The sequence below is a fragment of the Gilliamella sp. Gris1-4 genome, assembly GCF_001690335.1.
GTDB classification, from domain to species: Bacteria; Pseudomonadota; Gammaproteobacteria; order Enterobacterales; family Orbaceae; genus Gilliamella; species Gilliamella apicola_P.
Window position 1 is genome coordinate 1 of sequence record NZ_LZHA01000054.1, and the last position, 57,671, is coordinate 57,671.

Consider the following 57,671-nt stretch of genomic DNA (forward strand, 5'->3'; position numbering starts at 1 on the left):
AAGGGCTACCGGGCTGGATATAATCAATGGTTATATCATGTGATTTAGCCCAGTTTATAAAGGTTTTTCCTGTAAATTCTGGCCCATTATCGACCCGTATTTTTAATGGATATCCATGATATTCGGCCAGTTTATCTAAGTAACGGGAAATCCTTCCTGCTGGTAAGCTTACTGCAATATCAATCCCTAACGCCTCACGATTAAAGTCATCGATAACATTGAATGTCCTAAAGCGACGTTGATTACGACTACTGTCACTCATAAAATCCATTGACCAACATTCACCTTGTTTATTGGGTGCTGATAGCCTTTCTGGGCTTCGTGGAGGAATGCGCTGTTTACGCTTTACCCTGAGATTAAGTTTCAACTCACAATACACCCGATACACCCGTTTATGATTCCATTTATAGCCGAGCTTTCTGATACGATTAAAGCATTTAGGAAAGCCCCAGCGCAAATGCCGGTCAGTGATAGCATTCAACACCGAAACAATCACCGAATCATCCGGTAACTTAGGTTGATAATAGTAAGCACAACGGCTTAAGCCAACAATGGCACAACTCATAGCAATAGTAACCGAATGATTTTGTTGTAGTTGCTGTGCCCACGTTTTACGTGCTTTTGTGGGCACTACAGCTTTTTTATGATTTCTTCCTGAAGCTGGGATTTTAAGCTCAGTTCGGCAAACATCTGTTTAAGCTTACGGTTTTCAGCCTCCAGCTCCTTTAAGCGTTTGATATCCGAAGTTTCCATTCCGCCGTATTTTTCCCGCCATTTATAAAAAGTTGAATTACCCATGCCATATTTACGGCAGAGTTCCTTGACAGGAATACCTGCTTCAGCTTCTTTTAAAATAGCGACGATTTGATGTTCAGTCATTTTTTTCATAATTAAATCCCCTTTTACTTTTATCATAGAGAATTTTCTACTTTTTTGCTGTACTATTTTAGGGGATAGTTACAGGAGGGCGATACCATTATTAGCCGTAAAGACAAGCAAGCATTGTTGACGTTAGTTGAGCGCAAAACTGGACTCGTACTCATTGGACTCCTTAATCAACGCACCGCCTCCGAAACGAGAGATATGATAATAAAATTGCTAACGCCGTTTAAAAAAATGGTTAAAAGCATCACCTTTGATAATGGGATGGAATTTAATTATCATCATGCGATTGAGCATTATTTAAATACTACCGTATACTTTGCGGAGCCTTATAAAAGCTGGCAAAGAGGCACAAATGAAAACACCAATGGCTTAATACGTCAGTTTATACCAAAGTCAGCAGCCATTTCATTAGTTGACGACGAACAGATAAAGAAAATACAATATCTATTGAACACACGCCCAAGAAAACGGCATAAGTTTAAAAGCCCCGCCTCCTTTTATTCTAAGGAGTTAAGAAGAATTGCACTTCATGGTGTAATCTAGGATTTTAAAAATAAAAAACAAATAAAATCAATACCATACCGGAGAGGTTTTATAAAAAATAAACTCTTATAATAATCAAAGTTAATATAGTAGTCTTTTTATAGCATCAGAATGAGTCAATAACTATTGGAGAATTTTATATAAAAATTATCCAACTCAGACATTGTCACTAATGTTAATTATCCCCCCCTAAAAAGGTTAAAACATCCAAAACTCTGCCGCCTCCAACTAACTCAATAACATTATAATTTTCTATTGACATACTGGTCTGTTAATTTTCATATTTGAAACAGCCTTATTCATTTGTTTAATCATATCTTTCGGGCTCTGAGCAATGTAGACCTTTCCTCGTGTAGCATTAGCAATGCAGTCGATCTTGTGTTCACCAGCAATATCCACAATATTAATCTTTAATCGCGGCTTTTGTGCAGCTATATAGTTTGCTAATGTACAAATATTTTGCCTTGTACAATTATCTTCACCATCGCTAATGACAAGAATATAGTCATCACGCTTTACACCATCAAGCATTTTACTAGCTTTTTCTAGGCCACTATATAAAGGTGTTCCTCCTCCTCCAGCTGCGGTCGGTGTTAATTGTCTAATTTTGCGCTTTAACGTTCCTCGGTTAGCGTAATTATAAAACGGTGAAACATCAGCCGCCGGACAACTAGTTAGCGTTACAAGTGAGATATCGATGTTCTGTTGTATTTTATCAATACTTGAAGTAGCAACACTTTTACTACTTGATAGACGAGTTGGTAAGCGTGTCATTCGTTTTTCGTATTTGATTCTTTCTTGCTCGGGTAAATTACGTCCATGTCCATAAGCCATATATTGAAAATATTGCTCAACCTCGGATGGAGGTTCATTTAGTGTTACAGTCATAGATAACGAATTATCAAACACTATTGCCATTTTTGATGGATTTGGATTTCTCTGTATCTCTTCTTTGGTTATACAGTTAGGAGGATTTTTTACCTTTGGCTCAGGTGCTGGCACAGGTACCGGTTCAGGTTCAGATGTTGCAACAGGTGTAGATTCTGAAGTTGTCACAGGATCTTTTGGTTCAGTAACCGATACAGTAGCTTGAGCAGGAGTTAGATCTGCTTGTTTTTTTTCCTCAATTGGCTCACTGATTACTGGTTTAGAATCAGGTGTCACAGGCTCATACTTTGCTTTTCCATACGGGCAAAATAGGTACCAAAGAATACCTAATAAGCCAAGAAGAAATAACGCTAAAAGTAAAAAATACCACCAACGCCAAAAAGGTTTTGGTGGAATAACCGGGGGTGCTGGCGATTTAACTGGTTCTTCAAAAGTATTAACAATAATTGGTTCGTTATTGATAACATAGATTTGGTTTCTTGAGTTTTTGATTCTTGGAAGCCAAAATGAAACTAAATGTAGCTCCTCATCACTCAAAGGTATTAATTTAACAGCTGTTTCTATGTCATTAATTCGCGTTTCTAGTGTTTTGATTATTTGTTTTTTATACGATTCATCAACAATACTATCAAGTAATATAGGTTGTCCTTCAAGATTTGTATACCATCCAACATATTGATTGTTATCAATCAATTTTGGTATTGCTAAAACCGAAAAAGTACGATCAGTTAAATGTGATTTTAATAATAATATTAAGGAATTATATTGTTCTAATAAAGAGATCGTTGTTGAGTTATTATGATCAAAGGCTATCCGTGTTATTCGTTGCATTATTGATTTAATTCCTTATATTCTAATATTATTACTCTAAAAACACACTAAAGCTAATTTGTTGTTATAGATAAAATTTAAAAAACAATACATCCAATCTATTAGATTATATCGCTTTATTTAAGAACGATTATTCGCATATAGGTTTGCTAATATTCATACTTGAAACAGCTTTATCCATTTGGTTAATTACCTGTTTTGGGCTCTGAGCTATATAAACCTTACCACCAGTTTTGTTTGCCACACAGTCAATTTTATGCTGCCCAGCAATATCAACAATATTTATTTTTAAACGAGGTTGTTGAGTGGCGATTTTGTTCGCTAAAGCACAAATATTAGCTTTGGTACAATTATCTTCACCATCACTAATAACTAATATGTAGTCATCACGATTTACACCATCAAGCATTTTACTAGCTTGTTTTATGCCACTATATAAAGGCGTTGCACTGTTATTTTCTAATGGTTTTAACCTACTAATTTTATTTTTTAACTTGCTTCTATTTTCGTAACGATAAAATGATGTAGTTTGTGCTGCAGGGCAAGCAGAAAGGGTCACTAAGGCAATATTAACGTCTGCTTGTATTTTATCTATGCTAGACAATGCTACTTTTTTACTAGTTGATAACCTATTTGGTAAGCGTGTCATGCGTTTTTCATATGCTTCAGCTTCTTGTCGCGTCATTGAATAAAAATCAGCATGTAAATATTGATTAATAGATGTTTGAGTTTCCATTAAGGTAAATAACATTGATGCTGAATTATCAAATATCATAACCATTTTTGGTGTGTCTGTATTATTAGCAATTTCCTCACGAGTAATACAATTTTTAGGTGCTGGTATCGGTTCAGGGTCAGATTTTACAACAGATTGTTGATCTTCTTTAAGCGGTTCAACCACAGACTCTGGTTTCTTTTCTTCAATAGGCTGAGTGATTACCGGTTTTGTATCAGGAACCGTAGGCTTTGCTTTTCCATATGGACAAAATAAGTACCAAAGAATACCGAGCAAAGAAAGTAACAATAGGCCCAAAAGTAAAAAATGCCACCAACGCCAAAAGGGTTTTGGTGGAATAACTGGTGCTGACGCAGGTAAAACGGGCTCTTCAAAGGTATTAACAATAACCGGTTCATCATTAATAACATAAATATGATTGCCTGAACTCTTAATTTTAGGTAACCATGACGAGATAAATGTCTTCTGCTCCGCTGTTATTGGTATTAGCTTAACAGTTGTTTCGATATCATTAATACGATCTTGTAACGTTTTTTCTATCTTAGCTTTAAGCGACTGATCACTAATTTCGTTCAATAAGACAGGTTGCCCTTCTAACTCAGTGTACCAACCAATATATTGATTATCGTCAATCAACCTTGCTACTGCTAAGATAGAAAAAGTACGATCAGTTAAATACGGTTTTAGCAATGCTAACAATGAATTATATTGATCTAATAAAGATATCTTTTCACAATTATTACGATCACACATAACTCTTGTTATTCGCTGCATTGCTAACTTATTTCCTTTTATTTAACTACAATTTTGTTTAACTATTGTTTAAACAAGAATACATTTATATATTCAGTGCCTTTTGCAATTGTTGAAGTTTTTTGTTTAACTTTTCTAACTCAACTTGTTTTTCAAGATCAGAACTATTTGAGTTGTTAACTTTTTTTAGTTGCTGTTCAATATCTCTAACTTGAGCCTGTAGATCGTCACGACCTTGAGCTTTTTGTTTAACTTCATTTGTTAGTTTAGTTAAATCAGTTTTTAATTTTTGCTGCTGTGCCTGTTTTTGTTTAATACTTAATGAAGTATCATTTTTTTGTTTCTCAATTACGGCATAAATCTCTTTGAACTGCTGATTAGCTCTTGCTTCATTCTCTAGAATTTGTTTTTTCTGATCAATTCGAGCTTGGTAATTACCTGAATAATTACAGCTGATTTTGTCCATAATACCAATGTTAGTATTAGTTGGATCACACTGTTCGGGCGTTGTTGAACAACCGACTAAAAAAATAAATGGACTGAGTAATAGAAGATATTTTTTTTTCATAATTAGCTAACCTTAACCGCTGAACGTTGTTTTGTAACAAGATTAATTTGATTTTCAAGTACTGCAATTTGTTTATGCAATTGGCTTATTTGTTTATCAAGTTTTGATACATTCATACCTGATTGTCGTTCTTGAGATGATATTGAAATCCAATCATTTTCAACTTTTCTCATACGTTGCAATTTATCTTGTAGATAAGCAATATTAGCATCAATTTGAACTAAATCATTCTGAGCCTGTTTTTTATTTAAGGTGTCTTTTTTAATTTGATTATTTAATACCTTAAGTGTCGCTAAATTTTTATCTAATACAGCTTTAGCTGTTTCAGTTACAGCTTGTACTTCGTAAGTATTTTGTTGAATATCTTGGATATAAACATCAAGACGCATTTCAGCATCTGCATATTCTGCTCGTTTATTGTCAAGATAATAGTTTGCACCCATCATAACACCACAACCTACAGCAGCAGAGGCAATACATACACCTGTTTTCCCACCGGCCAACACACAGCCAATACCACCTAAACCAGCACCAATAGCACAAGATTGCCATGCGGATTTACTAAAAAATTTAGCTGTATTACTTTTGGCCAATGCTGGATCGACATTTCTGGAGCTGACTCCACCAGAACCTTGGCATCCTGTTAGAATAAGTGATACACATAAAGTAAGTATTACAATAATTTTATTCATCATTTGTTTCCTTTTATCTCATTACATGTTTGTAACCAAGTCGCTCTCTCAATTTTTCCCGTTTCAATATATTGATTAATATGTTTGAAGTAGAGTTTTAAGTAATCACTCATATTAGCTTTTCCACTATTCTCTAGAATAAATTGAGTCGATTTTGCTTGATCATTAATCGTGTTCTTTTCGTAATTTGAAGCAGTATTAACGATTGTGTCAGAATAGTATTTCAATATAAAATCCCGTGCACTTTTAGACTCATCAACAACCTGTTTTAAATTATCTAGCTTCGCTTTTGAGCACATATTGTCATCTTCCAATGTGTCTGTCTCTTTTGGATCACAAACTTCATTAGTCATTGTTTTATATAAATTGTCATTATACTCAAATTTGCTGTTTAAATCTGAAACATTAGCACATAAAAATGCACCTAGTTGTAATGCCGATTGAATGGAACGATCTCGTTGTTCATCTCGAGCTTGATTAGCACTTCTTAAAAGCGTATTTAGTTTATTTAATTCTTTTTTTGTTTTTTCATCTTCAACTTGTTTAGTGATTTTTTCAAGCTCATTAACGACATTGCCATTTTTTGTGCTGTCTGTTTCATTACCTAATTGACTCCATTCTTTATCTAACTCTTTGATTTTGTCATTCGAATTCATCACCTCGGTTGTATAAACTAAACGAAATCCAACATCTTTACTTTTATACGCACCTTTATCATCATAAAAAGGTTTTTCGGTACGAAAAGCACTGGTAGTTGATGATTCTGGTGTTAAATAGCTCCCACCACGAACAATCACTCCACCTTGTTGACCATGGTAGCGATCCAGTTTATTCATTCGAAACGAATCAAACATCATTTCACTTGCATTACCTAAAATATCATAAAGATCTAGCGGGTTAGCTTCTAACCTACCAATCAGTTGTAATTTACCATTAGCTGATTTTGCACCAGAAAACCAGGCATAGCTTTCGAGATTACCCTTCATAGGGAATCGTGATTCACGAAACTCTGATTCTGTCACTTTTGACCCACCACGTGCGGCATACTCCCATTCGGTATTATTAGGTAGACGAACATAACCATTAGGCAAATTAATTGATTTTATTTTTGATTGGTTTTCAATTAACCAGCGATTATATTTATCAGTAAAGGCGATAGCATCAAACCAGCTAATATCAGTAATGGGAAAAGAAAAATTTACTTTAGGAGTTGGGCAAGTCTCGTTCATTACCGATTGATATTGCAATGCAGTAATCTCATATTTACCTATCAGGTAATACCGTTCTTTACCTGCATCAGAAAAACTACCAGCAATATAGTTAGGTGTTGCATACTCGGCAAAACCGAGTTCTTTTTGGTTACTGCCTAAAATGATTTTAATATCATCTAACGGTTTATTGGTCGGGGTAAAAACCTTTTTCATCACTAAACTGCCATCACATGGCATAGGTAAAATCACATCATCTTTTGCTGGTTTGGGATTATAAAATTTACTATCCCAAGGTTGAGCAAAACTTAATGATGGAACTAGATTAATTATAGCCAATCCCCAACAAACCAGTCGGACGTATCGAGTACAATTATGCTTCACGTAAGCTTTCTGCTGGTTGAATTTTAATAGCACGTCGCCCTCCTATAAGCACAATGCCTGCAGCAATAAACAAAGTCAGTAAAAAGGCAATGATAAGATGATAAAATTGTAATTGACTTACAACAGATTGTGAAACCAAATTTTTACCTAAAACTAAATTAAACGCATAATTACCTATTACAAAAAGAGCACAAGAGGCAACAAAAGCCAAACAGCTTAAAATCATAGCTTGGTTTATTAAATAAAGCATAATACCTTTAGAGCGAAAACCGATTAATCGCATAAAGGCAATATCTTTACGTTTACGTTCAATATTTGATAAAAATGATCCTGTAAATGATAAAACACACCCCAAAATCGCTGTAATTGCAATAACGCTAAAAATAAAATTAAGTACTCTATTAATTGCTTGCATGTTTTCAATTGCGTTAGCCTGTGTACGTGTTTCAATGTGTTTTTCTCTTAATTTAAATGCTAGTGGCGATACATTATCAAGTGAGTCTGCATAAATACGGGCTCGTGCAAACGAGGTATGTTCAGGCGGATTTAATTGTCCTGTTGAGGTTGGAAAAATGTCACTTTGATAACCATCATAATAATTTTCCATATCAATAAGTAATTCTAAAGTAACAAAAACCGCGGCACGACTATAACGATTTTCAGGAATAATGCCAACCACATCTAATTCAGTCATGCCTTTTTCTAGTTTCCCATCAAGCTGCCTAGTAATCACCATTTTGACTCGACTTCCTACTGTTACCTGCATTTTTTCGGCCGATAATGAACTTAATAAAATTTGTTTTTTATTATTAAGTAATGGCAAGTTTTTTGTTATTGGATCACCTTTGGCTGTAGGAATAACTTCGGCATTATTAACAAAATGGCTAGCATCTTTCAGTAAATCAGATTGCGTATTTAATGAACGAGTTAATGGAATAACAAAAGCTGCTTCTGGCTGTTTCTTTATCCACTCAAACACTTCATCTTTTAGTTGTAAATTACCAACTATTTTTACTTCTAAATTTTGCGGGTCATTAAGCAATTGCTCTCGAAGTTGAGAAACCACACCATATTTTAAACTAAATAGCAATAATAGCGGTGTAATTACTGATATTACTGAGGCAATAATACAAAATGAAACTTTTTTGTCATACCATAAGTCAGCTAAAGACAAACGAGTTATAAGTAACCATTTTGATATTGCTTTAGTCATCTTTTATGCCTTATCTTGTAATGGTAAAAATTCCGAAGATTGTAAGGAGGTTAATTTAGCCGATAAAGTAAATAATCCTTTGTTAGCTATACGCTGCAGGTCATGTGTTACAATCATAGCAGCTATATTATCTTGCTGGGCTTGTTCTATAATTAAATCAAAAAGTAAATTCGCATTATAGGGATCCAATGCAGAAGTCGGCTCATCGGCGAGTAATAACGCAGGTTTATGAATAATAGAGCGAATAAAGGAAGCTCGTTGCCTTTCACCAATTGATAACTGTTTAGGATATTTATTTAGTAAATGAATAATGTTGAGTTTTTGCACTAAATAATCAAAGCGATCATTATCCACTTTTTCCTGTAATAACTTTAACGATAATAAAATGTTGTCACGAACCGTTAAAAATGGCAGTAATCCACCTGTTTGTAACATAAAACCTAAATACTTAGCACGAATATCTGCCAATTGATCGATTTTATCTTGTTTGATGAGTGTTGCAATATCGATATCACAACTATCTATAGCCAGATTATAACAACCAATTTCGTCTGGTTTTAGAATCATCCCCACCATTTCAAGTAAAGTACTTTTACCAGCACCACTGTCGCCCTGAATAACGACCACCTCACCAGCTTTTACAGTTAGCTTTGGTAGGCAAACACTAAAAAAGGATTTGCCTGTTGAGCGTGAAATTGCAATTTGATTGATGGTTAACATATTTTCTAACAACACAACTTTATGGCAACATTTCTAATGGTATAGGATACACATTCTCACGCGGATCGCTACCTTCAGCTAATGAAATCCAACGATCTACATCTGCATTACATTTTTGATAATAGCGAATTTTACTATTTAAATTACGAATAAATTTTTCTTGTTCAAGCCCACTCATACTTTTCCATGTATCTTGATCAAGCCCAGTTACATCGCTCTTATAAGGGATATTATCTAAATATTCACCAAGTAAACCCAAATCTGCAATTTTTGTGACAGAATCTGATTTTAATTTACTTGGATCTTGCCCCATTGCGGCAGCAACAGAGCGAAGTTGCGAAAACATATCATCGGCAGAAATCAATCCATCATTAGCTGCATTTGCAATTTTGCTAACAACATCACTCAGATCACTCAGTTGTGATTTTGTTAATAATATACGTGGCTCTGCTGTTGGTATAGTTGGTTTGACAAAATCTTTATCGGCAATCCAAGCCTTAAAAACTGACGGTGCTTTAGTACCTTTTACATCCCCTAAATAAGCAAGTTGCATTGCTTTGCTTAATAACAACGCATCTTTTAGCATGTCCGAGTTATCGTCTTTTGCATTTAAGGCATTACCAACAGAAGCTTCACCTTTATATGCAAGTTTGACTTGTTCAGATAGTGCTTGCGCTAATGAATCTACTTTTTTACCAAATTCATTCACATCTCCTGCATTGACAGGGTAATAAAGCGATTTATGAATGAAATCATTATAAGTTAAGTCTGAATATTGTGCTGCCGCTACTTGGTGATCTTTTGCACCACTTGGTGTTTTTAAATGAAGCGCATAAATGGCAACACCTTTATGCTGAGCTTCAAGCCTTAATTGCGCTGCATCCATACCAGTACTAGAAAGCTTATCATCACCTGGAATCGCACTAGCATCTGTTATTAAAATCATATAACGTGCGCCAAAACTACTCCAATTAATATCATTTAATGCTTGAGCAATGCCCGCATAAGAATCTTCCGCAAAATACGAGGTAGAAACAGAAGCTTGTTTAAGTGAAGCACTTAACTTTTTAAAGTCTTCTTTATCTTTAACTTTATTTGGGTCAGCAAAAATTTTGGTAACAAATTCGAGCTTATCCGATGCTTTTAAGCTTGAGCGGAATGATATCAATCCGAATTTAACTTGTTCTTGTAGCTTTTCTCTTTCAATATGCTGATAAACTCGCGTTACCGCTTCTTTAGTTCTTGAAATATAAGGATCCATTGAAATAGTTGAATCAATAACAAACACAATAGCGGCTTTAAAAGGTACTACTTGGTTTGCACTATCATCAGTAGTTTGAGCAGTGGTTGGCTTTGAATTATTTTTTATCAATGATTCTTGTTTGCTTACTGATGCGACTTCTAGCACTCGCTCATAAAACCCTTGCCCATTCATTACTTCTTCACCTTGTAAAATAGGTAATAAATAGAAATTACTTTTAAAATCTACAAACTCTTTAGGTTCTTGAGCAAGCACCTCTGAAGCTGGTTTGTTCGCTTTTAGAGCTTCACGAATAGGTTTTAATAAAGTTTCTGGTTTATCGGCATCAACAATCGCAGTCAATGCAGCTTTATCTTTGAAAAATAGCAAAGGACCACGATCAACTGGATTAGTAAAAACTAATGTCATTTGCATATTCCAAGCAATAGCACATGTATCATTAATCCAGCCTATAGTTTTACCATAAGAATCTGGTCCTACATTAAGCCATTGCTGATTATTCTCATTTTTACGCTCATAAACATAATAACGTGAAAATGCAGGCAAGGATTTACCTGTAGGATCAGCAATATTATTTTTTAATTCACATGTTGGCGTACTTAGTACACGCTGATATAGCGTTTTTTTACCTACCTGCTTAAGTGGCTCTGCGGCAAAACCAATTAATGGTAAACATGTTAAACCTATTGTGGAAATCAGTTTTGAGATAGCTAGTTTATTCATTCTTGCTCCTCACTATTTTTGTAATTGGGTTAAACGATCTTTAACGAAGGTATTCTTTGGATCGTTAGTCAAAGATGTTTCATACCAATAAATAGCCGTTTCTTTATCAGCTTTAAAACAATTATTCGCTTCATAAAATTTTTCGTCATACTCTTTTGCATATAACATAGCAATGTTAGCATTTGTTTGTGCTTGGTTTGCGTATAAACGTTGAGCTATATTACATTTTTCTGCTTTTTTAGCTTCAGTAATTATCTGAATAATTGCTTCCGTTTCAGGTTTGGTCTGTAAACATTGTTGAATAAATGTTAAATCATCAGTTGAAGTGTTGTTTAAACTACATTGTTCACTAACTTCCACTGTTGGAGTAGGTTGCAATTGATTTTTGAAAAATAAAAAATACCACGCAGTAAGACCTAGCCCGATTAGCATCATACATCCAATAACAATAGAAACAATTAGCCCTAGGCGGCTTTTCGATTTAACTGGTTCCACTGGCGTTATTTCAGGTTCAGATTTAGGTTCAGGGTCGGTTTCAATAGGTTCGACTAAAGTTTCTTTTTGAGGAGTAATAGTAGATTCTTCAATTAATGGCGTTCCATCTTCAACAACAGGATCACTAACTGGCTCAGGATGTTCTATAACTTGTCTTTCATTAGATAAAGTTGTTTGTGCGTTTAATGCCGTTGAGGCAAAAACAGTTTCTGCAATACTAACAACACCACCATCAACATAACTTTGATTTTGCTTATCACGAATTTGTATAAGAAATCGGAGCTGACTTTCTTGTGTCACCAAAGAATCAACCAACCATTCACCAACATGTCCTGTTAATTGTTCATTGTCAACTGACATATTTTCAATGGTATGCCAATTTTTCTCAGGGCCCCATTGATTCAAACCAGATAAGTAATAGCCATCCTGATTTCGTTGTACAAGTATATCAATTTGAGAACTACCACTCCATTTTTGAGCTAAAAACTTTGCAATACCGGGTTTATAACTATTTAATTCAATTCTTAATGCCATGATATCCTCTATTTTTATACTCAAATACGTGAGTATTGTTCATCCGATCTATTGAATAGGGAAACATTTTCAACTCAAATAAGACCTCCCTATTACTCTATTTTTTATTTAATTTTAATTAATCTGCGATTGTTTGAAAAAATTAAGAATTTCACCCAATCGGCTATTTTGTTCTTGACTAATTTCTCGTCCTGCATGGTGTCCCACATTTTCTTTCGCAAGCATTGCAAATGCAACAAACCAATCAAATATCGCATACTGAGAATAATTTTTAGTTTTATCGTCCAGTTTCGGTAATGAATGTGATGATTGAACATTCAATTCACTTAGCGGTGAAGAAAATATCGGTTTCCCCTGATTAACTTTACTCATTGGTATATCACTTCCCTGCCCTTGAATAAAACCAAGCCATGCAATAAAGTCGGTTAGTAAAGTGTGAATAGCACTAATTTGTCTAGATTCTAGATCATCACGCTTACTACCAGTATTTTCGTTATTCAAAATATGCTCGGTTAAACTTGCTTCAAGTTTCATTCGATTAGCTGCAGTAATAAGTTCTTCTACAATAAAAGAGAGTGATTTTTGATTGATACCAAAAAACTGTAAAATATGCTTATCTAATACAATATTCCTTAAATGCTCTAACCATGCCGAAAAAACAGTTTTGGCAAACTTTGATTCGGTTGGTAATGTGGCAACTTGTTTAGTGGGCAATGGTGAATTCTCATCAGAAAATAACTCGAAATCAGCATTTAAACCAAAATCATTCGATAAATTATCTAACAAATTATCATTGCTATCTTGCTGTATTTCATTTTCTATTGTATTGGAATGATAAAGTGCTCTAATTGTTTGATCTGGCAATTCAAACACTTTAAGTAGTTCACCTAATAATAGTGCTTTACTTTGCAATTCTTTAACTGCATCAGCAATTACTTGCTTTTTCTTAACTAACTCTTCATCACTATCCGCTTGATACCAAGTATCAAAACGCATATTAATGATGTAATCAATTTTTTCATTAAGCTGTTCAACAATACGCTGTTGTTTTACTTCCGTAATGGCAACTTGCTCCAAGTATTGACTAATTCGCCCTATACCACCATCATTAAGTTTTAACATGGCATCCCATGCTTCTTCTGGCTGGAACACATATTCTTTAATATCATTATTTTGCACAAATGTACTTCTTAATACATTCATTTTATCTTGATAATTTTCTCTATAATCAAGCTCTTGGCCAGTGCTTGGTTCGACATTTAAAAATGGCACATCAAATCCAGGTTTTCGAACTAGAAAAATATTATTAAATTTGTGGTTGTTTGACCAATTACTTAACCAATCATAACTACCAAAACGTTCTAAGATAGTTTGTTGTAGCAAACCTCCTTTGCCCCAGCTATTTTTTAGATTATCTTCAGATAGTGTTAATGATGTGCCAATGCGTTTATCAAACATGGTTATTGCCCATAATAATCCCGGCTTTTTAGTAGCTCTTTTTTCAGCTGTTTCACCTTGGGTTTTATCAATCCAGCGCTCAAGTACTGGACCTACATCATTAACATCAGATTGTTTATCTGATGGTGTACAAACAACTAGCACATTCATTTCCTGGCTGTCAGTATATTTTTCAAAAAGATAAGCAACTTTACCACGCAATAAAAGCTGAGCAATTGGATTACCTTCTTTAACATCAGAAATCGATATCAAGTTTAGACGGCCTCGGTATCCAGGAAAATCAAGTAAATCTACATTTTCAAATGTTGGTACTCTGGTTTTATTGACTAATGGAAAAATTAATTCGGCTGTTAAAAAAGCCAATTGTGCTAAAGATATAGTTGTTGGTGCACCATTTAATGGTGTTATAGTGACAGATGAATCTTTGTCGGTATTTAATCGCTCAAGAATATCAACATTCATAATACTGTCAATTTGTGACTTAGTACCGTTATTATCTTTGATTAAGACAGAAAGCGGCGCATATACCGTTTCAGCATGACTAAAACTTGATAAGGTCATCGCTAGTTGGGTATAGATTGTGGTGAGTTCAGAAATACCACCCCATAAAACAGAAATCAGTTCACCACGATCAGATACAGGCAAATAAGGAAGAAGGTGCGTTGCTTTTTCCCAATATCCCCCTTTCAAACCTTCAAGCGAGTTACCGAAGTTCTCAGATAAATAATCATAAAGATCAACAACATCATCTTCAATAATACCGCCAACATAGCTTATTTGTTTTTTATTTTCTAACCGTTGAATCAACTGATTTAGCTGCGAAAACTCAATTTTATTGGATACTTTTTGTTGGTCAAAATCTTTAAAATAGGCATTTATTAAGATTTTTACAATTTCTATCTCTTTAAATAATTTTAATTCTAACGGATAGTTAGCTATACCACCTTTAGCAATACGGCTAAAACGAGTAACAAGACCTGTCGCTTCTTTACCACTACCTACAGGGTTCACATGATCAATAAAGTCTAAAACTTCGTTATCAACAACCGTTTCAAGCTTACCATTTTCACCCGCGGCTAATGCCGAAATAAGGTAAGATTTACCTGCCTGTGATAATCCAAAAAAACCCACTGCAACAGACTTAGTTGATACATCACCCAATCGTTTTGCACTATTACGTAAACGACGTAAATCTAAAATTAAATTATCCGCTTCACTATCTAAACGTTTAGATGAATGGCGTGTTTGATCTACCCACTCAATGGCCTTTGCTGATGCTTGATAGACCTGTTCCCAAGATTTAGGAAGTTGTTCATTTAAGTTTTTCATCGTTTTATCATTCCACTATCAAGCCAATATTGCGTACTTATTAAACCAGAGTTAACCATTGTATTTAAACTTAGTTTAATATCCTGATTTTTATTACAGGCCCGCCCATCAGAGGCTTTTACATCTTTAATATAAAAATTTTCGACCGTTTTTGGTTTGTTTTTTATTCCGAGAGTAACTTCTAATACGACGCCTTCAGCACTTAATCGCTTGGCCACTTCACTATTTTCAATTGTTAAAATATAAATAGGCGATGCTGGCCACCTTTCAACTTCAAGTTGCCTAAAACCAAGTCTTGTAGTGCCTCTTATTTCAAACGAGAGTTCAGGAAAATCATAATCAGGATTATCTAAGTCAATATCTTGATAATAAACATTTTCTTTTTTAATCATATTAAGATTATCTAAAAGTCCAATGTATTTAACTGTTGAATATAAATCCATATTAGAAGATCTAAAATAGAAATTAGGTAATCTTAAATTTTTGCTTAAAAAACAAAGCATAGCACCCACAGCAGCCGTTGTTTTAGGGTCATCAACGCGTTCTTGTTTATGGAAAGGATACCAACCACCAGTATGATAACCATGTAAAGGCAAAATTCGCCCTGCAGGCATGGATAAGCGTGATCGGAAATAACTTTGAACGCCCGGTAATCGAGAAGGGCGACCGGTTAATAAAAGAACATCACACTGATAACAACTAATAATTTCGGATAATGCATCAAACGTTTTACAGATATTGTAATAATCACCACGAATAAACAAATAATGTATACGTTTAAGGTTAATATCAATACTTAAATCAAGTACCGAAAACTCAGGATTATTTAATGCGCGCCTAATAGGTTCATTTATAAAATTGAGCACATTATCAGTCATAGAGCTATGTTGTAATAATTCACCAAAGGTAGAACGATAATCATGTTGCTCTGAATGTAATGGGTCATAAAGTTCATAAGCTTTTAATATTTGTAATCCAACTGGAGTAAATAGCTGTAAAGTAAGTTGTTGGCGCAGTACCGCATCTTGGATAGATAGTTGTTGTGAACCAATAATAGTAGATAAAATTGGGTTTGGATCTGCAATTCCAGCTTGTTTTAGACCATTTGTTAAAGCGGTTAGAACGGTATCTTGAATGATATCAAGTAAAATATCATCCCCTGCAACTTTGAATCCATCACGAAAACGTTGCGTTGGCACAATATAAGCATTACTACTGTTGGTTTGACCACTTACACCATAATCTAATTGGTAATCGTTAATCACTAAATCTGTTGTGCCACCACCAATATCAACTGTTGCAATGGTTAGTTTTTGCTTATTATCTTTAGCCGGACGAACCATTGAAGCAATGAATTCTTCACTGCGCCCATTATAATTATTTTGTGTCTCGTTAAAGAGGTAAACCACTTGCCCACAAGTTGCTTCGTCCCATTGAATATGCACTTCTGGAATATTTGGCCATACACTTTCTAGTTGTTCTGGATTATTAAAATCAATATTTTTATCTGAACTATCCCAACCTAGGCTTTTCCAAACCAAACCTATTGCTTGATATACGCAACTTTTAAATATTGCTTGTTCGGGTTTTGGCATGGCTGGCGGAATAGTTAAAATAATAGATCGTAAATTACGTGGAGTTTTAGCATGCTCAAGTTTATTACGCTGAGCAACACTATTCATTTGCATTAATGCATGCATTAATACTTCACATAACATAAAAGTCATCAAAGAACTACGCGAGTATTTGGGGTGGAAAACCGGCATTTTACGGTCATACTCTTCTTCAATATCATTACTTAAAATATGTAATGCTTCACCGTATTCATTAATTAAGCTTGAAAAAGGTTCTGCTGTTGCAAATGGTTCATGATCACTTTTTACATAATGAGAATTAAAACGCCAACCTTGTTCGTATTTATCTTGATCCCATAAATAGCGTTTAGGGCTTGAAAGACCCGTTGCACCTTCATTACCCTCTCGCCGACTTGCAAGCCGACTTGCCTCTTGGCCAACACGGACAATACTAGGCCACCGGAAAGTATCTCGTCGACCACTTTGTAATGAAAAATGTTCTTTACCCAAAAAAGTTTGGGCAAATTCTACTCGGCTTTCAAACGGTTCATTGTAAATATGCTCTGGCTGAGTTAAGTCTCGAATTTCAAGCTCATAACGATGATTTAAACTATCTTTATCTTGGGCATGATCTTCAATTAAAATGCCACAAGTACGTGAATTACCCACATCTAAAATCATATCAACAGGAATTGATTTAACAACATCATCCTTATTGTTTGACACAATTTTAATTGTTGGTAATTGCAAGGAATCAGCAAGTAAATGGATGATATTTAGATAGTGCCCATAATAAGACTTACACTTAATCTCTTGATTAATATCATCTTTATGTATCTTTAAACGCTCTGGTTGTGGTGCAAGTTCTTGAAAGAGATCAATTAACCAACTAGTTATCCATTTGAGTTCTAAATACCATGAAACGTGATCTGAGCGATGTGCTAAACTAAATACTGCACCAGTCATCACATCGTTTTCGGTTGGAGCAAGATAAGCAACATCTTGTAAGTTAGCAAATACTTTTGTATCAAAAGCAAAAGTGATTCGATGTGTATTACCATCAGGATCTTCACCTTCAGGAATACTAACTATTCGAACTCGGCTCCAGTTATGTGGCCCTTTATCAAAACGATTTGAAGGTATTGAACGTAACATAGGAACTGGTAACCAAATACCGTCGTATAGTTTTAAGGACTGTTCAACACTAATTTCCTGTGTTGGATTAACAGCAAATGTGGGATTATCTGGTGTAAAAAATTGACCATTTTCCACATCTTCAACCAACCTAATTAGCGCGCCACTCTCAGAGGGATCAATAAAGCATCCATTAACTTTACTGCGCCATTTATTATCTTTCCAATCGATTTTAAGTGCAAAGTCAAGAAACTGAATACCACTGTTCATAATAAGTGTCACTTCTTGACCATAATTGCGTAATTCTGGAAGCATATACAACCTTTATTGTTTTTTCATTGTTATTGGGAATGGAGCCCCATTATTATAAATTCCCTGACAATTAGCTTTATTATTTTTGTCTGGCGTACATTGAATCTTTGGTAATTGATATTTGGTATTGTCACTACAAACAGCCTCAGTGTTACCCGCTATATCTAAGTTAGCATTTTTAATGTTAGTACCCACATTACCCGTACATTTCACACCGTCACTACGTGTTACAGTAACTTCGCCATTTCCATCATCAAAGTTATAACTTAATTGCAATGGTTTACCAGTGGCTTTATCTTGAATACCACCATTTACAGACCATTGACCATTTAAGAATTTTGTTGATCCTTGTTTAATTGCATCAGCTGGCATAGCTAAATGATTAGTTTTATCAACAGCTGAATTAGAATCTAATTTATTATCTTTATCCGATGGGGAAGATGTTGGCTCAGCACTATCTTTGTCTTGTTTGTCTTGTTTGTCTTGTTTGTCTTGTTTGTCTTGCCCGCTTTGATCATTTTGGACATCGGCATTATCTTTTTTATCTGGATCTAAAGGGATTGATTTGTCATCTTTATCATCCGTTCTTGTCGTATCTTGCTCGCTTTTATTATCTTTAGCATCAGTCTCTGGAATATTATTACTATCATTTCCATTGTCTGTAGGTAAAGAATGATCAACTGAATCACCAGCAACATTGCTATTAGTAGGAATATTATTTGCATTGTCTAAAATCGAACCATTTGGTATAGCGTTATTGGTGACACCTAATCGATTATCAACGACAACGTTTTTTGGCTCTGGATCTTTTCTATCTTGTTTTTCATCCTTTTCTGGTTGGCTAATATTACTATTATCTAAAGATACATTCGGGTTAATTGATATTTGAGGTTTTAGCCAACAGCCGCGTAACAAAAACAATGCTAACAAAAGTAACAATAAAGGTAATAACCCTAACAACCATACCCACCAACGTTTCCACCATGGTCTATTATTAATTTGTGGAGAAACTACTTCTGTGATTGTTGGCGTTACTTTTTTTGCAGGCTCTAAACAATAGAATGGAGAATTTACTTGAGGAGTTTGTGGATAAACAAACCCCCAAAAAGTAATCACTGGTTTGCCATTAACAATATAAACAAATTGATTACTAGGAAAGCGTATTGCCATCAAGTTAGGTTCTAGACTTTGTGAATTGTGTTTTGGATCATAAATAAGGCGGCTGAACAATAGCTGATCGCCTTTAATATTTGGGTTACTAGCTAGTTGCTCACCTAGAGCCACAACTTTTCGCTCAAACTCCTTTAAAAGCTCAAGGGCTGATTCTTGTTCGGATTCACTAGCAGATGTCCAAGGAACAATATCATATTGTCCATCAGGTCGATTTGAATCAAAAGGAATATACCAATCAATGATATTACCTTGATCATTGCGTTGAGGAATGGCTAAATAATCAGCAAATTGTTTACCTAATTTAACTCTAAACGTTTCGCGAATTTGAGCGGCAACTAAATAAGCAGCTTTTCCATCATGCCCTAGCATTTTGAAATCTTTAATATCACCACTTCGAAGTAATGTATTTGCCATATATTTCTTTCCATTCCTTTATATCATTTTTATTTCTTATAATTATTTTTGCAGTTATGACAATTTTAACAGAAAACACCTTTATTGTAATTGACATCATTACGGATAATATGAATTTTAAGTACATTTTTTAATAGATTGTGTCATAAATAGCGCCATTTGTACAAACCACAAACAAATAAAATAATTATTTGATTTATAATATTTTTATTTATAATCGCGATACAATCGGTAAGCTCAATTTTATATTAAAACAACTATTTACCTGAAATTTTTTTACAAAATTATTTTAAGAACTCATCATCTGTTAATACTCGTAATGGTTGCATATCGCTTTCACCTTTTATAACTAAAGAAGGATCGGAGCGTAAGCAAGTCCCACCATAATGTCCACCAACAGTAAAAGTACATAACTGTAGATAACGATCTTCGACTTTCGGTAAGCACCATAGTTCTTGATAAATATTTTCTTGTTTAGCAAATCGACCTACTGTTTTATCAAGGATCTGTTCTTGATTATTCACTAATTGAATATCACTACCACGGCGTCCAGCTATTGGTTTTATTGCATAACCTTTTTTAATTAGGCTTTCATTGAGTTCAAATGTAGACTCTAATAGGTAACGATGATTAGGAAATAAAGACCATAATACGGGTAAAATAGCTTTATTACTTGGAATAACCGTCCACAGTGGTTCGAAAACAGAGACTTCCGGTCGCAAAAGTACATCGAGCAATCTAACTGAATTTTCAGGATGCCATGTACGAATTGGTAACCCTGCAATTTGTGCCTCACTTTCTTCTCGAAGTTGCTCTAATACCGTTTCCCAAGCCCATGTTTTCCAGACACAAGTTACTTGGCGATCTTCATCATCAACAAGTCGACCACGTTTATCCCATCTTAGTCCAGTAAGCCCTCGTAAAATTTTGCTATTAAATCCCGCTTGAGTAAGTGCTGTTTGCATAAATAATGCATGATAATTTTCTTCACTATCATTATCTTGCATAATATGAACAAAAGATTGAGCATCACTATGCTTCCAACAGTTAGCTAAAGAATTAAGCAAACCACTACTAGGATTAGTTCCTATATTCAGTCCAGCTTGAATAGCCCATTTTTGCAAAATATGACCTGCCTCAGTATGGCAAGAAGCAGAATCAGCATTATATTCATAGACTTTAAAACCTCGTTCATCCATACAAAAATCTAACCGCCCAGTAATCATTTGGTAACGGCGCTGCTGCCATGAAAGTCTTAATCTTGGCCATAATATTTCTGGGATATTAAAATTAAGTAATAAATTATCGTCCTTTAATACTTTATCTGTGGCATGCAAATACATTAAATGTAATTCATTGGTTGCTCGAATAAGCTCTTGTTCGGCACTTTCAGAAATAGTGAAATAGCGATAGTGATCATCATGACTAATAGCATGACCTGTCGCTGAAACATACGCACTTTCTAATGGCTCTGATTCATTTAACCAATTTTTATCAAATTGACCTTGGTTTTCAATATGTGCGCTATGAATTTCAAGTAACGGTTTAGGAATTTTAGGTTGCGGTAAACTATATTCAGTCTTGTCAGTTTGAATCATCCACCCTAAGATTTTCGTATCATCAAACGTGTCATGTAATTGGTAACCGTCACTGGTCACTGTCATTTTAAGTTCACGAGTCCATTGCTGCCCAATTGGTAAACGCTTATGTATGACATTTTGTTCTGCTATCCGTACTTTATCTTTAAATACTTCAGTAATGATAGCCACATGACCTGTACGGTCAAAAAAACCACCATCATCCCAAACAAGTAACGCACCAGCCTCGGGCTTTTTTTTGCTTCCGTTTGCAAAAGCTTGCAAAGGTAAAATCGCTTCATTAACAACTTTCCTTAGAAAACGTAGTGAAAAAATTTCATGCGCCATACCAACATCTGTAAAAACAATACCATAGTTTAAAAATAAAAATCGCCTTGCAAATTCAACGCATTGCCATTTATATCCCATATATTCATAACCAGAATAGCTACGAAAAGATGCATCATTAGGGTATTGTTTTTGATCTAAAGTTTCATAATCAGATGAATAAATGGCAACGCCACCTGGCGCATACCCTAATAATGTACCAAAAGGTTCTTTATTATTGGACTTAGATGACATGTTATTTTAGCCTTATTAGTAAATAGCAAGATACGTTAATTACACTATGTTATAATTTTCTATCATAGATCAAAATATATACTTTAAAAAGCAATGTTTATTATTCGTTACTTGAAGAATAGTAAACTGCCTATATATAGTGTTTATTCTTGGTAGTCATAACGATACACCAAATCAAATAAACGAGAAAAATAAAATTATGCAAAAAACAAAATTAAATGAGTTATTAGAATTCCCATGCTCTTTTACCTATAAAGTAATGGGAGAAGCAAAACCAGAGCTTGTAGACAAAGTGGTATCAGTGATTCAACGCCATGCTCCTGGCGATTATACGCCATCAATCAAACCAAGTAGTAAAGGTAATTATCATTCTGTATCAATTACCATTAATGCAACACATATCGACCAGGTCGAAAATCTTTATAAAGAATTAGGCGAAATCGATATTGTAAGAATGGTTTTATAGTGTTTTACTTTTGCTAAAAATTGAAAATCTTATCAGTATAGATAAGACTTCCTGTTGTACAGTGAAAAATTGAATAAAATCAATGCTCTACCTGAATGATTTTAGCAAAGATTTATCTTTATTATAACAAAAAAATTAATTAGAAAATATTATAGAATCAATGTATTTTATTACGATTTTCAAATTAGTATTGTATAAACAGTGACATAAATTTATTCAAGATGATAAAACGCAAGATAGTATTAACTGCCTTGCGCTTTTAATAGAGAAGAAATTATCCTAAAATTTTCACTAATTCTTTTGTTACTTCAGTTACAGCTTGCGTTCCATCAATACGGAAATATTGTGTTCGCCCTTCTTTGGCTTCATGCTGATAATAACTAATTAGTGGTTTAGTCAAATCGTGATATTCAACAAGGCGTTTACGAACGATTTCTTCGTTATCATCTTTGCGAATAGTAAGTGGTTCACCAGTCACATCATCAACATTTTCAACCTTTGGTGGATTATGGCGAATGTGATAAACACGACCTGAAGGAGCATGAATTCGGCGCCCACTCATGCGATCAATAATCACTGCGTCTGGTACATCAAATTCAAGCACATAGTCAACATCTATGCCAGCTGTTTTCATTGCATCTGCTTGTGGAACCGTGCGAGGGAAGCCATCTAGCAAAAAGCCATTAGCGCAATCGCTTTGTGCAATACGTTCTTTAACTAATGCAATAACGAGTTCATCGGTAACTAGTTTACCGGCATCCATTAACTCCTTAGCTTGTAAACCAAGTGGACTACCAGCTTTTACTGCTGCTCGCAACATATCACCAGTTGAAATTTGAGGAATACCATATTTTTGCATAATAAATTGTGCTTGTGTTCCCTTTCCTGCTCCTGGTGCTCCTAATAAAATAATTCGCATAAAATAACCTCTTATGGCTTTAATATAAATAAAGCTTCTATTCTGGTAAATAATGAAATATCACCTTACTGCTGGATATCAAACCATCAGTTGGGCAAATATAGTTAACCGCTCCACAACCTTTGATCATTTGAGCTTTTTGCAAACAAGTCGGGCAAATATACTGTTCAAGATAATGTTGCTTACAATGAGGACAATTAAAATTCTGTGGCGAAACAACACTCATTTTATGATGACACTTTGGACAAAGGCCTTCTTTCCCAGAATCATTCATTAATTTTCCTGACATAAATTAATTTCGCCCTCTTACATGCTTCATTAATCGACGACGTTTACGTTGCTGTGATGCAGTTAAAGTATTTTTTCTACCTTCGAATGGGTTAGCCCCTTCTTTAAACTGAATTCGAATTGGTGACCCCATGATTTTTAGTGATCGTCTAAAATAGTTCATCAAATAACGTTTATAAGAATCTGGTAGATCTTCTACTTGGTTACCATGAATCACAACAATTGGTGGATTATAACCACCAGCATGTGCATATTTTAGTTTAACACGTCGTCCTCGAACTAAAGGCGGTTGATGGTCATCTTGTGCCATTTGCATAATCTTGGTTAATAATGCGGTATTAACACGACGTGTTGCACAATCATATGCTTCTTGAATCGAATCAAATAAGTTACCAACACCACTACCATGCAACGCAGAAATAAAGTGCACACGAGCAAAATCAATAAAATCTAATCTATCATCTAATGTCGTTTTAACTTGCTCTTTGATATCTTGTGATAAACCATCCCATTTATTAACAGCTATTACAAGTGAGCGCCCACTATTAATAATAAAACCAAGTAATGATAAGTCTTGATCGGATACACCTTCTCTGGCATCAATAACTAAAATAACCACATTAGCATCTTCAATTGCTTGTAACGTTTTAATAACTGAAAATTTTTCAACTGTTTCAGTAACTTTTCCGCGCTTACGGACACCAGCCGTATCAATCAAGATATACTCACGTTCATCTCGATTCATTGGTATATAGATACTGTCTCGAGTTGTCCCTGGCATATCATATACAACAACTCGCTCTTCACCTAAAATTCGATTAGTTAGTGTTGACTTACCAACATTTGGTCGGCCAACAATAGCAACTTTGATAGGTTGATTGATTAATGATTCTGTTTCATCAACAAAATCATCACATAATTCAGTTAGATCATCTAATTGTTGATTATCATCATCCGAGTTATTATCTTCGTTATTATCGAACTGGAAAATAGGATCTAATACAGTTTCAATTAATGAACTTACGCCACGACCATGACTAGCTGCAATTGGGTGAATTACTCCCAATCCTAAACCATAAAAATCAGAAATCGCAGTATCGACATCAATACCATCAATTTTATTGGCTACTAAAAAAGTAGCTTTATCGCGAGAACGGAGATGTTTTGCAATAGCATGATCAGCTGGCATTGTACCAGCTCTAGCATCAACCAAGAAAAGAACAATATCAGCTTCTTCTATTGCTTGCAGGGATTGTTCAGCCATAAAGCTTTCAACCCCATCTTCTGTTCCATCAATACCACCAGTATCAATTAAGATATATTCATGGCCCTTGATCTCAGCTCTTCCATATTTACGATCACGCGTTAATCCAGGAAAGTCAGCCACTAAGGCATCTCGAGTTCGTGTTAACCGATTAAATAAAGTCGACTTTCCAACATTTGGACGACCAACAAGCGCTACAACAGGTACCATGTTTCTTCTCTAGGTTACTTTAATTCTTTGTAAAAGCATAAATATCACCATTTTTAGCCTGAACAATTAACTTATTGTCTACAACTAATGGTTTAGATATTAATCCACTACTACTCACTTGTGTTTTAGCAACAAGTTCACCACTTTCATCATTTAACCAATATAGGTAACCTTCAAAATCACCAAACACAACACAATTCTGGTAGATGACTGGATCAGTTAACAAACGATGAGTAAAGTCTGACTGAGTCCAAAGTTCTCCACCGCCATTCTTAGCAATGGCTTGAACATTGTCATCTTGGTCAATAACAAACAGTCTATCAGTATCCACAGCCAAGCTATGTATAGATCCAAGTATTTTACGCCAAACAGTCTGACCATTACTTAAATCAAGCGCAACAACACTACCATTATAACCAATAGAATAAACTAAATTTCCCTCAACTACTGGAGTAGAATCAACATCATTTAATTTTGCTATTTCTGTAGAGCCTGATGGCTGTGAAATACGTTGCTGCCAAATTAATTCACCATCATTAATATAGTAAGCATTTACTCGGCCATTATCATCGCCAACGATTGCTGCGCCATGAGCGATAGTTGGCGTAGAATTACCTCTTATCGATAATGCCGGCACTTCGAAGGAAACATCCCACAAATAATCACCTGTGTCACGATCAAGGCCTTGAAGAATACCATTAGCAGTATGAATTATTAATTTATTTTCAGAAGATACTGGGCGAGCAAGTACTTCCCCTTTCACTGTTTTTTCCCACACAACTTTACCATCGAGACGATCTAGCGCATAGACAACAGCACGTTCACTGCCTACATAAACATATTTATCATCAGCACTGACACCACCTGAAAATAGTGCTGTTTTACTACTGAAAAGTGTACTTTTAGATAAATTTACATCCCATATAGTATTACCGCTTGATAAATCAATTGCTTTAACTTGTCCACTACGACTCGCTACGTAAATAGCATTATCATAATTAATCGGACCTAATAATGAATAGATATGAGTATTGCCAGCAGTACTATTTTTCCACACTTGTTGGATAGAAAATTGATTATCTACTTTCGGTGACGGTGCAATTTGGACAATCTCTTCCTCTCCACCAAATAAAGAACACCCAGCTAGTGAAAAAATAAAAACACCAGCAAAAAGATATTTTGATAACTTCATTGTATAGACCCTTATAGCAGGATAAATTAATTTTTACTTTCTTCAGATGCGGCTTGTTCTGCCTCAGCTTCTTGCTCTGTTTTTTCCTTGGCTGCCTGAGCCTCTTTTTCTGCCTTTTCTTTAGTAGCTAAAGCTTCTTGTTCAACTTGTTGTTTTGCTTTTAAATATTCAGCTTGGTTCAACTTCATTTTAATACTTTCTTCTAAATCTTTAGTTGGTGAAGAAGTCAAAGCAACATTATAAGCACTCACTGCGTCAGCATAACGGGACATTTTAACAAGCACATCACCCCTAAGATCATTAATTACTGCTCCCCAACTTTCATTAGTAACATTATCTAATGATGTTAGGCTTTCTTGATATTGACCTTGTTGATACTGTAAACGTGCTATACGAATATTAATAATCGCTTTCACAGGCTCTGAATCCGCTTTCTTTAATGCATCAACTAACAAGGCTTGTGCCCCAGGATAATCTTTTAATACCTCAACATAAAATTTTGCAGCACGCAAATTAGCAAACACACTATAAATAGTATCGTTATTTTTAGCAAAAGATACTAATTCATTAACAGAATCTGGTTTATTATCATCTAATTGGGTAATTAATTGTTCATACTTATCTGATGATTCTATTGCCTTTTCAGCTTTATATGATTGCCAATAACGCCAGCCATAAAAGGCCAATAATCCGATCACAAGAACGGCAACCATAATTTTCCACTTTTTAGCAAAAAAGCATTTTATCTCTTCAAGTTGTTCTTCACTGGATAACTGATGACTCACGTTTTTCTCCTATTTCCTTTACTTAATAGACAAACAAGTCTGGACAACATCTTTTTGTGCAACTTCAACTTGTTCGCCTGTTTGTAAATTTTTAATCATTACTGACTGATTAGATAATTCATTTTCACCAATAATAACAGCTATTTTAGCACCTAATTTATCTGCTTTGGTAAATTGTTTCTTAAAATTACTGCTACCATAATTTGTCATGATTCGCCAATCAGGAAAACCATCACGTAATTGCTCTGCAACACCTTGAGCAGCTGATATGGTCTTTTCATCACCAGATGAAATCATATAAATATCAATCGAATTATCACAATAAAATGATGGATTAACCGCTTGAACTAATAACACTAAACGCTCAACCCCCATTGCAAAACCAACTGCTGGTGTTGGTTGTCCGCCAAGTTGGCCTACAAGACCATCATAGCGACCACCACCACAAACTGTTCCTTGAGCTCCTAAACTATTAGTTACCCATTCAAAAACAGTACGATTATAGTAATCTAAACCGCGTACTAATCTTTGATTAATATTATATTCTATTCCAGCATTATCCAATAGTCGGCATAAGCTTTCGAAGTGAATTTTAGATTCTTCATCTAAATAATCAAACAATTTTGGAGCTTGATTCAGCAACTCTTGAACAACTGGATTTTTTGAATCAAGTACGCGCAATGGGTTAGTATACATTCTACGTAAACAGTCTTCATCTAATTTATCTTTATGTTGCTCAAGAAAAGCAACCAACGCATTTCGATAATTGGCTCTTGCTTCAAGCGAACCAATTGAATTAAGTTCAAGAGAAGTATGCTGTTCAATACCAAGGGCTTTCCAAAAACGAGCCGTTAATAAAATAAGTTCGGCATCAACATTTGGCCCTTCAAGTCCAAAGACTTCAACACCAAATTGATGAAATTGACGATAGCGCCCTTTTTGTGGTTTTTCGTAACGAAAAGCTGGTCCTAAATACCAAAGGCGTTGTTCTTGATTATAAAAAAGACCGTGTTCAATTCCTGCTCGAACACAACCTGCGGTAATTTCTGGGCGTAAAGTGATGCTTTCATCATTTCGATCATTGAAAGTATACATCTCTTTTTCAACAATATCGGTGATTTCTCCGACCGCCCGTTTAAATAGCGCAGTATCTTCAACAATAGGCGTTCTAATTTCGTTGTAGCCATAACTATTTAGTACACCTTTAACGATTTTTTCAATCTGTTGCCAACTTGCACTATCTGTTGGGAGTAAATCGTTCATTCCTCGTATAGATTGGATCTTTTTCTCTGTCATTTGTTTATTCGCTATCTAATAAAATTATAATTCAGTTGCTGCAATTCTGTTTTTCAATATTAATGCTTTAGCACGAATTTTAGCTTCTAATTCATCAATCATTTGTTCATTATCAATACGGCCAATACGTACACCATCTTCATAAAAACCACTTTTGTTATGACCGCCAGCAACGCCCATAGTTGAAGCTAATGCCTCCCCAGGACCGTTAACCACACAACCAATAATTGATACATCCATTGGTGTAATAATATCTTCTAATCGTTGTTCTAATGTATTGACTGTATTAATCACATCAAACTCTTGGCGAGAACAGGTTGGACAGGCAATAAAATTAATACCACGAGACCGTATACGCAACGATTTTAAAATATCAAATCCAACTTTCACTTCTTCTGTAGGATCAGCGGCTAAGGAAACTCGAAGTGTATCGCCAATGCCTTCTGATAGCAATAATCCCAATCCAATGGCCGATTTAATAGCACCACTTCGAACACCACCTGCTTCAGTTATACCTAGATGTAATGGTTGCTTTATTTGCTTAGCTAGCAATCGATAAGCATCAACGGCAGTAAACACATCAGATGCTTTTACACTGACTTTAAACTGCTCAAAATTAAGTCGATCAAGTATATCGACATGGCGCATCGCTGATTCAACTATTGCTTTTGGTGTAGGTTCACCATACTTTTCTTGAATATCTTTTTCTAGAGAACCAGAATTAACACCGATTCGTATCGGGATATTTTTATCTTTAGCACAATCAACAACAGATCGAATTCTTGATTCATTACCTATGTTGCCAGGATTAATTCTTAAGCAATCAACGCCATATTCGGCAACTTTTAATGCAATACGATAATCAAAATGAATATCAGCAATGAGTGGAACTTTTGCCTGCTGCTTAATAAATTTAAAAGCTTCAGCTGCATCCATTGTAGGTATGGATACACGCACAATATCTACACCAACACGTTCAAGTGCTTGAATTTGGGCAACTGTTTTTTCTACATCTGTGGTTCGAGTATTTGTCATTGATTGAACTGCAATCGGAGCCCCGTTACCAATAGGAACATTGCCGACATAAATTCGGGTTGATTCTCGTCTAACAATTGGTAAATCTTGATGACTCATACATATTTAACCATTTTACAAAAATAACTAGCAAGTGATCTTAACAAGATTTAAGAAAAATGTCTGTATGAGAATAAGAAAATTTGCTAACTATTGACACGAGTAACGGGGACTGGAGAAATATAATGACTTACTTCAATAAGATTATTTTTATTGTCTTTATTGACATAGTATAGAATCATACCAAGCACACAAAGAATTACAAATATTCCCCAAAGGATAAAAGGAGTCTTTCGTCGCCTTTTCCTATTAATCGTTTGAATTTGAGTTATCTTTTGGTGAGACTTAGATTGTTTAGTTAATTCATTAAGATATGGTTGATAGTAATCCGATGATAAGCCAACTATTTCAGCATAAGAACGAATATAACCTTTTATAAAAACAAAAGGGACATGAGGTAATTGGTCATTTTCGATATCAATAATTACAGTCTTTCGCACATGAATTTTATTGGCAATATCATCTTGAGTTAATCCCATTTTTTCTCGTAAATCAACAAGCATCACTCCTAATGAAATATTATCCATCATACCCTCATAAATTTAATACGAATCTCTATCCAACAAGTTTTACATGATTTTACATAATTTTACATAATTTTACAATTAATTAACTTTTTTAGCATTAAACCGCTGTGTTGGTTTCTCAATTTCATTTTGAGCAGCAACTAATTGTAATTCATATTCACCTTGTTTTAAGGTTTCAAGCATAACCGCATAAACGGCTGAAGTAGTATGTTCTAAAGCTTCAACCAATGATTTTCCAAGTAAAATATTAGCTAGAAAAAGTCCGCTTGTCATATCACCAACACCTACGGGTTGTCTTACACCAAAATCAACTAGTGGGCGGCCGATATGCCATGCTTCATCACTAGTTACAAGCAACATTTCAAAACGATCAATTTTATATCCAGCTCTACTTAAATGTTTAACTAAAATCGCTTTAGGTCCTTTTTTACATAACTCTCGACAAGCTAAAATTGCTTCATCAACATTATTAATACGTTGTTTTCCATTAAGCTCTTCAAGTTCCAAAATATTGGGTGCCATCATATCAGCCATAGGCAATGCTGTATTGCATAAAAACTCAGAAACACCTGGTGCAACAAAACATCCTTTTTCAGGATGTCCCATTACAGGATCGCAAAAATAAATAGCATTAGGATTAACAGCTTTTACTTTTTTAACTATTTCAATAATTGCATTACCTTGTTCAGGTGATCCCATATAACCACTTAATACTGCATCACACCGTTTCAATTCATCAATTTCATTAATTCCATCAGCAATTTCGGTTAAATGCGATGCAGACATTACCGTCCCAGTCCATTGTCGATATTGAGTATGATTAGAAAATTGTACAGTGTTTAAAGGCCAAACATTTACGCCTATTCGACGCATAGGAAATACAGCCGCACTATTCCCTGCATGACCAAATACAACATGTGACTGAATCGATAAAATATTTCTCATGAAATTAACTCCAAATTAACAAACAGTAATATTTTTTACCGCGACGAAGTAAAGTATAACGATTATATAGTTTATCGCTATCAGTAAAATGATAATCAGTTATAGTGTTACGTTCACCATTAACAGAAATAGCATTAGATTCAATCATTGTTCTAGCTTGTCCTCTTGATGGTGCAAATTCCGCATTAACAATTGCTTGTTGTAAATCAACATTTTCCTCAACAGCTAATGTTGGCATACCATCTTGAGCTAATTGTTCAAAATCAGCTTCAGACAAGTCAGTTAATTTACCAGAGAATAGGCTTTCTGTAATACGTTTTGCTGCGATCAATCCTTCTTCACCATGAACTAAGCGTGTAACTTGCTCAGCAAGTACATATTGAGCTCGTGGTGCAACACCACTATTTTTATCTTCCTCTTCCAATGCATCAATCTCACTTAGAGGCATAAATGTGAAGAATTTTAAGAATCGATAAACATCAGCATCAGCAGTATTTATCCAGAATTGATAGAATTTATAATGACTTGTCTTTTTCGGATCTAACCATACGGCACCACTTTCAGTTTTACCAAATTTGGTCCCATCTGATTTAGTGATTAACGGTACAGTCAAACCATAAACTTGTTTTTGATGTAAACGACGGGTTAAATCAATACCTGCAGTAATATTACCCCACTGATCAGATCCACCAATTTGTAAAACAACATCATGCGATTTATTCAAACAAGCAAAATCATAAGATTGTAATAAGCTATAAGAAAATTCAGTAAATGAAATACCCACCTCATCACGATCTATACGTTGTTTAACTGATTCTTTATTGATCATCGCATTAACTGAAAAATACTTACCAACATCACGTAAAAATGTTAGTACATTCATGCTATTAAACCAATCATAGTTATTAGCCACCATCGCTGAATTTTCACCACAATTAAAATCTAAAAACGGTGACACTTGTTGTTTTATCTTTTCACTCCACTCAATAACTGTTTCCTCAGTATTAAGTTTTCGTTCAACAGCTTTAAAACTTGGATCGCCAATTAATCCTGTTGCTCCCCCTACAAGCGCAACAGGTTTATGACCAGCTAACTGAAAACGTTTTAAACAAAGTAACGGAACTAAATGACCGAGATGCAAACTATCTGCTGTTGGATCAAAACCACAATAAAGCGCAATAGGATTTTGTTCAATTTGTTCTACTAGTGCTTTTTCATCAGTAAGCTGAGCAATCAGTCCACGTTCTTGTAGTTGTTTGATCACATTTTTTGTCATGATATTTTACCTATTAAATTTATTACATTTATATTCTAGTTTAAATAAAATTTATTCTAATTTATTTTGTTGTGATAACGTTTATACGCTTGTTTAAAATGATCTGCTACTATTTCGTTTGGCTTTTTATCAAAAAGACTAAAAATAATAATGGCTATAGAAGCAAATAAAAATCCAGGGATAAGTGAATACAAATTAAACCAATTAAAATTAATCCATAGCAACACAGTTACAGTACCAGTTATCATTCCAGCTAGTGCTCCATTACGTGTCATACGCGACCAAAAAACAGAAAATACGATTATAGGACCAAACGCCGCACCAAATCCAGCCCAAGCATGACTCACTAAATCAAGTACACTATTATTTGGATTAATAGCTAATAAAATAGCAATAACTGAAACTAATAGCACCATTATACGACCAACCCAAACCAGTTCCTTCTGTTTTGCTTTTGGTCTAAAAAACGCACGATAAAAATCTTCCGTTAGAGCACTTGAACAAACTAATAATTGACAACTTAATGTGCTCATGACCGCTGCTAAAATAGCGGCCAACAAAATACCAGCAATCCAAGGATTAAAAAGTAATTTCGACAATTCGATAAAAATACGTTCATGTTTACCATCGTTAATCAAGTAAGATAAATCTGGATTATGAGCAAAAAAGGCGATACCAAAGAAACCAACCGTGATTGCGCCAGCTAAACATAACATCATCCATGTCATACTAATCCGTCGAGCGTTTTTCATTACTTCATGTGAATCAGCAGCCATAAATCTGGCTAAAATATGAGGTTGCCCAAAATATCCAAGCCCCCAACCTAATAATGAAATAATGGCAATAAAATCCATATGAGCAAATAAATTGGTATAATCTGAATTGAGCGATTCAATATATATCAATGCATCAGAAAGCCCACCAGCATTTACCATAACCATAATTGGCGTTAGAATAAGTGCAAACATCATTAAACTAGCTTGAATAGTATCAGTCCAGCTTACTGCTAAAAAGCCACCGATAAACGTATAGGCAATTGTTGCACCTGCACCCGCTAACATCGCCCAACCATAGCTCATACCAAATGTACTCTCGAATAACTTTGCGCCCGCAACTACACCAGAAGCACAATAAATAGTAAAAAATATTAGAATAATGACAGCTGAAATAATGCGTAGAAGTGAGCTTTTATCATCAAATCGACGAGCGAAATAATCGGGTAAAGTTAATGAATTATGATTGATTTCAGTAAAGACTCGTAATCGTCCTGCAATGAGTAGCCAATTTAAATAAGCACCAATAATCAATCCGATTGCAATCCAACTTTGTGAAATACCAAACAAAAAAACAGCACCAGGTAATCCCATTAATAGCCAACCACTCATATCTGATGCGCCAGCTGAAAGCGCAGTCACAACACTACCGATACGACGCCCACCTAAAATATAATCACCAAAATTTTGCGTTGAGCGAAATGCAAAAAAACCTATGGCAATCATGCCTAAAATGTATACAGCAAAGGTGACAATCATTGGTAAGGGCATATCTTTAAAAAACCTTATTTGATAAAATTAAGAAATAGTGGGCTAGCTTATCATAAAATGACTATGCTAAAAAGTCAGTGAGTATAAATGTGAATATACAAATAACAAAAAACTAAGCAACACTAAAAATAAAAATGTTTTACAATTATTAATCAGTATGTTTCATCGTTCCCATCTATATTAAAAAAACTAAAGGCAACTTACAGATAAACAGTAAATAAAAGTATATAATATGCATCTTACTATTTTTTAATAAAATTATTTTGTGAAACAATCAACCCGAATTCAAATTTTAGAAAGATTAAAAGATCATATTAAAGATCCAACAACAGAACTAGTGTATGAAACACCTTTTGAACTATTAATCGCAGTAGTACTTTCTGCTCAAGCGACTGACGTTAGTGTAAACAAAGCCACAAAACCACTATTTGCTATTGCAAATACTGCTGAACAAATTTTGGCTCTTGGTATTGAGAAATTAAAAAGCTATATCCGCACCATTGGCCTTTATAACAGTAAAGCTGATAACATTATAAAAACATGTCAAATTTTAGTAGATAAATATCAGGGTGAAGTCCCTGAAAGTTTTGATGCACTAATTGAATTACCGGGTGTTGGTCGTAAAACGGCAAATGTTGTGTTAAACACAGCCTTTGGTTGGCCTACCATTGCCGTTGATACACACATATTTAGAGTAAGTAACCGTACAGGTTTTGCACCAGGTAAAACGGTAGAGGTTGTTGAAGAAAAATTACTGAAAGTCGTACCCAAAGAATATAAAATAAATTGTCACCACTGGCTAATATTACATGGCCGTTATACTTGTATTGCCAGAAAGCCTAGATGTGGATCCTGTGTTATAGAAGATTTGTGCGAATTTAAAGAAAAAATTTACCCAGAGTAGAAATCAATGCCAAATAAATTTAATTTAGACCAAGATGATATAAACTTGTTTAAAAATAGTATTGGTAACATCACCAAAAAACTAAAACAAGATACTGTCGTTCATAAACCACAAAAACGTTCACAAAAAGCAATAGAAACCCAAAAACAGCAATATGAAAAAATTAATGCTGAATTTTATTTTTCTGATGATTATCAGCCGCTATTGCAAGAAGACCCTATTCGCTATAGCCGAGAAAATGCAGATCCCTACGAAGTAAAAAAATTGCGTCGTGGATTTTATGAACCAGAATTCTTTTTGGATCTACATGGGTTAACTCAACAAGAGGCTAAAAAAGAAATTGCCGCTCTTATCGCAGCATGTTTACGTGAAAGAGCTCATTGTGCTTGTATCATGTATGGACATGGGAAAAACATCTTAAAGAAACAAACACCCATGTGGCTAGCTCAGCATCCTCATGTTATCTGTTTTCATCAAGCGCCTAAAGAATTTGGTGGCAACGCAGCACTTCTCATTTTATTTGATATTGAGAACAAACTAATAAATAGCTAGTTTTTGAAAACTTAACCAACCATCTGGGTAATCATAATAATAATTTTTACTCTTCTTCCGTCAATTTATTTAAACCTTTGTGACGACATTAGCATGTAGATAAAAACAACAATTAAAATAGCTTTAACTAGAGGATAAAGTTTAAAAATAGTTGTTAATAACATAAAACAAAAAAACCAGCTTAGCGATAACGTCAAGCTGGTAAACATTGGAAGCAATGTGAGCAATGTCATACTTTTTCAGAAGCCTCTAAAGCTCTAACAAAGTACGATAATAATGATAATGATTATCATTAACAAAATCAAGCATTTTTTTATTTTTCTAAGCTAGATAAAATAAATCCTTTATTCACTAATTTCATAATAAGAGGATTCATATTTAACAATATAAAAAATAAGCAGAATATTCCTATTCTGCTTTTATAAAAAATTCTATACAATGGCTAATTTAGGCGAAATAAAACAGAGTATAGTACTCATTATTTTTGATAAATAAATTCAACACCCTCTTCATCGCTTTCGTCCCAGTCATCAAAATCATCGTCATCATCAAAAGTCTCATCCATTGCTTGTTGATGGTAATCATCCCACATAAATTCCACTTTTTCAGGCGATGACTCTTCTTGTTCTGCTTCACGTGGATGCGCATTGATATATTCCATTAAGTCCCAACATAAGGTCTTTATACCTTCTTGATTAATGGCTGAAATAATATAATATTTATCTTTCCAATCAAGTGCCTTAGCTATTTCGGCTGAACGTTTAGCACTCTCTTCAGGACCTAATACATCCATTTTATTAAACACCAACCAACGTGGTTTATTAGCTAATTTTTCACTATATCGTTGAACCTCTTGGATTATCACTTTAGCATTTTCTACCGGATCTGATTCATCTACTGGTGCCATATCGATCAAGTGAACTAAAACACGACAACGTTCAAGATGTTTTAAGAAACGAATACCAAGTCCTGCACCGTCTGATGCCCCCTCTATTAAACCAGGAATATCAGCAACAACAAAACTCTGTTCATTATCCATTCTTACTACACCTAAACTAGGCACTAAAGTAGTAAATGGATAATCGGCAACCTTTGGTTTAGCAGCTGAAACTGAGCGAATAAAAGTTGATTTACCAGCATTAGGTAAGCCCAACATCCCCACATCAGCAAGTAACAATAATTCTAATAATACATCGCGCTTTTCACCTGGAGTACCATCCGTTTTTTGCCTTGGTGCACGATTTACCGATGATTTAAAACGCGCATTTCCAAGCCCATGAAAACCACCCTTGGCAACCAATACTTTTTGTTGGTGATGGGTTAAATCACCAATAATTTCACCTGTATATTTGTCGGTAATTCGTGTTCCTACCGGTACTTTAACGGTAATATCTCGACCACGCTTACCCGTACAATCAGAACCCTGTCCATTTTGTCCACGCTCAGCACGGTAATTTTTTTCAAACTGAAAATCAACTAGTGTATTTAAATTCTCATCAGCAATAAAAAAGACATCACCACCATCACCACCGTCACCACCATCAGGACCGCCTTTAGGTATATACTTTTCTCGGCGAAAACCGACACAACCATTTCCACCATCTCCAGCTTCAACGCGTATTGATGCTTCATCAACAAATTTCATTATTCTTCCCCTTTATTGCGGTTAATTAGCCAGCCTTTTCTTGGATGCCAAATATAATGCCCAATGGTCGCAAACATAGCACCCGCAACAACAGATACTGCACCAATATAACCTAAAATATTTAAATATTGCATAGCAAACTTTTCAGGCCAAATTAAAGCAAACAAATCTGAAAAGATCAGCGAAAACAATGGCGTTAGGGTTGTTATTGCACTCACTTGTGCTGCTTGCCATCGTTCCATAGCCATCACTAATGCGCCATAAGCAATAATAGTATTTAAACCACAAAATATGATAGCAAACAGTTGAGTTGCATCAGCATTTGTAATTTTACTTAGCGACGTAAAAGGCAACAAAAAAACAGTACAAATAAGGTAAATCAACCAAAGTAACTGTTCTGCACGTAATTTCTGTAATAGTACTTTTTGAGCAAGTGCATAGCAAGCCCATGATACCGAAGCCAGTAAACCAAGCCAAACACCAATGCCATATGAAGACATATTAGAAAACAGATCTACAATATTTTTATTAAAAAATAACCCCAGCCCAACTAATAATATTAAAATACCAATAATCTGAGTCGGTCTGAGTCGCTCTCTAAAAATAAAAGCACTTGAAATCATAAAAATCACAATGCCTATTTGCCCAACAACCTGAGCGGTTGTAGCTGAAAGATACTGAACTGCACTAGCAAATAGTGCAAAATTACCCAACAGCCCAAAACCTGCAATCATCAATAAAATAAAACGACGACGTTTTCTAAACATCATTAAATTAGGAAATTGCTTTTTATAAGCCAACCAAATAGTAATACCAAGCGCTGAAATAGCCAATCTAGACCAAGCTAATGTCAATGGATCAACAACCACTAGCGCGTATTTCATTGCAATTGGCACAATGCCCCACATCACTGCGGTTAACATGGCAAGTGCAAAACCTAATTTAACATTTTGCTGCTTTATCATATCGCCATCAATTTTATATTAACTTCAAGAAATGAAAAAAGCCCCACAATAATTGTGAGGCTTCTATAACTTTTGAACCGTTTATGAATTAGCTGTTAGCAACTACACTAACATAACGACGATTCTTAGGTCCTTTAACTTCAAACTTTACTTGTCCATCAATTAAGGCAAATAGAGTATGATCACGACCACAACCTACATTAGTACCTGGGTGGAATTGAGTTCCACGTTGACGAACTAAAATGTTACCAGCAAGAACTTCTTGACTACCATAACGTTTAACACCTAAACGTTTACTTTGGGAATCACGACCATTACGTGATGAACCACCAGCCTTCTTATGTGCCATTGTTCAATACTCCTATTAAGCGATTGCAGTGATCTTCACATCAGTGAACCACTGACGGTGACCTTGTTGTTTACGATAGTGTTTACGACGACGGAATTTAACAATTTTCACTTTATCGCCACGACCGTGCTCAACAATTTCTGCTTTAATTGTTGCACCTTCAACAAACGGAGCACCAACTTTGATGTCTTCACCATTTGCTACCATTAAAACTTTATCGAAAACAACTTCTGCGCCCGTTTCGACTTCAATTTTTTCCAAGCGAACGACTTGTCCTTCGCTAACTCGGTGTTGTTTACCACCACTTTGGAAAACTGCGTACATACTTAACTCCGCAATAAAAAGCAGACGATTACTTGATTAAACATATATGTCTGCGTGATTAATCTTATAGGGCGTGAATTTTACGCAAATTTTATTCTTGTTGCAAGCGCTGTTTAACAAAAGATCGCAAAAAGTTACAAAAAAGATCAGATAGATACTCTTTTCAAGCTACAATAACCATAAATTACTATTTAGCTAAAATAAAATTACAAAATAATATTGAGTGTTTATATGTCGAACATAAAAATTCGTCCCACCGAATCAATTATTAATCGTTTAACACTATTACTGTTCTGTTTAGGCGCTATTGCTTTAATCGCTTTATCGTTTTCAATCCAGGTAGCCAATGATACAAAAGGTGGGGCATATATGGTTAATCAATTAGGCTTACTAAGAATGAAGAACTACCAAATACTAACAATGGTTCCACTCAATAAGGAAGATTATGATAATTTAAATATTTTTATTAATATTTCTTCATCACAAAAACATTTAATGCTTTTAAAACGCTACGATTTAATTAATGAATTTAATCAGTTAGAAAATGATTGGAATACTCGACTTATTACGAAAATACAGCAAGCACAAAAAATCGATGAAATAAAAATTGATATTGAAAACTATGTTGCTCGTATCAACCATTTAGTAGATAAGATTGATCAAAAAACCGAAAACAAAATTTATCATATTTCTCAATTACAACAATTATTTATTGTTATTATCGTAATTTTTTTAGCTGTTCAAATTTATTACTTACGTTACTACCTTCTTGCACCATGGCAAAAACTAATTAGTATGGCTGAAGCAATTTCTAACCACAATTTTAAAGCGCGTTTTAATATTAAAGGCAGAAAGAATGAATTTGATCTTTTAGGGCTAGCTTTTAACAAAATGTCCGAGCAAATTGAATCACAATATTTATTGTTAGAAAAACAAGTTGCAGAAAAAACAGCTAAATTACAACAAACCAATAAAATTGTTTCATTTCAATATCAAACAATTAAGCAACTACATACTTCAGAGCCATTGTGTGAACGTTTTCTAAAAATACTACACAAATTAGAAGATTTAGTACCATTAACTCAATTTAAAATCCGTTTTTATGAATCAAATGATCCTGAGCATTATCAACAAATCAGTTACGATAATGAGCAAAAATTACCTTATTGCCAAAACCCTAAATGCAAAGCTTGTTTAATCTCATCAAAATCTTATCAAAAAAATAACTTTCAGCGCCATTGTCACCTTCAAGAAAACGGAGAAAAATATGGGATATTATTTGCTTTGCAGCCAGAAAATACCATATTAACCAATGAACAAGAAAACTTAATTGTGGGAGTCATCGAGCAAATGACTACCGCAATGAAGCTCGATAGACAAATTGAACAACAAAAACAATATTTATTAATAAAAGAACGCTCAGCAATGGCCAGAGAGCTGCATGATTCCATTGCTCAATCTCTATCTTGTTTAAAAATACACCTCAGCTGCTTACAAATGCAATCAGATTTAACATCACAAAGCAGTATTGATTTACTGGCAACAATGCGTAAAGAAGTCAATATAACCTACTCTCAACTAAGAGAACTAATTACCTCTTTTCGCTTACGCCTTAACCAAACGGGTTTTTATGCAAATTTAATGGAATTAATTGAGGAATTTAATCAAAAATTACAATTCAATATTCAGTTTGAATATTTATTACCGCTGAATATTATCAATAGTAAATATGCATTTCACTTATTGCAAATAATTCGAGAAGGACTAAATAACATATACAAACATGCTAAAGCTACACAGGTTATTGTTAGTTTAAAAATTGATGACCATCAAATTATTTCTGTTTGTATTGAGGATAATGGAATTGGTTTACAAAACAATATTAGACTAGATAATAGCTATGGTCTAATCATTATGCGTGATAGAGTTGAAATACTAAATGGTAATTTAACAATAAATAGCAAACCCCTCCAAGGAACACAAATTATGATAGCATTTAAGATTAATAAAACCATTTCATTCAAAACAACAGAAGAGTAAAAATGGAACAAATAAATTGCTCAATACTACTTATTGATGATCATCCAATGTTAAGAAATGGCGTAAAACAGCTGATAAATACAGTCAACCATTTTGACATTGTAGGAGAAACTGGCTCTGGAATAGAAGGCGTTAAATTAGCCGAAGAGCTTGATCCTGATATTATTCTACTTGATATCAATATGCAGGACGTTAATGGATTAGAAATATTACGCTATTTGCGCCAAAAAAACATATCGAGTCGAATTATTATGTTTACAGTATCAGATGCAAAAGAAGATATAATCACCGCACTAAAAACAGGTGCTGATGGCTATTTATTAAAAGATATGGAGCCTGAAGATTTTCTAAAATCACTACAAGAAATTGCGATTGGAAAACTAGTTATGGATAATGCTATTTCGCACATTATCCTCAATTACATGCGTCATAACGAACAACCAATTGCAAAACAGATGCATGATGTTAGCTTATTGACACCAAGAGAAAATGAAATTTTTAATTTATTAGTTCAAGGACTATCAAATAAACTAATTGCAAAAGATTTAGGTATCGTAGAAAGCACAGTCAAAGTACATATCAAAAGTATATTCAAAAAACTTAATTTTAAATCACGAATGGAAATGACTGTATGGTATTTGCAAAGTAAGGAATAATATTATTTACTTAAAAATAGATAAATCATAACGCTTTACCTTAAATAAGATAAAGCAACTTATAATACAAAATATAGGATGGTGTTCACTAAAATTTATCTATTTCTATTAACACTCAGAAAACCAATTCAGCTTTTCCCGTAATGCAACAACAGGCCCAATAATAATTAAACTAGGACTACAGGCTTGCAAAGATAATTGTGCTAAATCACATAACTGACCTGATATTACTTTTTGTTTCGTTGTTGTGCCTTCTTCAACAATTGCAACTGGGGTATTTGCATTCATACCGTATTTAATTAATTGTTTTTCGATGTTACTAGCTTGAGATAATCCCATATAAAAAACTAATGTTTGTTTTTCAGCGGCTAAACTTTGCCAATCAAGATGACTACCATCTTTCAAATGACCAGTAATTAAACGTACACTATGAGCATAATCTCGATGCGTTAATGGAATTCCACTATATGCAGAACAACCTGAAGCTGCTGTAATTCCTGGCACTACAGAAAATGGAATATCGGCGTTAAATAATGTTTCGAGTTCCTCACCACCTCGACCAAAAATAAAAGGATCTCCACCTTTTAAACGTACAACACGTTTACCTTTTTTAGCTTGTTGTAAAAGAATCTGATTTATTTGTTCTTGAGGTACGCAATGAAATCCTGCTCGCTTACCAATAAAAATACGTTGAGCATCGCGACGGGTTAGATTCATAATTTCATCCGATACTAATCTATCATAGACAATAATATCTGCTTGTTGGATTTGTTGTAATCCCTTTAAAGTCAATAATCCCGCATCACCCGGACCAGCACCAACTAACACAACCTCACCACGCGAATCAAGTGAAGTATCAAATAACTCATTAGTGAGTTTTTCAACATGATCTGAATCGCTATTAGCAATCGCTTGAGCTAACCTATCATGAGAAAATAGCCTTTCCCAAAAACGGCGACGTTCCGTCACTGTTTGATAGGTTGTTTTAACTTTATTACGTAAATAACCGGCATATTTAGCTAATTTGCCTAAATGTTGAGGTAAAATGGACTCTAGTTTTTCACGCAATAATCTAGCCAAAACAGGAGCATGCCCTTCTGAAGAGACAGCAACCATAATAGGAGAACGATCAATAATTGAAGGCATAATAAAACTCGCATCTCTTGGAGAATCGACTACATTACAAAAAATATGCCTTTTTTCCGTCTCAACACTCACTCTTTGATTAGTTTCCTGACAGTCTGTTGCCGCAATAACTAGCCATTTATCATTTAGTAATTCGGCATTAAACTCCCCTTGAACTAAAACTAGTTGTTTTTGTTCATTCCAGCATATGAATTGCTCGTTAAATTCATGCGCATTGACAGTTAAGCGGGCACCAGCTTCAAGTAATAATCGAGCTTTACGCTCAGCAACTTCACCACCACCGACTAATAAGCAATCACGGTTTTCTAGCTTACAAAATAAGGGGAAATAATCCATAACACCTCAAAATAAAACATTATCTGTTTAAAAATTTATTAACAACTAACCTCTAATAATAGAAATTTATTAATTATCCTATTGTTAATTGCTTCGTTATTTTTTTATCACTAATTATGATTAAAACCAAATGTAATCCTAATTAATTTAACGTCTTTGGGGGATTGCTTACCATGCTTTCCCCCTTATATTGGTTATTTTAACCACATTTCCTGAATTAAACAGTTATTAAGGTCGATCTTCTTTGGGTGTTGAATACCAGTATCCCAGTCCCATAAATAATGCGCCAGAAACAATATTTCCTAATGAAACCCATAATAGATTATGACCAATTCCAGCTAATGTGTAAGCATCGCTATGATGACCAAACCACGAAAGTGAAAAAAGTGTCATGTTCGCAACGGAGTGTTCATAGCCACAAGCAATAAATGCTAACAAACACCACCAAATAGCGATAAACTTTGCCGAACCTTCAACGCGATTAGCCATCCAAATCGCTAAACAAACTAACCAGTTACATAAAATACCCCTAAAAAATAATGCCGAAGCTGAAGCAGATGTTTTTGCTAAAGCCGCTGCATGAACCAAACTAGTATCCGTTGATAATAGAGGTGTTGAAGCATAAAAATACAATGCAGCAACAAAAATTGAACCTAATAAATTTCCTAACCATGTTTGTGGCAATACTGTCCACATTTGGGTATGAGTAATTTTTTTGCATTTTACTCCTAGGGTTAAAAACATGGTATGCCCTGTAAATAATTCAGAGCCTGCAATTACAACCAACGTTAAAGCAATACCAAACGTTGCCCCCATAAGTAAAGGTCTTATTGATGGATCAACAAGGTTTCCTAAAGTAAAAATCAAAATAATACCTATTCCTACATAAGCCCCAGCCATAGCAGAACTTAGCCAAAAACCAAATGGGTTCGTTTTTGCCAAACGAACAATACGCGCAGCATTTGCTGCACATTTATTAATTGTCTCTGTATACATAATTAATTTATCCTTTTAAAAATACATTTAGCGCGACTTTACTTGTACGATCCCCTCGTCATTAACATCTACTTCATAATGAGGGATTGAATATTGTTCATCTTCCAAACAATAACCATCTTTTAAACGAAAGCGTTGCTTTTTAAGCGGACTTGCCACCCATAACTCATTTTCATGTTCTGCTATAATGCCTCGGGATAAAACACTTGCCTTAGCAAATGGATCAATATTACTAATCGCATAAAGCTCAGTATTATTATAAGGGCGAAAAATAGCCACATGATCATTACCAACAAGTGCACAAACTCCTGTGCCAGGTAAAATCTCATCAAGTTTACAAATAGTTATCCATTGACTCATATTATTCCCCTAACATTACTTTACGTTCTTCTGCTGTTGCTGGGCGATGCTGATCACGCTCAGGTACGATTTGGACATTCTCATCACGTTTGTTACTATTAATAAAATGAGAAAATCGAATTTGACCTTCTGTATTTTCAACAGCTTCCTTCCATTCACATACCATTAATTTACGTAAGCGTGTCATTTCACTTTCTAACTCAGCATTTATGCCTAATTTATCGTCAATAATAACACTACGTAAATAATCAATACCACCATCTAAATTTTCAAGCCAGACTGACGTCCGTTGTAATTTATCTGCGGTACGAATATAAAACATAAGGAAACGATCAATATATCGAATTAGTGTATTTTTATCGAGATCAGCAGCAAGTAAATCAGCATGACGAGGCTTCATACCACCATTACCACACACATAAAGATTCCATCCTTTTTCAGTAGCAATAACACCGATATCTTTTCCTTGCGCTTCGGCACATTCACGTGTACAACCTGATACGCCTAGTTTAAATTTATGTGGTGCACGAATGCCTTTATAGCGGTTTTCTAGCTCAACACCCAAACCAACACTATCTCCGACACCGAATCGACACCAAGTGCTACCTACACAGGTTTTTGCCATTCTTAATGCTTTGGCATAAGCATGACCACTCTCAAAACCAGCCTCAATAAGCTCCTTCCAAATAGCTGGAAGATCGTCTTTTTGAGCTCCAAATAAGCCAATACGCTGTGAACCTGTAATTTTAGAATAGAGCTGATATTTTTTAGCTATTTGGCCAACAGCAATTAATCCTTCTGGAGTAATTTCACCACCAGCACTACGTGGAATTATCGAATAAGTACCATTTTTTTGAATATTACCTAAGAAAATATCATTACTATCTTGTAGAGGAATCAAATTATCTTTAAGAATATAATCATTCCAACATGAAGCTAATAAAGATCCGACGGTAGGTTTACAAATTTCACAGCCATAGCCTTTACCATGTTTCTTAATTACTTGCTCAAAAGACGTTAAGCCCTCAACACGGATAAGATGATATAACTCCTGACGCGAATATTTAAAATGTCCGCATAATGCATGGCTGACCTCAATGCCTTGTTTAGCTAACTCTAAATTAAGAATTTGTGTAACAAGTGGGATACAGCCTCCACACCCAGTCCCAGCTTTAGTTTCAGCTTTGATTGCTGCAACCGTATGACAACCAGCATTAATGGCATTAATAATTTTTTCTTTAGTCACATCAAAACAAGAGCAGATTTGTGCTGAATCGGGAAGCGCATCAACCCCCATAGCTGGTTTTGCTCCTGCATGTGCAGGCAGTATCAACGTATCTGGATGTTCAGGTAGATCCATATCATTAAGCATTAATTGCAATAAATTACTATAATCTGACGTATCGCCAACCAATACCGCACCCAAAAGCTTTTTATTATCATTCGAAACAACCAATTTTTTATAAACTGGCGTTGTTTCATCTAAATAAACATAACTATGACACCCTATTGTTTTTGTTTTTGCTTTAGCATCGCCAATACTACCGACATCGACTCCCATCAGCTTTAGCTTAGCGCTCATATCGGCGCCTTCAAATTTATCTGCTTGTCCCATTAAATGCGCTAAGGCAATCTGAGCCATTTTGTAGCCTGGTGCAACTAAACCAAACACCTTGTTTTGCCAACAAGCACATTCACCAATAGCATAGATATCAGGATCCGAAGTTTGGCAATAATCATTAATGACAATTCCCCCGCGAGGACCGATTTCTAACTCACATTCTTGAGCTAATTTATCATTTGCTCTAATGCCAGTTGAAAAAACAATAAAATCGACTTCAAGTGCAGAGCCATCCGCAAATTGCATGATTTTCCCAGCAGGTGTGTGAATAATTTCTTGGGTATTTTTACTGGTATGAACACCTACCCCCATTTCCTCAATTTTACGACGTAGTTGTTCTCCGCCCTGCACATCCAGCTGTTCTGCCATAAGCACTGGAGCAAACTCAACCACATGCGTTTCCATACCTAAGTTTTTTAAAGCTCCAGCAGCCTCAAGTCCAAGCAATCCCCCACCCACAACAGCGCCTTTTTGACAACGCTTTGCACATTCTTGAATAGCATCAAGATCTTCAATCGTACGATAAACAAAACAATCCGAACCATCAGCACCTTTAATCGGTGGTACCCAAGGATAAGATCCTGTCGCAATAATCAATTTATCATAAGCAACAATTCGCCCTTGTTGAGAGTGAATCTCCTTACGCTGACGGTTAATTAAAATAGCCCGTTCATTAAGTAAGACTTTAATATTATTCTCTTCGTATAAACCTTCGCGAACAAGAGAAAGCGCTTCTGCTGTGTGACCAGAAAAATAAGAAGAAAGGTGCACCCGATCATAGGCAAGACGAGGTTCTTCACAAAAAATAGTAATATTGAATTGATTGGGCTGCATTTTATCAATTAACTCTTCAATAAAACGATGCCCAACCATCCCATTACCAATAATAACGAGGTTGGTTTTACTCATACATAACTCCAATTTTAATTTAATTAAATTGCTAAAAAATTTTAATTTAATAACATTGTATGAAACTGTGCATAGAATATAACTACCCTCAAGGATTACTACTTTAGTAGTACTTAAATATCAAACTTGCAAAAACGTACTTAAAATAATTGCTAATTTTAGCTAAATTAGTATAATTAGCCGACTAAATAAATTGAGTAATGATAATTGAATTACAATTCAAGAAAGCTTCCTTCACGTGAAACCATAGCTCGATCACAAAGATTTAACGATGACATCGTTGATGTTTCTGGTGTTGATCTGGTTTTGAGCTTAATAACAACTGCCGATTTAATTCGTGCTAATATCTATGCGCAATTAGATAAAGATTACGGCGTTTCTGAAGGTAAGTTTGCCTTATTGATGTCATTGTTTTCAGAAGGTGAAATCTGTACCAGTGATCTTGCTTTGCGCATTGGTGTAACACCAGCAACAGTATCAGTAATGGTTAAACGAATGCTGGCAGCGCCAGAGCCTTTAATCTCGATGTCAAAAAGTGGTGATGATGGTCGTTCTCGATTAATCGCTTTAACACATACAGGCGAAAAGCTGATTCAAAATGCATTACCCAATCACCTAAAATCAATTCGCGCTTTTGCACAAGTACTCAATTTGCAAGAACAAGAGTCTTTAATATTGATGTTACGTAAATTATTACGAAAATAACGGACTTTAATCATTAAAGTCCTTCATTTCACTTAAATAGTTAGCTGACTAAATAAATGGAAAATAAGCTGTATATGAAAAAAAATGTCAAAATTCCTGTTATCTTTTTACTCCTGCTAATCTTTGGCTCATTTTTAATCTTTTTAGGATCAAGAAATGATGCGGTCTCGGTTGCCAAAAGCATCAAATCTGGTGTATTAACTGCCGATGAGATTAATATTGCCTTTCAAAATGTCGGAGGAAAAGTCACCAAGCGATTTGTAGAAGAATCACAAATAGTAAAAAAAGGTGATCCTTTAATGCAATTAGAAGATATCGATACCAAACTAGCTATCGATCGACTACAAGCTTTAGTTGATAGCCAAAAGGCGGCAGTAAACCAAGAACAAAAAAATATTGAAATCACTGAAAATGAAACCAACCTTTCGGAATTATCAACTTGGCGAAAAATAGAAGAAGTGCAAGCCAATTTAGAAGCAGCAAAATCGGCTCGAAACCTAGCTAATACTGAATTTGATCGCCAAAACCAATTACGTAAGTCGGGGGGAAACTCGCAATCACAACTTGATAATGCTCGTAATGTTTTTATTAATGCAAAAATGCAAGTTATTAAAATTGAAAGTCAACTTTCTACCTTAATGATTGGTGCGACGCCTGAACAAATTAGCCAATTTGAGCAAACAAAAAATGCAACAGGAATGACAATACAATCAATCTTAATTGCGCGACAAAAACTGCTAAACCGCCAAAATCAATTAACACAGCTTCAATCACAACTCGCACAAGGCGAAGCTGAATTAAAACAACTACAGCTTAATTATGATCGACTAACATTAAGAGCACCTGAAGATGGAAAAGTATTAAAACTTATGTTTGAAGATGGCGAAATGGTACCAAACGGTGCGCCAGCAGTCTTATTAGAAACCGATCGTAAATATATCGACATTTATGTGAATGAAAAAATGGTTAATGATTATCAACCAGGCACAACGGTTACAGCAAATGTAATTGCACTTAACAAAGAAGTAAAAGGAAAAGTTCGCTTTGCCACCGCTGCACCATCATTTGCTGACTTACGCATGACACGAGAACGAGGTCAAGCTGATTTAACCTCTTATCAAGTCAGAATTTACATAAAATCAATTCCTAAACTATTAACTGGAATGACACTTGAGGTTGAAAAATGATGCAAAACATCATTAAATCCATGCTTGAAGAGCTTGACGCCATGTTGTCTGGCCATTTTATACCTTATTATAAAGTTTCGCTTGGCTTAGCTGCTATTGTTTCGCTCGTTTTTTCAATTGTATTAAGTCATGGAGCTGTGTTTGAAGGAAAAATTGCGGTTATTGATCTTGATGGTTCTCATTATTCGACTGAATTAATTAGCAAAGTCAATACATCGCCTTATATTGAAGTGACAGAAGTAATAAGATCGCCAGTAAATCCAATAACATTGGTTTCACACGACCGTAATTTAGGTGTTTTATATATTCCTAAAGGTCTAGAAAAAAGCTTAAAAAAAGGCGATCAAACAGTACGCCTAGGCTATTTTGCTGATGATACAAACGATGCACAAAATGCCAAAGTACTACAAAGCCTTAATGAATATATTCCAGAATTGGGGGCTGAACTTAGTGTTGGTAAAGTTGCAGCATTAGGACTTGGTAAAGAAGGCATTGAAGCAACTTTATCACCAATGCAACTTAAAACACGATATATGTTTAATCCTGCAAGCTCGTCCACCATATCGACGATTATATATTTTGTCTACTTTTTCTCGTCACTGACTTACGGCCTAACCTCATTAATGATTATTGGCCGCTTAAAAGTAACTGGCATGTGGGAACAAACTATAGAAAGAGGATTCTTACCTTTATTAGCAAAAACAATACCTTACGCACTATTTTTTACAACAGCATTAACGCTTATCACAGCCATACTTGTTATATTTGGACAACTGCGTTTTGACGGTAACTATTTTGCTTTTGTACCGAGCATATTTATGACAGGATTGGCATTTGGTTGGCTAGGATTGTTACTGTCTTGGAAAACTAACAATCCAGGGGAAGGCGCAGGTAAAATGATTTTCTTAGTACCTCCAGGGTTTATCATGGGTGGTTCAACAATGGCTGTGGGAATAATGCCAATTTGGACTTACTATGTTAGCCATGCTTTCCCATTAGTTTGGTTATTTAAATTTTTCCGCGATTTTGCCATGCGAGGACGCTCACTGATTGATATGTTAGCAACTTATGGGGCTTTCATCATCTATTTAACGATTATTGCTTTTATTGTGATGATGTTTGTTGAACGAGCAAAAAAGACAGCACCACAATCCCAATTAAATTAAACCACAAAAAATAAGTTATTGAAATGTCGACAGAGTTTCAATAACTTATTTTATTTCACTTAACTTGTTCTTCTCAGCAATAAATTTCACCTTTTTATATCTTAAAAAATCGAAATTATTTTGGGTTAAATTATCAAATTTGTGATCGTCATCACATCATTAAATGAAATTTAATTTATTTATTCTAGTCAATAAATATTCTTTTATCACTAATCTATTTTATATAATTCAATGAATAATATTAAATTATTCTCATTAATTATAATTCAAACTTTTATCCTCTATTTCATTTTCCTTCAAATGAAAAGGTTTTGATCTTTTTTCTAACAAATATTTTTTTGTGACTTATCTATCGTTTTTCTAACATTTACATATGGTTAAATTTAATAACAGATAAAAGAGGAGCAAGTTGCCACGTTATGAAAGATGAAATAATAAATACCCTGCAACGCCGCGAGAAGATTATTCATTTACTGGGTAAAGAAAATACTGTCTCAGTAAATAAGCTGAGTAAATTATTTAAAGTATCAACAGTTACCATTCGTAACGATCTTCGCCATTTAGAACAAAAAGGTTGTGTATTACGTTCATACGGTGGAGCAATGTTAAATAAAACTTTTGCTCTAGACAGACCATTATTAGATAAAAGTCGAATCAATTCCATAAGTAAAAATAGAATAGCCCAAAAAGCAGCAGAAATGGTTAATGATGGAGATCATATTATACTTGATTCAGGCTCGACTACCGCTGCCATGGTGCCTTATTTACGTAAAAAACAGAATCTAATTGTTTTTACTAATGCCATAAATATTGCCTATGACTTATCCACCAATACCGACATTGAAGTAATTATTGCTGGTGGCAATATCAGAAAAAAGGCCTACTCTATTTCAGGACCAACAGTAGAACAACAACTCAGAATGTATCACTTCGACAAGCTTTTTCTAGGGGTTGATGGCTTTGATCTTAACGCTGGTATTACCACACCAAATTTTGGTGAAGCATCAGTTAATCGCGTAATGTGCCAAGTATCAGGTCAAATCATCGCCGTTACTGATTCAAGTAAATTTGGCCGTAAAAGCTTTTGTATGATTGAAAAAATCAATCCCATTGAAACACTTATTACCGATTCAAAAATTCCAAAAGAATATTTAACACAACTACACACACTAGGCATTAATGTGGTGATTGCAGACATATAAACTTTTTATTTTTTTCCATGTAATTACTAAAATTAAACAGGATATACATTATGAAACAATATCTAAATTATTCATCAGATTGGTTAGAACAACACAGTGCCATACATACAGCTAAAGAGATCTGCCAACAACCTAGAATTTGGCGTAACTTACTACAATTAATTTCACAAAAGCAGGAGCAAATACAGGTATTTTTAAAACCTTTACTAGCCGATCCGAATCTAGAAATAATTCTAACAGGTGCAGGGTCATCGGCTTTTGGCGGGGTAGCGCTTGCACCATGGCTAAGAGAACATACCAAACTTAATGTTCATGCTTATGGTACTACCGAAATTGTTGCAGACCCTCTACAATATTTATCTACCAATAAAAAAACATTAATAGTTTCTTTTGCTCGTTCAGGCAACAGTCCAGAAAGTGTTGCAACAATTCAGCTAGCCGACCAAATAGTCTCAGATTGCTATCATTTATTGTTAACCTGTAACTCAAATTGTGCGTTAACCGATTATGCCGCTAAAAAAAATGATTCAAAACGTATTTTTCAGTTTGTGATGCCACAAGAGGCACAGGATCTCAGTTTTGCCATGACATCTAGTATTAGTAGTATGATGTTAACCACACTTCTTTTGCTAGGAAATATTGATTCTAATAAAGCCACTGAAGCTGTAATGAAAATTTCCAATATCTGCGAACACCAACTTTCAAGTTGGCAAACAATCACTAAACAATTAGCGCATAAACCTCATGAACGTGTTATCTATGTTGGCAGTAGCTGTTTCACCGGTATTGCTCAGGAATCTGCATTAAAAATTTTAGAATTAACTGCTGGTAAAATAGCAACACGATTTGATTCTATAATGGGTTTACGTCATGGCCCTAAATTCATAATTAATAACAATAGTTTAGTTGTTTGTTTTTTTTCTAACGATGCTTATATTCGCCAGTATGATAACGATTTATTCAATGAACTACTACACGATAATATCGCAACAGATGTACTTGCCCTAAGCGGTCAGCATAGTAACGACAAGCATATATTATCAGTTGATTGCGATCTTTCCGATTGTTAGTTGATTTTCCCTTATTTAGTTTTCGCACAAATGTTAGCGTTTGAAAAATCACTTAGTTTTGGATTTATTGATAATCGTTTAGTTCATGGTCAAGTTGGTGTGACTTGGGTTAATGCACTTGGAGCAAATCTCTTACTCGTGGCCAATGATAGCGCAGCACAAGATCCCGTACAACAAAATCTAATGGATATGGTTATCTCAGAAGGGATTCAGACCCGTTACTTCACTTTACAAAAAACTATTGACATTATTGACAAAGCGGCTGAAAGGCAAAAAATTTTTATCGTCTGTAAAACACCTCAAGATGTTTTAATTCTTGTTAAAGGTGGAGTACCGATTAAATTTGTCAATGTAGGCAATATGCACTTTTCAGAAGGGAAAAAACAAATTCATAAAACAGTATCTGTTGATGACAATGATATAGCTACTTTTAAAGAACTTGAAAAGTTAGGTGTAACCTGTGAAGTTCGCCGCGTACCTGATGAATCTGGTGAAAAAATTGCGGATTTACTCAATCTTTCTTAGCAAGAGGAAAAACTATGTTAATGGATGCTTTATTAATTGGATTACTGGCAGGTATTGCTGGTGTAGACTTATTTGACGGACTAACACACTTACACAGACCAATTGTGATTGGTCCAATAGTTGGATTAATTTTAGGCGATGTAACCACAGGATTATATGTAGGAGGGTCATTAGAATTGGTTTGGATGGGTATGGTACCATTAGCTGGTGCACAGCCTCCAAATGTCGTTATAGGTGGTGTAATTGGTACAAGCTTTGCTATTTTAACGCATACCGAACCAAAAATTGCTATCGGTATAGCCGTTCCATTTGCTATAGCCGTACAAGGTTGTATTACCATTTTATTTACTATCTATTCACCAATGATGCATAAGTGTGATCGCTATGTAGATCAGCTCAACTTCAAAGGGATTGAATGGGTTAATTACCTAGGTATGATAATTTTATTTTGTTTCTATTTTATTGTCGCCTTCCTACCTATCTATTTTGGCGCAGAAGCGGCAACAGCTTTAGTGGAAAAATCACCGCAATGGCTACTTGATGGCCTTAGCATTGCCGGCGGTATGATGCCTGCAATTGGTTTTGCAATGCTAATGAAGATCATGATGAAAAAAACTTATGTAGCTTATTTTATTCTTGGTTTCCTTGGTGTGACATACCTTAACTTACCAATTTTAGCCATTGCACTAGGCGCATTAGCTATTGCAATGATTGATTTCTTTAATTATAGCCGAGATGACAACAATAGTAATAAGCCAGTAAGCTCAAGTCCAGTGGAGGTAGAAGATGGAATTTAATGATGATCAAAATAAAAAAATGGCAGAAAAAGAAGAAAAACGCATGGCACAAGCATTAGCAACAAGTAAAGTTACTGCTGATACATACACAGATCAAAGCCAAGATATCACTTTAACAAAAGGTGATATTAACCGTATGGCTTTTCGCTCACTGGCATTACAAGCATCATTTAACTACGAACGAATGCAAGCTGGTGGGTGGCTTTACACTATGTTACCTGCATTACGTAAAATTCATAAAAATAAGGATGATTTAAAAAATTCGATGCATATGCACATGGAGTTTATTAATGTTCATCCTTTTGATGTCACCTTTTTATCTGGCTTAGTGTTAGCCATGGAAAAAGGAAAAGAAAATATTTCGACAATCCGTGCTGTAAAAGTTGCACTAATGGGCCCTTTAGGTGGAATTGGTGATGCGCTATTTTGGCTAACATTGTTACCGATATGTGCAGGTATTGGCGCATCATTAGCATTAGAAGGAAGTTTATTTGGCCCAATTCTTTTTTTGTTAATGTTCAACTTAGTACATTTTGGTTTACGCTTTGGTCTGGCCCATTATGGTTATCGTGCAGGAACCAGTGCTCTACCTTTATTAAAAACTCATACTAAACGCATTTCACATGCGGCGTCTATTGTAGGTATGACCGTAATTGGAGCATTGGTCGCCTCGTATGTACGTATATCAACACCATTAGAAATTAATGCAGGTCAAGCGCATGTTGCCTTACAAACCGATGTACTTGATAAACTGATGCCGAACTTATTACCACTTGGATTTACATTAATTATTTATTACTTAATGAAACGTAATTTCTCACCAGTTAAATTAATTGGTTTAACAGTTGTTATTGGTGTTATCGGCAAACTTGTTGGATTTTTATAGAGGAAAATTATGTTAGGCATAATATTAACAGGCCATGGTAGCTTTGCTACCGGGCTTTATGAAGCAGCAACACAAATCATTGGACAACAAATGCAATTTACTGCAATCAATTTTCAAGATGGCATGAGTAGCGAACAATTAGAGCAACGACTAAATATCGCCTTAAAACAGTGCGATACAGGCCAAGGAGTCGTGTTTTTGACAGATATCGTCGGCGGTTCGCCATTTCGACTAGCCGCAATGTTAAGTTATCAAAATAATAATATTGAAGTAATAAGTGGCACCAACATGCCTTTATTACTAGAGATATTGCTACAACGTGAAGATATCGATTTACCTACAATTCGTCAAGAAACAATTGAAAATGGTAAAAAAACGATAACAAGTTTATGGCACGAACACCAAAAGAAATCTCCCCTTGATGAGGTATGTTCAGATGGAATTTAAACAAATCCATGCAAAACAAGTATTAACACCTCTTGGTTGGCTCAATAATATTATTGTCAACATCAAAGAAGGAAAAATTATCGATATAAAACCTAGTGACAAACCCTGTTCTAATCAAATCAAACTACTGCCTGCACTTATTGATACTCATATTCATGGAGTAATGGGAGTTGATACCATGGACGCCACTCATGAATCCCTTAATACTATGAGTAATTTTTTAGCCAAGCATGGTGTAGGTGCTTTTTTAGCAACCACAGTAACCGAAAGCAATGACAAAATTGAAGCTGCCTTAATACAAGTAAAAAAAAGCATTAAACAAGGTGTAACAGGAGCAACCCTTTTAGGCTCATATCTTGAGGGACCTTTCTTTAATGCAACTCATAGAGGTGCACACCCAAAAGAACTATTACATGCACCCGATCGTACTATTATTGAAAAATGGCTAAATTTAGCAGAAGGAACTTTAAAATGTATCGCTTTAGCGCCTGAATATCCAAATACTTTAGCAATCATAAAATGGTTACATAGTTTAAATATACGAGTAATGATTGGGCATACCAATGCTGATTATGAAACAACCAAAGCAGCTCTATTAGCTGGTGCAAATGGCGTAGTACATTGTTATAACGGCATGTCGGGATTACATCATCGTAACCTTGGTGTCGTTGGTGCAGCACTAAGCATTGATAACTGTCAAACCGAAATAATAGTAGACGGCTACCATGTTCATCCATCTGCTGTTGCTATTGCACATAAATGTTGTGGAAAAAATTTATTATTAATTACTGATGCTATGCGGGCAACAGGTATGCCTAACGGTGATTATTCTTTGGGTAAATTGCGAGTACATATGGAAAATAATGTTGTCCGTACAGAAAATGGCAGCTTGGCAGGAAGTACACTAACACTTGACTGTGCAGTTAATAATTTGGCTAATTTTACTAGCATTTCTTTTGAGCAGGCTTGGCTACATGGAAGTTATTATCCAGCCAAAGCTTTAGGTATAGACAATACCTTAGGCAGCATAACACCAGGCAAAACGGCTAATTTAGTATTACTTGATGAACATAACCAATTGATTGCAACCATAGTTAATGGGAATATTGTTTATCAATCTAATCTATTTAACGAGAAATATTTATTTAATTAAAATCATTAAAAGCTATACCCAAAAAACTAAAGCAATAAAGAAACACAAAACATAGACAATAACTAATCAGTGATAACTGATAAGCTTATCTTTATATCCATTTAGGAGAGCATATGAAAAAAACATTGTTACAAGGAATAGTAGGTTTAACAGCTATTTTATCTTTCGGCACACAAGCTTCAGAACAGTTAGAAGACTATACGTTAGAGCAAGTTGTCGTTTTTAGCCGCCATGGCTTACGAGCACCACTAGCTAGCCCTAATAGCACCCTTGGTAAAGTAACCCCTAACTCATGGCCACAGTGGGATACGCCAGCCAGTTATTTAACCACTCGCGGAGGGGTATTAGAAAGCTATTTTGGACATTATTTTAGTGAATGGTTAGTCGACAACAAGCTATTAGCTGCAAATGACTGTCCTAGTAAAAATGACGTGTACATTTATACCAATAGTCTACAACGTACTATCGCAACCGGACAATTTTTTTCTGTTGGTGCTTTTCCGGGTTGCAATATTCCTGTTATACATAAAGAAAAGCTCGGCACAATGGATCCGGTATTCTTTCCTGTAATTCGTGACGGTAGTCCTGAATTTAAACAAGCGGCAATAGCATCAATCAACCAAACTGCCGATATAAAAGGTATTGAAGGATTAAATGAAAAATTGGGTAAAGCTTATCAAGATATGTCTAAAATCATAAATTACCCCCAATCATCTAACTGTTTAACCGATAAACAGTGTGATTTTACCAAGTTGCCAACACAGCTTATTATTGAAAAAGGAAAAGAGCCCGGAGTTACTGGACCACTTCGTACAGGTACTTCTATCGCTGATGCTTTCATTTTACAGTATTATGAAGGTGCCCCATTGAAAGATATTGCATGGGGAAAAATAAAAAACAATCAACAATTCGAACAATTAGTGGCGATAAAAGAACATTACAATACAGTATTATTTGGTTCACCAATAATTGCAAAACAGGTTGCGGCTAAGTTAACTCAATATATTGATCACTCTTTTTCAGAGAAAAAAAACCAACACAAATTTACTCTTTTAGTTGGCCACGATTCTAATGTCGCATCGCTATTTTCAGCAATGCAAATCAAATCTTATACCCTTCCAGAGCAATTCGAAACAACACCAATTGGTGGAAAAATTGTATTCCAAAAATGGCGTAACAATAAGAATGGTGAAGCGTTTATGAAGATTGAATATTTTTATCAGTCAACTGATCAAATCCGAAATCTGTCACAGCTAAATCGTAATAATCCACCACATAAAGTGACATTAGAAATGGAAAATTGTCCAATCAATGCAATGGGTTTTTGTTCATTTGCTACCTTTAAACAAACTATAAAAAATATAGCCAAATAATACTTAGCTTCGTTGATAATATGTACAAATTATGGAAAATATTGAACATATTATCAACGACATCACACATTAATCTCACCCACGACTAAATCCAAGCAATCAAACTTAAATTATTCACATTGTTTTCAGTTACTTGAGAAGCGGCATAAAGAATATACTTAAAAAACAGAACAATAACGAAAAATTATTGCCTTTCGAATAAAAAAAATAAGATTTTATATTTTTGTGATCGTAATCTATTTTTCAACAGTAACGATCAACCAATAAGTAATTTTCTATTTATTAAGATATTAAAAGCAAAACCTGATCCAGATCACAAAAAAACTTTTTTTATATTGCAAATGGAGATTATCATGTCAAAATGTTACCCGTAACTATTTGGATGTACTAAGGATCAATAATGACTAAAAAAAACAAACAAGTTTTTGTATTAATGGGAGTATCAGGTTGTGGTAAATCAGCGGTTGCCAAACAAGTTGCTTACAACCTAAATGCTGCTTTTTTAGATGGTGATTTTTTACATC

The 57,671-nt window shown here is 34.8% G+C and carries 52 protein-coding genes (1 of these 52 running past the window's edge); 18 read left to right on the forward strand and 34 right to left on the reverse strand.

The genetic code is table 11. The features are described 5' to 3' along the window. Positions 1 to 631 (reverse strand): DDE-type integrase/transposase/recombinase (locus A9G31_RS07180; RefSeq protein WP_065559871.1); only part of this gene is annotated, 631 nt, incomplete at its 3' end. After that, positions 631 to 888 carry a transposase gene (locus A9G31_RS07185; RefSeq protein WP_034909955.1) on the reverse strand — a complete coding sequence of 86 codons (258 nt, stop codon included), beginning with the start codon at positions 886 to 888 and terminating at the stop codon, positions 631 to 633. The genes A9G31_RS07180 and A9G31_RS07185, both read right to left, overlap by 1 nt. 87 nt (positions 889 to 975) lie before the next feature. Here A9G31_RS07185 and A9G31_RS07190 point away from each other — a divergent pair, with 87 nt between their 5' ends. After that, on the forward strand, positions 976 to 1,428 hold the full coding sequence (locus tag A9G31_RS07190; protein ID WP_081299376.1) for an IS30 family transposase: 453 nt from the start codon (positions 976 to 978) through the stop codon (positions 1,426 to 1,428). Positions 1,429 to 1,680: 252 nt separating this feature from the next. Here the strand turns inward: A9G31_RS07190 and A9G31_RS07195 are convergent, their stop codons facing one another. The 13 genes from A9G31_RS07195 to gss form a co-directional block, all read right to left on the reverse strand. Next, complete coding sequence (locus tag A9G31_RS07195; protein WP_065561055.1) at positions 1,681 to 3,147, reverse strand: VWA domain-containing protein; 1,467 nt, start codon at positions 3,145 to 3,147, stop codon at positions 1,681 to 1,683. A gap of 130 nt (positions 3,148 to 3,277) precedes the next feature. Beyond that, positions 3,278 to 4,657, reverse strand: coding sequence for a VWA domain-containing protein (locus tag A9G31_RS07200; RefSeq protein WP_081299377.1), 1,380 nt, complete (start codon positions 4,655 to 4,657; stop codon positions 3,278 to 3,280). A gap of 64 nt (positions 4,658 to 4,721) precedes the next feature. Beyond that, the gene (locus A9G31_RS07205; RefSeq protein ID WP_065561057.1) at positions 4,722 to 5,204 is read right to left on the reverse strand and encodes a hypothetical protein; all 483 of its coding nucleotides are present in this window, start codon (positions 5,202 to 5,204) and stop codon (positions 4,722 to 4,724) included. Positions 5,205 to 5,206: 2 nt separating this feature from the next. Further along, positions 5,207 to 5,896, reverse strand: coding sequence for a hypothetical protein (locus A9G31_RS07210; RefSeq protein ID WP_065561058.1), 690 nt, complete (start codon positions 5,894 to 5,896; stop codon positions 5,207 to 5,209). Continuing rightward, positions 5,896 to 7,443 (reverse strand): SUMF1/EgtB/PvdO family nonheme iron enzyme, encoded by a 1,548-nt coding sequence (locus A9G31_RS07215; protein WP_218056409.1) that lies wholly within the window; start codon positions 7,441 to 7,443, stop codon positions 5,896 to 5,898. Before A9G31_RS07215 ends, A9G31_RS07210 begins: the two co-directional genes overlap by 1 nt. A gap of 34 nt (positions 7,444 to 7,477) precedes the next feature. Continuing rightward, the gene (locus A9G31_RS07220; RefSeq protein ID WP_065561059.1) at positions 7,478 to 8,701 is read right to left on the reverse strand and encodes an ABC transporter permease; all 1,224 of its coding nucleotides are present in this window, start codon (positions 8,699 to 8,701) and stop codon (positions 7,478 to 7,480) included. A 3-nt stretch (positions 8,702 to 8,704) separates the two neighbouring features. Continuing rightward, the gene (locus tag A9G31_RS07225) at positions 8,705 to 9,421 is read right to left on the reverse strand and encodes an ABC transporter ATP-binding protein (protein WP_065561060.1); all 717 of its coding nucleotides are present in this window, start codon (positions 9,419 to 9,421) and stop codon (positions 8,705 to 8,707) included. A gap of 19 nt (positions 9,422 to 9,440) precedes the next feature. Further along, a complete protein-coding gene (locus A9G31_RS07230) occupies positions 9,441 to 11,405 on the reverse strand; it encodes a vWA domain-containing protein (RefSeq protein WP_065561061.1) in 1,965 nt (654 codons plus the stop codon). A gap of 12 nt (positions 11,406 to 11,417) precedes the next feature. Continuing rightward, positions 11,418 to 12,434 (reverse strand): hypothetical protein, encoded by a 1,017-nt coding sequence (locus tag A9G31_RS07235; protein WP_065561062.1) that lies wholly within the window; start codon positions 12,432 to 12,434, stop codon positions 11,418 to 11,420. 114 nt (positions 12,435 to 12,548) lie between these two features. Next, on the reverse strand, positions 12,549 to 15,221 hold the full coding sequence (locus A9G31_RS07240; protein WP_065561063.1) for a putative virulence factor: 2,673 nt from the start codon (positions 15,219 to 15,221) through the stop codon (positions 12,549 to 12,551). Next, positions 15,218 to 18,244, reverse strand: a complete 3,027-nt coding sequence (locus A9G31_RS07245) for a virulence factor SrfB (protein ID WP_065561064.1) — start codon at positions 18,242 to 18,244, stop codon at positions 15,218 to 15,220. The genes A9G31_RS07240 and A9G31_RS07245 overlap by 4 nt, the downstream gene beginning before the upstream one ends. Before the next feature lie 9 nt (positions 18,245 to 18,253). Continuing rightward, entirely contained in the window at positions 18,254 to 19,828 is a 1,575-nt protein-coding gene (locus A9G31_RS07250) for an SrfA family protein (RefSeq protein WP_065561065.1), read from the reverse strand. Positions 19,829 to 20,112: 284 nt separating this feature from the next. Continuing rightward, the gene (gene gss / locus A9G31_RS07255) at positions 20,113 to 21,987 is read right to left on the reverse strand and encodes a bifunctional glutathionylspermidine amidase/synthase (protein ID WP_065561066.1); all 1,875 of its coding nucleotides are present in this window, start codon (positions 21,985 to 21,987) and stop codon (positions 20,113 to 20,115) included. 199 nt (positions 21,988 to 22,186) lie between these two features. Here gss and ybeD point away from each other — a divergent pair, with 199 nt between their 5' ends. Further along, entirely contained in the window at positions 22,187 to 22,453 is a 267-nt protein-coding gene (gene ybeD / locus A9G31_RS07260) for a DUF493 family protein YbeD (protein ID WP_034913328.1), read from the forward strand. 274 nt (positions 22,454 to 22,727) lie between these two features. Here the strand turns inward: ybeD and adk are convergent, their stop codons facing one another. The 11 genes from adk to putP form a co-directional block, all read right to left on the reverse strand. After that, the gene (gene adk, locus A9G31_RS07265; protein WP_065561067.1) at positions 22,728 to 23,372 is read right to left on the reverse strand and encodes an adenylate kinase; all 645 of its coding nucleotides are present in this window, start codon (positions 23,370 to 23,372) and stop codon (positions 22,728 to 22,730) included. A 37-nt stretch (positions 23,373 to 23,409) separates the two neighbouring features. Continuing rightward, positions 23,410 to 23,646: a YfgJ family double zinc ribbon protein gene (locus tag A9G31_RS07270; protein WP_141671410.1), complete on the reverse strand. Its 237-nt coding sequence runs from the start codon at positions 23,644 to 23,646 to the stop codon at positions 23,410 to 23,412. Between the two features lie 18 nt (positions 23,647 to 23,664). After that, positions 23,665 to 25,134 (reverse strand): ribosome biogenesis GTPase Der, encoded by a 1,470-nt coding sequence (der, locus tag A9G31_RS07275; protein WP_065561068.1) that lies wholly within the window; start codon positions 25,132 to 25,134, stop codon positions 23,665 to 23,667. Between the two features lie 19 nt (positions 25,135 to 25,153). After that, positions 25,154 to 26,326 (reverse strand): outer membrane protein assembly factor BamB, encoded by a 1,173-nt coding sequence (bamB, locus tag A9G31_RS07280; protein ID WP_065561069.1) that lies wholly within the window; start codon positions 26,324 to 26,326, stop codon positions 25,154 to 25,156. Between the two features lie 26 nt (positions 26,327 to 26,352). Beyond that, entirely contained in the window at positions 26,353 to 27,111 is a 759-nt protein-coding gene (locus A9G31_RS07285; RefSeq protein WP_065561070.1) for a YfgM family protein, read from the reverse strand. 18 nt (positions 27,112 to 27,129) lie between these two features. Further along, positions 27,130 to 28,407, reverse strand: coding sequence for a histidine--tRNA ligase (hisS, locus tag A9G31_RS07290; RefSeq protein WP_065561071.1), 1,278 nt, complete (start codon positions 28,405 to 28,407; stop codon positions 27,130 to 27,132). 24 nt (positions 28,408 to 28,431) lie between these two features. After that, positions 28,432 to 29,541 (reverse strand): flavodoxin-dependent (E)-4-hydroxy-3-methylbut-2-enyl-diphosphate synthase, encoded by a 1,110-nt coding sequence (ispG, locus tag A9G31_RS07295; RefSeq protein ID WP_065561072.1) that lies wholly within the window; start codon positions 29,539 to 29,541, stop codon positions 28,432 to 28,434. Positions 29,542 to 29,627: 86 nt separating this feature from the next. Next, on the reverse strand, positions 29,628 to 30,071 hold the full coding sequence (locus A9G31_RS07300; protein ID WP_081299378.1) for a helix-turn-helix domain-containing protein: 444 nt from the start codon (positions 30,069 to 30,071) through the stop codon (positions 29,628 to 29,630). 75 nt (positions 30,072 to 30,146) lie between these two features. Continuing rightward, positions 30,147 to 31,013 (reverse strand): pyridoxal kinase PdxY, encoded by an 867-nt coding sequence (pdxY, locus tag A9G31_RS07305; protein WP_065561074.1) that lies wholly within the window; start codon positions 31,011 to 31,013, stop codon positions 30,147 to 30,149. Between the two features lie 4 nt (positions 31,014 to 31,017). Then, complete coding sequence (gene tyrS / locus A9G31_RS07310) at positions 31,018 to 32,289, reverse strand: tyrosine--tRNA ligase (RefSeq protein ID WP_218056410.1); 1,272 nt, start codon at positions 32,287 to 32,289, stop codon at positions 31,018 to 31,020. A 56-nt stretch (positions 32,290 to 32,345) separates the two neighbouring features. Next, on the reverse strand, positions 32,346 to 33,833 hold the full coding sequence (gene putP, locus A9G31_RS07315; RefSeq protein ID WP_176700371.1) for a sodium/proline symporter PutP: 1,488 nt from the start codon (positions 33,831 to 33,833) through the stop codon (positions 32,346 to 32,348). A gap of 265 nt (positions 33,834 to 34,098) precedes the next feature. Between putP and nth the strand changes: the two genes are divergently transcribed. Next, positions 34,099 to 34,737: an endonuclease III gene (gene nth, locus A9G31_RS07320; protein ID WP_065561076.1), complete on the forward strand. Its 639-nt coding sequence runs from the start codon at positions 34,099 to 34,101 to the stop codon at positions 34,735 to 34,737. A 6-nt stretch (positions 34,738 to 34,743) separates the two neighbouring features. Next, on the forward strand, positions 34,744 to 35,289 hold the full coding sequence (gene smrB / locus A9G31_RS07325; RefSeq protein WP_065561077.1) for an endonuclease SmrB: 546 nt from the start codon (positions 34,744 to 34,746) through the stop codon (positions 35,287 to 35,289). A 478-nt stretch (positions 35,290 to 35,767) separates the two neighbouring features. Here smrB and cgtA read toward each other — a convergent pair whose 3' ends face one another. From cgtA to rplU, 4 genes are all read right to left on the reverse strand, one after another. Continuing rightward, positions 35,768 to 36,934, reverse strand: coding sequence for an Obg family GTPase CgtA (cgtA, locus tag A9G31_RS07330; protein ID WP_065561078.1), 1,167 nt, complete (start codon positions 36,932 to 36,934; stop codon positions 35,768 to 35,770). Then, positions 36,934 to 37,899: a DMT family transporter gene (locus A9G31_RS07335; protein ID WP_065561079.1), complete on the reverse strand. Its 966-nt coding sequence runs from the start codon at positions 37,897 to 37,899 to the stop codon at positions 36,934 to 36,936. Before A9G31_RS07335 ends, cgtA begins: the two co-directional genes overlap by 1 nt. 88 nt (positions 37,900 to 37,987) lie before the next feature. Next, on the reverse strand, positions 37,988 to 38,248 hold the full coding sequence (gene rpmA / locus A9G31_RS07340; protein WP_034915250.1) for a 50S ribosomal protein L27: 261 nt from the start codon (positions 38,246 to 38,248) through the stop codon (positions 37,988 to 37,990). Between the two features lie 15 nt (positions 38,249 to 38,263). Further along, positions 38,264 to 38,572 (reverse strand): 50S ribosomal protein L21, encoded by a 309-nt coding sequence (gene rplU, locus A9G31_RS07345; RefSeq protein WP_025314436.1) that lies wholly within the window; start codon positions 38,570 to 38,572, stop codon positions 38,264 to 38,266. A 231-nt stretch (positions 38,573 to 38,803) separates the two neighbouring features. On the opposite strand from rplU, the gene A9G31_RS07350 reads away from it, so the two are divergent. Next, positions 38,804 to 40,612 (forward strand): histidine kinase, encoded by a 1,809-nt coding sequence (locus A9G31_RS07350; RefSeq protein WP_065561080.1) that lies wholly within the window; start codon positions 38,804 to 38,806, stop codon positions 40,610 to 40,612. A 2-nt stretch (positions 40,613 to 40,614) separates the two neighbouring features. Next, positions 40,615 to 41,268, forward strand: coding sequence for a two-component system response regulator NarL (gene narL, locus A9G31_RS07355; protein WP_065561081.1), 654 nt, complete (start codon positions 40,615 to 40,617; stop codon positions 41,266 to 41,268). Between the two features lie 108 nt (positions 41,269 to 41,376). Here narL and cysG read toward each other — a convergent pair whose 3' ends face one another. The 4 genes from cysG to nirB all read right to left on the reverse strand — a co-directional run bounded on the left by cysG (position 41,377) and on the right by nirB (position 46,636). Next, positions 41,377 to 42,750, reverse strand: coding sequence for a siroheme synthase CysG (gene cysG, locus A9G31_RS07360; RefSeq protein WP_065561082.1), 1,374 nt, complete (start codon positions 42,748 to 42,750; stop codon positions 41,377 to 41,379). Positions 42,751 to 42,978: 228 nt separating this feature from the next. Continuing rightward, on the reverse strand, positions 42,979 to 43,746 hold the full coding sequence (gene nirC, locus A9G31_RS07365; protein WP_065561083.1) for a nitrite transporter NirC: 768 nt from the start codon (positions 43,744 to 43,746) through the stop codon (positions 42,979 to 42,981). A gap of 27 nt (positions 43,747 to 43,773) precedes the next feature. Next, the gene (nirD, locus tag A9G31_RS07370) at positions 43,774 to 44,106 is read right to left on the reverse strand and encodes a nitrite reductase small subunit NirD (protein WP_034910358.1); all 333 of its coding nucleotides are present in this window, start codon (positions 44,104 to 44,106) and stop codon (positions 43,774 to 43,776) included. A 1-nt stretch (position 44,107) separates the two neighbouring features. After that, positions 44,108 to 46,636, reverse strand: a complete 2,529-nt coding sequence (gene nirB / locus A9G31_RS07375) for a nitrite reductase large subunit NirB (protein WP_065561084.1) — start codon at positions 46,634 to 46,636, stop codon at positions 44,108 to 44,110. Positions 46,637 to 46,843: 207 nt separating this feature from the next. Between nirB and A9G31_RS07380 the strand changes: the two genes are divergently transcribed. The 12 genes from A9G31_RS07380 to gntK all read left to right on the forward strand — a co-directional run. After that, the gene (locus tag A9G31_RS07380; RefSeq protein ID WP_065561085.1) at positions 46,844 to 47,341 is read left to right on the forward strand and encodes a MarR family winged helix-turn-helix transcriptional regulator; all 498 of its coding nucleotides are present in this window, start codon (positions 46,844 to 46,846) and stop codon (positions 47,339 to 47,341) included. 74 nt (positions 47,342 to 47,415) lie between these two features. After that, complete coding sequence (locus A9G31_RS07385; protein WP_081299379.1) at positions 47,416 to 48,528, forward strand: HlyD family secretion protein; 1,113 nt, start codon at positions 47,416 to 47,418, stop codon at positions 48,526 to 48,528. After that, on the forward strand, positions 48,525 to 49,694 hold the full coding sequence (locus A9G31_RS07390) for an ABC transporter permease (protein WP_218056411.1): 1,170 nt from the start codon (positions 48,525 to 48,527) through the stop codon (positions 49,692 to 49,694). Before A9G31_RS07385 ends, A9G31_RS07390 begins: the two co-directional genes overlap by 4 nt. A 419-nt stretch (positions 49,695 to 50,113) precedes the next feature. Next, on the forward strand, positions 50,114 to 50,896 hold the full coding sequence (agaR, locus tag A9G31_RS07395; protein ID WP_065561086.1) for a transcriptional repressor AgaR: 783 nt from the start codon (positions 50,114 to 50,116) through the stop codon (positions 50,894 to 50,896). 50 nt (positions 50,897 to 50,946) lie between these two features. After that, a complete protein-coding gene (locus A9G31_RS07400; protein ID WP_065561087.1) occupies positions 50,947 to 51,966 on the forward strand; it encodes an SIS domain-containing protein in 1,020 nt (339 codons plus the stop codon). Between the two features lie 30 nt (positions 51,967 to 51,996). Further along, positions 51,997 to 52,491, forward strand: a complete 495-nt coding sequence (gene agaV / locus A9G31_RS07405; protein ID WP_065561088.1) for a PTS N-acetylgalactosamine transporter subunit IIB — start codon at positions 51,997 to 51,999, stop codon at positions 52,489 to 52,491. 14 nt (positions 52,492 to 52,505) lie between these two features. Further along, positions 52,506 to 53,288: a PTS N-acetylgalactosamine transporter subunit IIC gene (agaW, locus tag A9G31_RS07410; RefSeq protein WP_065561089.1), complete on the forward strand. Its 783-nt coding sequence runs from the start codon at positions 52,506 to 52,508 to the stop codon at positions 53,286 to 53,288. Beyond that, entirely contained in the window at positions 53,278 to 54,174 is an 897-nt protein-coding gene (locus A9G31_RS07415; RefSeq protein ID WP_065561090.1) for a PTS system mannose/fructose/sorbose family transporter subunit IID, read from the forward strand. The genes agaW and A9G31_RS07415 overlap by 11 nt, the downstream gene beginning before the upstream one ends. Positions 54,175 to 54,183: 9 nt before the next feature. Next, positions 54,184 to 54,621: a PTS galactosamine/N-acetylgalactosamine transporter subunit IIA gene (agaF, locus tag A9G31_RS07420; RefSeq protein WP_065561091.1), complete on the forward strand. Its 438-nt coding sequence runs from the start codon at positions 54,184 to 54,186 to the stop codon at positions 54,619 to 54,621. Further along, positions 54,611 to 55,774: an N-acetylglucosamine-6-phosphate deacetylase gene (gene nagA / locus A9G31_RS07425; RefSeq protein ID WP_065561092.1), complete on the forward strand. Its 1,164-nt coding sequence runs from the start codon at positions 54,611 to 54,613 to the stop codon at positions 55,772 to 55,774. The genes agaF and nagA overlap by 11 nt, the downstream gene beginning before the upstream one ends. Before the next feature lie 113 nt (positions 55,775 to 55,887). Next, positions 55,888 to 57,147, forward strand: a complete 1,260-nt coding sequence (gene agp, locus A9G31_RS07430; RefSeq protein ID WP_065561093.1) for a bifunctional glucose-1-phosphatase/inositol phosphatase — start codon at positions 55,888 to 55,890, stop codon at positions 57,145 to 57,147. 400 nt (positions 57,148 to 57,547) lie between these two features. Beyond that, a protein-coding gene (gene gntK, locus A9G31_RS07435; protein WP_065561094.1) for a gluconokinase crosses the window boundary here: on the forward strand, positions 57,548 to 57,671 show its start. Its footprint extends 404 nt past the window's final position; the window shows 124 of its 528 coding nt (coding positions 1–124); its start codon is at positions 57,548 to 57,550; its stop codon lies off the right edge, out of view.

What these genes read in the sequence shown, in the direction of transcription:
- ybeD (WP_034913328.1), top strand. Translation starts at nt 22,187, where the DNA reads ATGCAAAAAACAAAATTAAATGAGTTATTAGAATTCCCATGCTCTTTT.
- nirB (WP_065561084.1), bottom strand. Translation starts at nt 46,636, where the DNA reads ATGAGTAAAACCAACCTCGTTATTATTGGTAATGGGATGGTTGGGCAT.
- A9G31_RS07350 (WP_065561080.1), top strand. Translation starts at nt 38,804, where the DNA reads ATGTCGAACATAAAAATTCGTCCCACCGAATCAATTATTAATCGTTTA.
- A9G31_RS07240 (WP_065561063.1), bottom strand. Translation starts at nt 15,221, where the DNA reads ATGAAAAACTTAAATGAACAACTTCCTAAATCTTGGGAACAGGTCTAT.
- A9G31_RS07235 (WP_065561062.1), bottom strand. Translation starts at nt 12,434, where the DNA reads ATGGCATTAAGAATTGAATTAAATAGTTATAAACCCGGTATTGCAAAG.
- A9G31_RS07220 (WP_065561059.1), bottom strand. Translation starts at nt 8,701, where the DNA reads ATGACTAAAGCAATATCAAAATGGTTACTTATAACTCGTTTGTCTTTA.
- A9G31_RS07245 (WP_065561064.1), bottom strand. Translation starts at nt 18,244, where the DNA reads ATGCTTCCAGAATTACGCAATTATGGTCAAGAAGTGACACTTATTATG.
- A9G31_RS07200 (WP_081299377.1), bottom strand. Translation starts at nt 4,657, where the DNA reads ATGCAGCGAATAACAAGAGTTATGTGTGATCGTAATAATTGTGAAAAG.
- A9G31_RS07400 (WP_065561087.1), top strand. Translation starts at nt 50,947, where the DNA reads ATGAAACAATATCTAAATTATTCATCAGATTGGTTAGAACAACACAGT.
- agp (WP_065561093.1), top strand. Translation starts at nt 55,888, where the DNA reads ATGAAAAAAACATTGTTACAAGGAATAGTAGGTTTAACAGCTATTTTA.
- tyrS (WP_218056410.1), bottom strand. Translation starts at nt 32,289, where the DNA reads ATGACAAAAAATGTGATCAAACAACTACAAGAACGTGGACTGATTGCT.
- agaF (WP_065561091.1), top strand. Translation starts at nt 54,184, where the DNA reads ATGTTAGGCATAATATTAACAGGCCATGGTAGCTTTGCTACCGGGCTT.
- nirC (WP_065561083.1), bottom strand. Translation starts at nt 43,746, where the DNA reads ATGTATACAGAGACAATTAATAAATGTGCAGCAAATGCTGCGCGTATT.
- rplU (WP_025314436.1), bottom strand. Translation starts at nt 38,572, where the DNA reads ATGTACGCAGTTTTCCAAAGTGGTGGTAAACAACACCGAGTTAGCGAA.
- cgtA (WP_065561078.1), bottom strand. Translation starts at nt 36,934, where the DNA reads ATGAAATTTGTTGATGAAGCATCAATACGCGTTGAAGCTGGAGATGGT.
- nirD (WP_034910358.1), bottom strand. Translation starts at nt 44,106, where the DNA reads ATGAGTCAATGGATAACTATTTGTAAACTTGATGAGATTTTACCTGGC.
- cysG (WP_065561082.1), bottom strand. Translation starts at nt 42,750, where the DNA reads ATGGATTATTTCCCCTTATTTTGTAAGCTAGAAAACCGTGATTGCTTA.
- A9G31_RS07225 (WP_065561060.1), bottom strand. Translation starts at nt 9,421, where the DNA reads ATGTTAACCATCAATCAAATTGCAATTTCACGCTCAACAGGCAAATCC.
- A9G31_RS07335 (WP_065561079.1), bottom strand. Translation starts at nt 37,899, where the DNA reads ATGATAAAGCAGCAAAATGTTAAATTAGGTTTTGCACTTGCCATGTTA.
- A9G31_RS07185 (WP_034909955.1), bottom strand. Translation starts at nt 888, where the DNA reads ATGAAAAAAATGACTGAACATCAAATCGTCGCTATTTTAAAAGAAGCT.
- narL (WP_065561081.1), top strand. Translation starts at nt 40,615, where the DNA reads ATGGAACAAATAAATTGCTCAATACTACTTATTGATGATCATCCAATG.
- putP (WP_176700371.1), bottom strand. Translation starts at nt 33,833, where the DNA reads ATGCCCTTACCAATGATTGTCACCTTTGCTGTATACATTTTAGGCATG.
- A9G31_RS07195 (WP_065561055.1), bottom strand. Translation starts at nt 3,147, where the DNA reads ATGCAACGAATAACACGGATAGCCTTTGATCATAATAACTCAACAACG.
- agaR (WP_065561086.1), top strand. Translation starts at nt 50,114, where the DNA reads ATGAAAGATGAAATAATAAATACCCTGCAACGCCGCGAGAAGATTATT.
- A9G31_RS07385 (WP_081299379.1), top strand. Translation starts at nt 47,416, where the DNA reads ATGAAAAAAAATGTCAAAATTCCTGTTATCTTTTTACTCCTGCTAATC.
- gss (WP_065561066.1), bottom strand. Translation starts at nt 21,987, where the DNA reads ATGTCATCTAAGTCCAATAATAAAGAACCTTTTGGTACATTATTAGGG.
- nagA (WP_065561092.1), top strand. Translation starts at nt 54,611, where the DNA reads ATGGAATTTAAACAAATCCATGCAAAACAAGTATTAACACCTCTTGGT.
- A9G31_RS07300 (WP_081299378.1), bottom strand. Translation starts at nt 30,071, where the DNA reads ATGATGGATAATATTTCATTAGGAGTGATGCTTGTTGATTTACGAGAA.
- A9G31_RS07210 (WP_065561058.1), bottom strand. Translation starts at nt 5,896, where the DNA reads ATGAATAAAATTATTGTAATACTTACTTTATGTGTATCACTTATTCTA.
- smrB (WP_065561077.1), top strand. Translation starts at nt 34,744, where the DNA reads ATGCCAAATAAATTTAATTTAGACCAAGATGATATAAACTTGTTTAAA.
- A9G31_RS07230 (WP_065561061.1), bottom strand. Translation starts at nt 11,405, where the DNA reads ATGAATAAACTAGCTATCTCAAAACTGATTTCCACAATAGGTTTAACA.
- ispG (WP_065561072.1), bottom strand. Translation starts at nt 29,541, where the DNA reads ATGAGTCATCAAGATTTACCAATTGTTAGACGAGAATCAACCCGAATT.
- A9G31_RS07250 (WP_065561065.1), bottom strand. Translation starts at nt 19,828, where the DNA reads ATGGCAAATACATTACTTCGAAGTGGTGATATTAAAGATTTCAAAATG.
- der (WP_065561068.1), bottom strand. Translation starts at nt 25,134, where the DNA reads ATGGTACCTGTTGTAGCGCTTGTTGGTCGTCCAAATGTTGGAAAGTCG.
- A9G31_RS07390 (WP_218056411.1), top strand. Translation starts at nt 48,525, where the DNA reads ATGATGCAAAACATCATTAAATCCATGCTTGAAGAGCTTGACGCCATG.
- hisS (WP_065561071.1), bottom strand. Translation starts at nt 28,407, where the DNA reads ATGACAGAGAAAAAGATCCAATCTATACGAGGAATGAACGATTTACTC.
- bamB (WP_065561069.1), bottom strand. Translation starts at nt 26,326, where the DNA reads ATGAAGTTATCAAAATATCTTTTTGCTGGTGTTTTTATTTTTTCACTA.
- A9G31_RS07415 (WP_065561090.1), top strand. Translation starts at nt 53,278, where the DNA reads ATGGAATTTAATGATGATCAAAATAAAAAAATGGCAGAAAAAGAAGAA.
- agaV (WP_065561088.1), top strand. Translation starts at nt 51,997, where the DNA reads ATGTTAGCGTTTGAAAAATCACTTAGTTTTGGATTTATTGATAATCGT.
- adk (WP_065561067.1), bottom strand. Translation starts at nt 23,372, where the DNA reads ATGCGAATTATTTTATTAGGAGCACCAGGAGCAGGAAAGGGAACACAA.
- A9G31_RS07205 (WP_065561057.1), bottom strand. Translation starts at nt 5,204, where the DNA reads ATGAAAAAAAAATATCTTCTATTACTCAGTCCATTTATTTTTTTAGTC.
- agaW (WP_065561089.1), top strand. Translation starts at nt 52,506, where the DNA reads ATGTTAATGGATGCTTTATTAATTGGATTACTGGCAGGTATTGCTGGT.
- rpmA (WP_034915250.1), bottom strand. Translation starts at nt 38,248, where the DNA reads ATGGCACATAAGAAGGCTGGTGGTTCATCACGTAATGGTCGTGATTCC.
- A9G31_RS07270 (WP_141671410.1), bottom strand. Translation starts at nt 23,646, where the DNA reads ATGAATGATTCTGGGAAAGAAGGCCTTTGTCCAAAGTGTCATCATAAA.
- pdxY (WP_065561074.1), bottom strand. Translation starts at nt 31,013, where the DNA reads ATGAGAAATATTTTATCGATTCAGTCACATGTTGTATTTGGTCATGCA.